The sequence below is a fragment of the Cryobacterium sp. Hz7 genome, assembly GCF_004402815.1.
In the GTDB taxonomy this organism is placed as follows: Bacteria; Actinomycetota; Actinomycetes; order Actinomycetales; family Microbacteriaceae; genus Cryobacterium; species Cryobacterium sandaracinum.
On record NZ_SOFB01000014.1, the window covers coordinates 55,809 to 113,479 of the forward strand.

Below are 57,671 nucleotides of genomic sequence, written 5' to 3' on the forward strand. Positions count from 1 at the left end.
CCTGATCGGCAGCCGCGAGATCGCCGGGGACAGCGACCTCGACGTCTTCAGCGAGCAGAGCCCGCTCGGCACCGCGATCATCGGCCTCGCCGTCGGAGCGACAACGTCGTACGTGACGCCCACCGGCAAGGAAATCGCCGTCGAGATCTTCCTCGTGGAGACCTGGACCGGCAACTAGCCGCACCGGTCCCCCGCTCGCGCCGCGCCCCGCCTGGCTCCCGTCGTCGAACCGATTCGACGGAGATTTTGCGGAAAATGCGAGTTCTCGGGGCTTCTGGAGCCGATCCGGGCAGAATCTCCGTCGAATTCGTTAGAGGCACGGCACCGTCACGAGCGTCAAACCCACGACGCACGATTCGTCGAAGCTCCCCCGCTAGTCGATCTGCGGGTCGTATCCGGCCGCACGCAACACATCCACGACGAGCTGGCGGTGGTCGGGCCCGCGAGTCTCGACGCTGACGTTGAGTTCGACCTCGCTGATCTGAAGCCCCACACCGTGCCGCGTGTGGAGAACCTCGATCACGTTGGCGTGCGCCTCGGCGAGCAGCTCCGAGATGCGGGCCAGCTGCCCGGGACGGTCGGGCAGCATGATGCGCAACGTGAGATAGCGGCCGGATGCCGAGAGACCATGGCTGATCACGCGCTGCATCAGCAGCGGGTCGATGTTTCCCCCGCTGAGGATCGCGACCGTCGGGCCGGTCGCGGTGACCTTGCCTGCGAGGATCGCCGCCACGGCGACCGCGCCGGCCGGCTCGACCACGAGCTTGGCGCGCTCGAGCAGCACCAGGAGGGCACGAGCCGTGTCATCCTCGGTGACGGTGACGACCTCATCGACGGCATCACGCACGATCTCAAAATTCAGCAGGCCCGGTTTGGCCACCGCGATGCCGTCGGCGATGGTCGGCATGATCTGGATCTCCAGCACCCGGCCGGCCTCGAGGGACGGAGGGTAAGCGGCCGCGTTGGCGGCCTGCACCCCGATCACCCGGATCTGGCGGCCGTCCCGGCGCGCGCGCTGCTTGAGCACGCTGGCGACACCGGAGATGAGGCCGCCGCCGCCGATCGGAACGATCACGGTGGCGAGGTCGGGAACCTGGTCGAGGATCTCCAGACCCACGGTGCCCTGGCCGGTGACGACATCCGCGTGGTCGAACGGCGGGATCAGGATGGCGCCGGTCTCGGCGGCCCACTCCGCGGCCGCGAGCAGCGGCTCGGCCACCGTATTGCCGCGCAGGATGACGTGCGCGCCGTAGTCGCGGGTTGCCTGCAGCTTGGGCAGGGCGACGCCCACGGGCATGAAGATCGTGGCCTGGATGCCGAGCTCCCGCGCCGCGAAGGCGACGCCCTGGGCGTGGTTGCCGGCCGAGGCGGCCACGACGCCGCGGGTCTTCTCTTCGTCGGTGAGCTTGGACATCCGGTTGTACGCGCCGCGGATCTTGTAGGACCCGGTGCGCTGCAGGTTCTCGCACTTGAGGAGGACCGGCGCGCCGAGGAGCTCCGAGAGGTAGCGGGACGTTTCCATCGGGGTGACGGCGGCGACCCGACCGACGACATCCCGGGCGGACTCGAAATCGGCCAGGGTCGGTCCGACGAGCGAGACATTAGTCATGGGAGGCACTTTTCTTGAGGCGGTATGCCGGTCGGCGGAAACCGGGGCGTTGCGGGACGGTCTGCCACAACGAGGAGGCGAAGACGGGTGCCGAGGCGGTCTGCTCGGATCGCCACGCCCCGCTGTTGATGTAGCTGATCATGACGTTGAGTACGGCAGCGATCGGCACGGCGAAGAGGGCGCCGGCGATGCCCGCGAGCAGGGCGCCGGCCGCCACCACGAGAACGACACCCAGTGGATGCACCTTGACCGCCGTACCCATGATCAGGGGCTGTAGCACGTGACCCTCGATCTGCTGCACCAGCAGCACAACGCCGAGCATCAGCAAAGCCACCACCCAGTCGTTGAAGATCAGGGCGATCACGACCGCCACCGCGCCCGTGGCCACGGCGCCGACGATGGGGATGAACGAGCCGAGGAAAACGAGCACGCCGATCGGGATGGCGAGCGGAACCCCCAGCAGTGCGGCCCCGACCCCGATGCCGATCGCGTCGATGGACGCCACCAGGATCTGCACCCTGGCGAAGTTCCCCAGCGTGGTCCAGCCGGCCACCCCCGCGCCATCGATGGCCGCGCGCGCGCCATGGGGGAACAGGCGCACGATCCAGGACCAGATGCCCTTGCCATCGATCAGGATGAACAGCAGGCTGAACAGCGCCAGAAGGAAACCTGTCACCAGGTGGCCGAGCGAGGACCCCACGGAGAGCGCCCCAGAGACGAAAACCTGGCTGTCCGCCTGAATGGCGTCCCAGGCCTGGCCGAGGAACGCGTTGAGCTCCGGTTCGGTCAGCTGCAGCGGCGACGCCAGGAGAACGGCCTTGAGGCTCTCGTAGGAGGCGGCGAGCCTCTCGTTCAGGCCGACCGTGCCGATGGCGATCTGCTTCACGGCCAGCGTGATCAGTCCGCCGAGGATCGCGAAGGTATTGATCAGAGCGACCACGACCGCGAGAGCCTTGGGAAATCGGTGTCGCACCAGGAATCCGACGAAGGGCACGAGCAGTGCCGACACCAGCACGGCCACGAGCAGCGGGATCACGATCAACCGGAGCTGGATGACGATGAAGATGAAAACAGCAAGTGCGCCGGCGAGCGCGAGCAGGCGCCAGGACCAGGCGGCGGCGAGTCGGATGCCGGCCGGCAGGTTCTCGTCGACTCCGTAGCCGTGCGAGGGCGGGAGCTCGACCAGGATCGGGGGTACGGTGCGGCGGCGTCCGAACACGCCGAAGAAGCCGCTGCGGGCGGGTTTTCCGTCGGTTTCCATCACGGCATCAGTCTAGGCAATCACACGTGCCGTCTCCGGTATGGGCCAAAGGTGCTCGCTGCCTCAGGCCCCGGACCGGTCACTACGCCGGAGAGGGGAGCGGGTCGACCGAGACGGGCGCGCCCGTGAACCGCACCAGGACCCGGTCCCCGGCCGACGGATGCAGCCGCGCGCCGTGCTGCACGACGAGCGACGCGCCGTCGTCCAGGCGCACCCTCGTGCGCCGGAGCGAGCCGTGGAAACTCGACGAGAGCACGACCCCTGGTGCCCCCGCAGCGCCGAATTCGAGGTCTTCCGGCCGCACGGAGACGGACACAGCGCCATCCGCCTGCGAGGGGTCGAGTAGCGGCAGAGAGGCACCGTGAACCCGCGCGAACCCGTGGCGCACCACGCCGACCAGTCGATTGCTGAGCCCCACAAAGTCCGCGATGAACGACGAGGCCGGCCGGGTGTAGAGCTCTTCCGGTGCTCCGACCTGCTCGATGGAACCCGCCCGCATCACGGCGACGCGGTCGGCCACGGCGAGCGCCTCGTCCTGGTCGTGCGTGACAAACAGGGTCGTGATGCCCAGTTCGGTCTGGATGCGCCGGATCTCCTCGCGCAGCACCACCCGAACCTGGGCGTCAAGGGCCGACAACGGCTCGTCGAGCAGGAGAACCCGGGGCTCGGTGACGAGGGCGCGCGCCAGCGCCACCCGTTGCTGCTGACCGCCGGAGAGCTGGTGCGCGAAGCGATCGTAGTGGGCGTCGAGCCCGACCAGGGCGAGGGCCGCGGCCGCTCGGGCGCGCCGTTCCTCGCCGCGGACCTTCCGCATGCGCAGGCCGAACTCGACGTTCTCGCCCGCGCTGAGGTGCGGGAACAGCGAGTAGGACTGGAACACCATGCCCAGGTCGCGCCGGCTCGTCGGCAGTGTCGACACGTCGGCTCCGTCGATCAGGATGCTTCCGGCATCCGTGGATTCGAGCCCGGCCAATACCCGCAGCGCGGTGGTCTTGCCACTACCGCTCGGGCCGAGCAGGGCGACGAACTCGCCCGCGTGCAGGGTGAGATCGAAGCCGGCCAGGGCACGGTGGCCGGTGAAGTCCTTCACCACGCCCGCGAAGCGCACCGAGGCTCCCGCCGGAGCGATCGCCACCGAACGGTCTCGGTTCTGATTCTGGGTCCGAAGCTGGTTCTGGTTCATAGCTGACCTCCGGTGGTGGGCCGTCGCCGGCTGCCGGCGCGAACCGTGCCGAGACGCCCGATGACGAGCAAGAGCAGAAATGCGAAAGTGAGTGCGAGCAGAGACAGGATGACGGCCGTATAGGGGTCGGCCTTGCTCACGACAACGAGCGCGGTCTGCAGGGTGATGCGGTTGAGCAGGGAGGCGATCGTGAATTCGCCGAGCACGACTGCGATCGAGATGAACGCGCCGGCGAGGATGCCGCGGCGCAGGTTCGGGATCAGTACCCGCACGAGCACGCTCACCCAGCCCGCGCCGAGCGTGCGGGCCGCCTCACTGAGCGTGCACACGTCGACGCCGTCGAGGTTCGTCTGGATGGCCCGGTAGGCGAACGGGAGCACCGTGATGCCGTAGGCGAACGCGAGGGTCCACACGCCGCTGCCAAGCAGGCGGGCGAGCACCGAGTACACCGGGGCCAGGCCGACCACGAGGACGATGGCCGGGATGCTGATGGGCAGGATGCAGACGAACTCCATCACGCGGCGCAGGCGGGGAAAACGCAGGTGCACCAGCAGCAAGGTCGGCACCAGCAGCAGGAGAACGATCGAGACGGTGCCCACGGCCAGCCCGACCGAGTTCCCGAGCGCGACGAGAACCGAACGGTACGGGCCGGCGAAGCCACCCTGGAACAGGGCCGTCCAGCGGGAAAGGTCGTGGCCGCCGGCGAGGCCGCGGCGCAAGGTGAACTCCACCATGGCGACGATGGGGATGGCGAAGAGGAGGCCGATGCTGCCGAGGATGAGGCCGCGCGCCAGCCGGGTGGGGGTGTGCGCCACCGCCTTCATCGCTGCCACCGGGCCGCCCGTGCCTGCAACGCCGAGTAGCCGGACATGACGACGAACATCACCAGGATCATGCCGAGCGCCAACGCCCCGGCGAGATTCTCCCGGCCGAGCAGGGTTTCACTGGTCAGGGCCGAGCGGATCTGCAGCGGAACGATCTGCGATCCCTGGCTGGTGAGCGCGGCGGCGGTCGCATAGGAGGAGAACGCGTTGGCGAAGAGCAGCAGCAGGCTGCCGAGAAACGAGGGCGCCAGCACCGGGAACGCGATCCGGAACCAGTAGGTGGCCCGGTTGCCGCCGAGGGTTGCGTTGGCCTCGGCCCAGTGCGGGTTGAGTGCCTGCAGCGCGGGCAGGAAGGTGATGATCATCAGGGGAACTTGAAAGTAGATGTAGGGCAGCACGAGGCCGGGGAGTTCGTAGAGCCATACCCCGTCGGCGAAGATGTCGACGCCGAAGGTGTCGCGCAGGATCACGGTGACCAGACCCTGGATGCCGATAGTCGCCACGAACGCGAAGGCCAGCATGACGCCGCCGAACTGGGCGAGCACGCCGCTGAGGGAGTCCACGACGGCGCAAAGGGGGCCGTCCTCGCGCGCGCCGAGCAAGCCGTAGCAGGCAAGGGCACCGACGATCGCACCCACAACGGCGGTGAGTGCCGACAGTACGAATGACGCGGCGAAGGCGTCTCTCACGACCGGGTTGCCCAGCGCGGCCACAGTGTCGAGCGTGAACACCCCGGACTCGTCGACGAAGCCGCTTCCGACTGCGATCAGGGTAGGCACGAGCAGGAAGAGCACCACATATGCCGCGAACGGCAACAGCCCGAAGGCTGCCGCCGTGCCGCGCCGGCTACCGGACAGCTGCGGCCCACTTCGCGCCGAGGAGCGCGGCTCCCGCGGCGCTCTCCGCCTCGGAGGGGACGACCGTCTCGGCCGGGGCCGCAGGGAGTGCGGCGAAGAGCGCCGCGTCGATGGTGCCGGCCGCCGCCATCGCCTCGGCGCGCACGGGGCGGGCGCCACCGGCGAGCCAGAGGTTCTGGCCCTCGTCGCTGTAGAGGAATTCCTGCCAGAGCCTGGCTGCGGCCGGGTTCGGGGCATCCTTGTTCACGGCCTGGTTGTAGTAGCCGGCGTACCCGGTTCCCGGAAAGACGACGACCTCCCAGTTGCGCTCGCCGGCCAGACTCGTGCCGTAGCCCACGTTGAGGTAGTCCCAGTCGAAGACCACCGGGGTCTCACCCGACGCGATGGTCGCCGAAGTCGGGTCGATCTTGACGAAGTTGCCGGCCTGGTTGAGCTCGTCGAAGAAGTCGATGCCGGCCTGGAAGTCACTCACATCGCTCCCGCTCTGCACGGTGGCCAGCCCGACGGCGGCGAACGCAGCCCCGGCCTGTGTCGGGTCGCCGTTGATCGCGACCTTGCCCGTGTACTCGGCGCCGAGCAGGTCACGCAGCTCGGTCGGCGCGGGAACGGCGTCGGGGTCGTAGCCGATCGCCAGGTAGCCGCCGTAGTCGCCCGTGTACAGCCCGGAGGTCTCCTTGAGCGCATCCGGGATTTCGGCCCATGCCGCCACCTGGTAGGGCGCGAAGCGATCGGTGCTGGACAGCGCCACCGCGAGGCCCAGGTCGAATACGTCGGGGGCGGTGTCCTGCCCGGCGAGGTTGTCCGCGGCCAGGATCTCCTCGGCGCTGGACGCGTCCGGCGAGGCCTCGGTGATGGTGATCTCCGGGTACTTCTCGGAAAATGCGTCGAGCACGGCGCCGTAGTTGGCCCAGTCCCGCGGCAGGGCGATCACGTTCAGGGCGCCTTCGGCCCGGGCCGCGTCCTCGAGGGCGGCCAGGTCGCCGAAGGCGGAGAGGCTGGTCGCGGAGGCGGCATCGACCCCCGTGGTGCCGGGACCGGCATCCGCGGCACCGGAGCAGGCGGACAGGCTCAGGGCGAGGGCGGTGGCCGTGGCCAGGGCGGCCAGGATGCGGGTGGTGAACAAGTTTCCTCCGTCGGACCGGTGTCGGCCGCCGCGCGAAAACGCGGACGTGTGGAGCCGGGTAGCCGGTAAAGGCGAGGCTAGGAGCAGCCGTCGACCGTGAGGGGGTGCGCCGCTGAACATCGGGTGAATGCCGTCTGAAGCGTGCCACTAGGGTCGGAGAGTGGTGCAGACGATCTCCCCAGCCCTTGCCCGCCGGATCGCGCTCGGCGCGCAGGGCTTCGGCCGCCCGCCGTCAGTGACGCCGGGCATCCGTCAACTGGATGCCCTGGTGAACCGGCTCGGGCTGCTGCAGATCGACTCCGTGAACGTGTTCGAGCGCAGCCACTATATGCCGGCGTTCAGCCGACTCGGCGCCTACGACAAGGCGCAGCTGGACCGGCTGACCTCGGGCCGCGAATCCCGGTTCACCGAGTACTGGGCGCACGAGGCATCGTTCCTGCCGCGCGACGCCTGGCCGCTCTTCGGCTGGCGGATGCGCGAATTCCGGACCCGGTCGGCAACCGAGGCGTGGGCTCAGGGCAACCGGCCGATGCTCGACTGGCTGCTCGCCGAGCTTGCCGCCAACGGTCCCCTGCGCGCGAGCGCCATCGAGCACGACGTGAACCGCCGCCGCGGCCCGTGGTGGGGCTGGTCGGACGTGAAGACCGGGTTGGAGACCCTGTTCCGCTGGGGCGACGTGGCGATCTCGGGCCGGGAACGGTTCGAGCGGGTCTACGGGCTGCCGGAGCAGGTGTTCCCGCGGGAGTTGCGGGAGCGCACGATCGGCCGGGACGACGCGCACCGCGAGCTGGTGAGTCGCTCGGCGCGGGCGCACGGAATCGGCACGGGGAAGGACTTCGCCGACTACTTCCGGTTGCGCGGCCCGGCGACCCTGGCGGCCATCCACGACCTCGAGGATGCCGGCGAGCTCATCCCGGTCGAGGTGCCGGGCTGGGGTGCGGGCGGCGCATCGGGGGGCGCCTGGTTGCACCGCGACGCGCGGCTCCCGCGCCGGGTGGATGCCGCGACCCTGCTGTCGCCGTTCGACCCGGTCGTCTGGGAACGGGCGCGCGCGTTGCGACTGTTCGGGTTCCACTACCGGATCGAGATCTACACGCCCGAACCGAAGCGGGTGTTCGGGTACTACTGCCTGCCCGTGCTGCTCGGAGACACGATCGTGGGCCGGGTCGACTTGAAGAACGACCGGCAGGCGCAGGTGCTGCGGGTGCGCGCTGCCTGGGTGGAGCCGGGCGCGCCGTCGGACACGGCCGGGCGTCTCTCATCTGTTCTCAAGGAGGCCGCCGCCTGGCAGGGCCTGCCACAGATCGAGGTGGAACGGCGCGGCAATCTCGCCGAGGCGTTGGCCGCCGAGCTGCGTTAGCGGCCGTCGAAGCAGGTCAGAACTTGCGGCCCATCGTGTGCAGGCGCTCGACGCGCTCGGCGATCGGCGGGTGCGTGGCGAAGAGCTTGTCCATCACGCCGGGCTTGAGCGGGTCGGCGATCCAGAGGTGGGCCATCGAGGTATTCTGCTTCTTCATCGGGCGCCCGAAGGCCTCGAGCTTGCCGAGTGCGCTGGCCAGGGCGTCCGGATGCCGCGTGGTCAGGGCGGCCGTCGCATCCGCCAGGTATTCGCGCTGCCTCGACACCGCAAGCTGCACGATCGTGGCGATCAGGGGCGCCACGAGCATGGCGACGAGACCGACCACCATGATGACGGGGCTGCCATTGTTTTTGCTGTTCCGGCCGAAGAACGCCATTCGAAGGAAGATGTCCGAGATGAACCCGACGGCGACGACGAGGCCGAACACGACCATCGACAGGCGGATGTCGTAGTTGCGCACGTGGCCGAGCTCGTGCGCCATGACGCCCTCGAGCTCGGAGTCGGTCATGATCTCCAGCAGGCCGGTGGTGGCCGCGACGATCGCGTGTTCCGGGTCGCGCCCGGTGGCGAAGGCGTTCGGCGCCGGGTCGTTGATGACATAGATCGCGGGCATCGGCGTGCCGGTGGTGATCGAGAGGTTCTCGACGATGTTCCAGAGCCTCGGATTCTCCGATTGACTGGTGATGCGGATGCCGCCGCTCATCGCGATCGCCTGGCGACCGGCCACGAAGTACTGCACCACGGCATACCCCGTGGCGAAGACGACCGTGAAGATCAGGATGCTGTAGTCACCGGGCGTGCTATAGACCGCGTTGGCGAGCCAGCCGAGACCCGCGATGATGGCGATGAACAGGATGATGATGAAGACGGTGTTGCGCTTGTTGCGCGCAATTGCGCTGTACATGGAAGCCGTCCGCTAGAACTGAACGCGAGGCGGCTCCGCGATGGCGGCGGAGTCGGACACCTCGAAAAAGTCTCGCTGGGTGAACCCGAGGTTGCGGGCGATGAGGTTGTTGGGGAAGACCTGGATCTTCGTGTTCAGTTCCCGAACGCCGCCGTTATAGAACCGGCGTGAGGCCTGGATTTTGTCCTCCGTGTCGACAAGCTCGCCCTGCAACTGCAGGTAGTTCTGGCTGGCTTGCAGCTGCGGGTACGCCTCCGCTACGGCGAAGATGCTGCGCAGCGCGGTCTGCATGTGGTTCTCGGCGGCGGCGGCCTCGGCCGGACCCTGCGCGTTGAGCGACTCGGCCCGTGCCTTCGTGACGTTCTCGAAAACGGCCCGCTCGTGTGCCGCGTAGCCCTTGACCGTCTCGATCAGGTTCGGGATCAGGTCGGCCCGGCGCTTCAACTGAACGGTGATATCACTCCATGCCTCGTCCACGCGCACTTTGAGGGTGACGAGAGAGTTGTACGTGGCCCAGAGGTAAATCCCAATGATGACGACGAGTGCAACAACGATGAGGACCGGGATGAGCCATTCCATGGCAGCTTCTCCTTGAGGTGAGGCGGGGCGGGCAAGCAGGCCGCGGCGGCGTTTTTTACGACGCACAAATTATCATAACCGCGCGCCCTGAGGCTCACATGCGCTTCCCGACACACTCCAAGTAACGCGGCGACGACCGGCCCCACGCGACCGTCAGCGGGCGGAGAGCACCGTCTGCAGCCAGCGGTAGGAAGACTTGGGGGTGCGGGTGCAGGTGCCGCTCTGGAAGTCGACGTGCACGAGGCCGAACCGTTGGGTGTAGCCGGCCGTCCATTCGAAGCTGTCCAGCAGGGACCAGACCAGGTAGCCCTGCAGGGTGACCCCGTCGGCGATCCCGCCGGGGGCCACCGCGGCGAGCGCCGCCGTGATGTGCTCGGCCAGGTAGTCGATCCGCGCCGGATCCTGCACGGCACGCCACGTGTCGGCGACGTCGGGGAAGCTCGCTCCCCCGGCCGTGATGCAGACGGGCGGCAGGTTCTCCGCGTAGCGGTCGCGCAGTTCGCCGAGGGCCACACCGAGGTATTCGGGCGCGATGGCCGTGCCGGCGTTGGTCACCGGGAACTCGCGAAACGGGGTGACGTGGAAGGGAAAGGCCACGACCTTTTCCGGCGGCCCGCTGGGCGGCGGCCCGTTCGGGGTCTTCGGGGCAGCGGCGCCGGCCTTGATCCGGCTCGGCTGGGAGTAGCCCAGCCCGTAGAAGTCGAGCGGCTGGTGGATGGTGCGGAGGTCGTCCGGGTCGGTTTCCAGCAGCATCCGCATCGGCACCTGGTAGGGCTCCGGCGGTTCCGGGTAGCGGCCGAGCAGCACCGCGTCGGCGTAGACGCGATTGTGCAGCACGTCGAAGAGCGCGGCGGCAACCTCGTCGGCTTCGCGGCCGCTGGCGGATTGCACGGGCGAGTGCACGTTGGAAATCCCGATCCGGCCGCGCACATCGGCGGCGCGCAGCCCCTGCACAGCGAGTCCGTGAGCAAGCAGCTGATGGTGCGCCGCCGGCAGGGCACCGAAAAGCCGGGCCTCCCCCGGGGCATCCGTGCCGAGGGCGTAGCCGTTGAGGGTCACCGTCGCGGGGTCGTTCAGGGTCAGCCAGGAGTCGATCCGGTCCCCGAACACCTCGCCGACCTGGTGGGCGTAGTCGCCGAACCGCATCGCGGTGTCTCGGTTCAGCCAGCCGCCGCGCAACCGCAACGGGGTGTCCCAGTGGAACAGGGTCGCCATCGGGCTGATCCCCGCGACCAGGAGCCCGTCGAGCAGCCGGTCGTAGAAGGCCAGGCCGGCCCGGCTGAGCGAGCCGCGGCCATCGGGCTGCAGCCGGGACCAGGCCAGGGAGAACCGATAGACGTCGACGCCCAGTTCGCGGAGCAGCGTGACGTCCTCCTCGAGCCGATTGAAGTGATCGGTCGAAACGGATGCGTTGGAGCCGTCACGGATGCGCCCGGCGGTGGCCGTGAACGTGTCCCAACTCGATTCGCCGCGACCGCCCTGCCTGGCGCCACCCTCGATCTGGAAAGCGGACGTTGCCACGCCCACGGTGAAGCCGTCGGGCAGCCGGTCTCCCAGCTCCCCCGCACGGTGTTCCCAAGCACGGGCGGCGGGGGTGTTGCTGTTGCTCATCGACCCAGGACTCTTTCCAGATAGCTGTTGCTGAAGCGGCGCTCCGGGTCAAGCCTGTCACGCACCGAGAGGAAGTCGTCGAAGTGCGGATAATCGGTGCGGAGGGACGCCGCATCCCGGTCGTGCGTCTTGCCCCAGTGCGGACGCCCGCCGTGCGCGCGCATAATGGCCTCGACCGCCTGGAAATACGCAGCCGGATCCTCCCGGTAGTAACGGTGCACGGCGATGTAGCCGGTCTCCCGGCCCGCTGCGGTGGACAGCCAGACGTCGTCGGCGGCGGCCGAGCGCACCTCGATCGGGAACGAGATGCGCCAACCCCGCGCCTCGATCAGCGCCCGCACTTCCCGCACCGCGGCCGGTACCAGGGCGCGCGGCAGGGCATATTCCATTTCTTGAAAACGCACCGTGCGGTTCGTCAGGAACACGCGGTGGGAGACATCCGTGAATTCGCGTCTGCCGGTCAGGCGGGCGGCGAGTCGGTTGAATCCGGGGACTGTCGCCGGCGCCACGGCGCCCAGGGCGCAAATGCCGCGGTAGACCCCGTTCGCGAGCAATTCGTCGTCGACGAAGCGGGCGACCTTGCCGAGCGGCGACCGGCCGGACTCCAGGGGCAGCCGGGTGTTGGTCTTGGTCAGGGCGGTCTCGGTGTGCGGGAACCAGAAGAACTCGTAGTGATCGCTGTGGTCGGACCGGTCGAGGTAGTGCTCCAGGACCTCCTCGAGCGGCTCGGCCGCCTCCACCGCGTGCAGCAGGAACGCGGGCACGCACTGCAGGGTCACGTCCACCACGATTCCGAGCGCACCGAGACCGAGCCGGGTCGCGGGCAGCAGCTCCGGGTTCTCCGTGGCGCTCACGCGCAGCAGGGTGCCGTCACCGACCACCAGGGTCAGCGCCACGATCTGGGTGGCCAGGCCGCCGTACCGGCCGCCCGTGCCGTGGGTCCCGGTGGACGTGGCGCCGGAGATCGTCTGCCGGTCCACGTCGCCCAGGTTCGGCAGGGCCAGACCGTAGGGCCGCAGCAGCCGGGGCAGTTCGAACAGTCGGGTGCCCGCGGCCAGAGTGACCTGCCCGGCCACGGTGTCCACACCGATCAGCCCGGCGAGGTCAAACAGGTCAAGCTGGACCCCGGGCGCGAGCGCGATGCCCGAGAAGCTGTGCCCGGAGCCCACGGCCTTGACCCGAAGGCCCACCGCCCCGGCCGCCACCACGGCGCGCTGCACGGCGGCGACGCTCGACGGCCGCTCCACGCGCACCGGGGTCACCGCCTGGTTCCGGGCCCAGTTGCGCCACACCGCTCCGCTCGCACTCACAGAAAGGCCTTCCCCTCACCCCGGTAGGTCGGCAGGATATCGACCACCTTTCCATTCTCGACCAGCGCGAACTCGTTCACGTGCTCGCTCAGCTCCCCCGACTTGGTGTGCCGCGCCCAGACGCGGTCACCGACGCGGAGCCGGGCCGCACCGACACCGGTGAGCGGCGTCTGCACCTCACCGGCCATCTCCCGCGGCACCAGGCTGAGGCCCTCCGGCCAGACCACGCGGGGCAGCCGGTCGTCCCCGGGCACGCCGGACGCGATCCAGCCGCCGCCGAGCAGTACGGCCGTGTCGGGGCTGGGCTTCCGCACCACCGTGAGGGCGACCGCGACCGCGGCCGCAGGCGCGGGCCGAAAGCTCGCGAAATTGTCGAAGAGGTGGCCGCCGAAGAAGCCGCTGCCGACGGCAATGTCGGTGACGGATGCGTCGGCGCGCGTACTCTCGACCGAGCCGGTTCCGCCCCCGTTCACGAACTCGAGGCGCGCGACCTCGCGCACCGCGGCGACGGCCGCGCTGCGCCGCTCCCTGAGCTCGCTAACGGACCGGCGCCGCACCCAGCGGGTGACCAGGCCCCGGAGAGGTTTCCCGGCCGGCCTGTCGCCGATCCCAGCCACCTGCGCCTCATAGGACATCACGCCGACGAGGACGAAGCCGGGGTGGGCGACGATGTCCGCGGCGACCCGGCGGGCCTCGCCGGGTGTGTGCACGGGTGAACGCCAGACGCGCAGATGGCCGAGCACGGGGGCGTCCCAGGCCGCGTCGAGTTCGAGGCAGACCCGGATCGGGGTCCGGCTGCCGGGCGGAAGCACGGCGTCGATGACGTCGAGGTGCGCGATCGAGTCGACCATCAGGGTGACCGCCATGGCCAGCTCGGGCGAGCGGCCCGACTTCCGGATCGCGGACCGGTCGGCCGTGGGGTAGCCGACGACGACATCCGTCACCGTCTCAGCCAGCCAGAGCGCCTCCGCCAGGGTGTAGGCCAGCACACCCCGATAGCCGGGCACGGCCAGGATGGCCTCAAGCACGCCACTCACCCGAATCGACTTCGACGCGACCCGGAGGGAGGTGCCGGCCGCGCGGTCCAGCAGGTCGTGCGCGTTGTGGCACAGGGCACCCAGGTGGAGGGCGGCGACGGGGGCGTCCAGGTGCGCCGTCGCGGCCGTGAGCTCGGGCCAGAACAGCCCCGGGGTCTGCCACGGCCGGCCCGTAGGGCGGTGGGAGAGGTCGAGCATCGGCGCACCGCCTTCAGTAGCCGGGATTGAGGATACCCGGCGCGGTGACCCAGCCACAGCCGCCCCGTGCTCTTGCGCGGGGAAGCAGTAGCGTGGATGTTCCGACGCCAGTATGCCCTATGGCCCCCGCCGATCACGAATGGGTGCCGTCGCCGTCAAATTGCGTGTCGCACGTTGACTTTCCCGGCGCTGGCCCGTGAAATGGTCACAGGGGGAATCATGTACGGGACACGTATGGCCGGTTCGGGCGGAACGCCCGGGCGCCGTCGCCGACGGTGGACGCCCGGCACCCTGCCTCTGTTCGTCGCCCTGGTCGGCCTGTCTCTCCTCGGCGTGCCGGGCGCGGCGTTCGCCGAACCGACTGCCGCAGCCACGCCGGCTCCCACACCGGCTCCCACAAGCGAGCGGGACGCCAAGGCGGCGCCGACGAACGCGCCGGCCATCGTCAGCCCACCGCCGGGCAGTTTCGTGGGTAGCGGAACCACCACCGTCTCCGGCACGGGCGAAGCCGGCCGGAAGATCCGGTTGCTCTCCCCCGTCGACGGTCAGGACCCGCTCTGCTTCGCCGTGGTCGACGGCGCCGGCCAGTGGAGTTGCGCCGCGGTTTCCCTGCCGAGCGGGCCATCCGTGCCGCTTCGCGTCGTCGTCACCGGAGCGGTCGACCTGACCGACGAGCACACGATCGCCGTGTTGTCCGCCCCCCGGGTGACGGGCGGTCCCACCGGTGGGAGCCTGACCAACGGCACGGTGCGCGGCACCGGCTATCCGGGGGCCTCCGTCGTCATCACGGTGAGCGGCGGCCCGCGCTGCACGGCCACCGCCGACTCCTCCGGCAACTGGTCGTGCACGTTCGCCGACGGCCTCGCCGGCGGGCAGGCCGAGGTCTCGGCCAGCCAGCAGACGAGCTACAGCAATCCCTCATGGTCCAATTCGAGCGCACCGGTCGACCTCGTCTTCGACCTCGACCGTCCGGCGCCGCCCACGCTGACCACGCCGGCGAGCGGCGCCCAGCTGCCGCTCACCGACGCCGGGTACACGGGCACCGGAGAAGAGGGTGCGACCGTGACCGTCTTCGCCGGGTCATATTCGGTCTGCAGCGCCGTCGTCGCATCCGGGTCGTGGAGTTGCTCGGCGGGCGGAGTCGCTGCCGGTACCTTCCGGGTGATCGCGGTGCAACTCGACCTGGCCGGCAACCTCGGCCCGGGCAGCCCCGGGGTGGACGTGCTCTACGGCGTCCCCACCCCTTCCCCCTCCGGCTCGACCGGCCCCGAGGCGACCGCCCCGTCCGCCGACGCCCCCGCCGCCCCGCCGCCGGCCGAGGAGTCGGCACCGGCGGAAGCCCCGCCCGGTTCTGCAGCCCCGGCCTCGCCGGCACCGCAGGCAGACCGTCCGGCCGTGGCCCTGGCCACACCGCTGCCGGGCGGCTGGAACGACCCCACCCGGTTCGCCACGGCAGTGCTGCCGCCGTGGTCGACCCCCGACCTCTCCTGGTTCCAGGCGGCGTTGCTGGCGCTCGGTGCCCTCCTGCTGCTCTGCATCCCCGCGCGCCTCCTCGCCGGGACCGTGTTCCGGGCCACGGACGGCCACCCGCTCTGGCAGAGCATGCCGATCGCGGGCCGCAACCGGTCCCGCGAGGAATTCGAGACCGTTCCCGAACTACCTCTGAACCGGTGGCTGGTGGCCGGCGCCGCCGTGCTGGCCGCGGCCACCCTCGTCATGCTGTCCGGGCCGGTCACCAGCCAGCCTGCCTACCTGCGGCTGCTCCTCGCCGTGGCGCTGGCCCTCCTCATCGTCAACGCGGTCGGAGCACTCGTTCCGCTCTGGTGGAGCTCCCGCGTGTGGCGGACGAAAGCATCCGTGACTTTCCTGCCCCGCTACCTGCTGCTGGTCGCCCTGACCGCGTTGGCCTCCCGGGCTTTCGACGTTCACCCGGCGCTGGTCTTCGGGCTGCTCGGCAGCGTCACCGTGGCCCCCGAGGTACTGACGCCGAGGCGCGGCCCACTCGCCGCCGTTCGGGCCGGCAGCCTGATCGGGCTGGCCGTGGTCGGCTGGCTGACGCTGGGCCTGCTGCCGGCCGCGGACGGCTTCCTCAGCGCGCTGGCGGCCGAGATCATCAACAGTGTGGTGCTGGCCGCGATCGGTTCGGCAGCGCTGGTGCTGATCCCGATCGGACGCACCAGCGGACGGAGCATCCTCGCCTGGTCACCGCCGATCTGGGCGTGCCTGACCGTGCTCGCCTTCACGATCATGTTCGGAGTGCTGTCCCCGGCGGTGGAACTCTGGCACGAAGGTGGCAGCCTCAGCCTGTGGTGGGTGGCAGGCACCCTGTTCGCCGCCCTCAGTATCGGGGCCTGGGCCTGGCAGCGGTTCGTCACGCCCGCCCGAGTCTGAGCTTCGCCCCCCCCCCCCCCCCCCCCCCCCCCCCCCCCCCCCCCCCCCCCCCCCCCCCCCCCCCCCCCCCCCCCCCCCCCCCCCCCCCCCCCCCCCCCCCCCCCCCCCCCCCCCCCCCCCCCCCCCCCCCCCCNGAGGACACCCCGAGCTTCGGGTAGATGTGTGGCGGCCTGCTGCTCGTGGTGGCGATGCTGTTCGGCATCTCGGCGGTGGTCTTCGGCGCATTCTTCACGGCCTGGAGCATCCAGCGGCACGTCCAGCCTGCTCGCCGTGGCGTCCACCCTGATCACGCCCGACAGCGGGTCCGTGCACATGGGCGAAATCGATGCGACCCTGCTGTCCCTGGCCGAAAAGGCGCAGCTGCGCTGGGATCGGCTCGGCATCGTCTTCCAGTAGTCGAACCTTATGCCGGATGCCGTGGGTCTTCTGGACCAGGCCGGCAAACGGCCCGCGCGGCTCACCGTCGAGCACGACACCGCCACGGTGCTGGTCACCCACGACCAGCGGCTGCTGCCGCTGATGGACTCCCTGCACACCATGGTCGACGGCACCCGAACGACGAGCCGCCACAGCATCAGCGCGTAACGGCGCGTCCGCGGCGCACGCTATCGTCGAGAGCGTGCGCCTCGGAGTCCTTGATGTCGGTTCGAACACCGTCCACCTGCTGGTCGTCGACGCGCACGCAGGCGCCCAGCCGGTGCCGATGGCCTCCGACAAGGCCGTGCTGCGCCTGATGCGCTACCTCACCCCTGAGGGCGCCATCACCGAGGAGGGGTGCACCGCCGTGCTCGAGTCGGTGCGGAACGCAGCCGAGGTGGCCCGCCGCCACCACGTCGACGACCTCCTGCCGTTCGCTACCTCCGCACTCCGTGAGGCCGTGAACGGGCCCGAACTGCTCGCCCGGGTCGAACGGGAAACCGGGGTCGCCCTGCAGGTCCTGTCCGGCGAGGACGAGGCCCGACTGACGTTCCTGGCCGTGCGGCGCTGGTACGGCTGGTCCGCCAGGGACATCCTGCTCTTCGACATCGGGGGCGGCTCCCTGGAGATCGCCGCCGGCGCGAACGAGGTGCCTGCGGTCGCGCTGTCGCTGCCGCTGGGCGCCGGCCGTTCCACCATCGGCTTCCTGCACGACGACCCGCCGCTGCCCGCGCAGGTCTCCGCCCTCCGCGAGCACGCCGCCGCCGTGCTCGCGGAAGCCCTGGTGGCGTTCGAGGGGCTCCCGGCGCCGCACCACGTCGTCGGTTCGTCCAAGACCATCCGCTCCCTGGCCAAACTGGCCGGCTCCACCGCGGAGGGTTTCGGTTCAGGCGAGCGGATGCAGCTGAGCCGCTCGCAGCTGAGCGACTGGGTCCCCCGGCTGGCCCGGATCCCGGCTGAGGCGCGCCCGGCGCTGCCCGGCATCACCGCCGACCGCACCTTCCAGATCGTGGCCGGCGGCATCGTGCTCCACGCGGCGATGGCCGCGTTCGGGGTGACCGAGCTGGAAGTGTCGCCGTGGGCGCTCCGCGAGGGCATCATCCTGAGGTATCTGGACCACCTGGAGTAGCTGCCCCTAACCAATTCGACGGAGATTCTGCCGAGAATGGCGCCAAACAGACGGGAACCGGGCTCTGAGGCCAAAATCTCCGTCGAATTGGTTCCGCCCTCGGCCGTCTGGACTCCAACAGAGTGACGCCGTGAGCGGAAAGCGCGCGGGGCATCGGTGGTGCAAAGCGCCGGTGACGCCGAGGGGGCGGCCGGGTCGGCGCAGCACCTTGGCCGTGAGCGGCGCCCTCGCCGGTCGTGATGGTTCCGCGCCCGGGCAGCACCTTCGCCGTGGTGATCACTTCCAGAAGAAGAACCGGGTGATGTCCCACGTTGTTTGCAGAAAGCCCCTGACACCGTTCCTACATCGGGGAATGGCACGTGGCAGGAGGCATCGACCGTTTCACTCGCGGATCGTAGCGCGACGAAACCGGGCCGGACAGGCTGCCTCACCCGGCACAGACCGGGGGCAGGGATTTACCGCGGCATCCGTTCAGGGTCTGCCGGCAGGTTGAACGACGATGCATGGATGCTGTCGCCCGGGCGGCGGGAGTCGGGGCCGTGACGCTGTGACGCTGTGACGCGGTGACGCGGTGACGCTGTGACGCGGTGACGCTGTGACGTACCGTGTGGTGCCCCCGCTGGGGGTCGAACCCAGACTGTGACGATTTTAAGTCGTCTGCCTCTGCCATTGGGCTACGGGGGCACGCCCGGCGAAACCGAACGCCTCAAGCGTAGGGGCTGCGGGCGTCATCGGTTTCTCTCGGTGACGCCCGCAGACGCTGTTACTTGACGGCTGCGGTCGCCGCGGCCTTCTCGGTCGTCCCTGCCGGAGCGACTTCCGCAGCCTTGTCGGCCGCGGTCTTTCGCGGGGCTCGGGGTGCACGCGCCGTTGCCTTGGCGGCGGGACCCGTGCCGGGGCCGGCTACGGTGGCCGCTGCCTTGGCCGATGCGGCGACGGTCACCGGAGCCTTGGCCGGAGCGGCAGAATCCACGACCGGCTTGGGCCGCGAGGCGAACTCCGCGAACGTGGCCCGCGGGTTCTGCACCGCGGCCAACGAGACGATGTCGCGACCGAGGAAGAAGTTGTTCATCCAACCCCAGATGATGCGCAGCTTGCGCTCCCAGCTGGGCATGGCCAGGCCGTGGTAGCCGCGGTGGGCGAACCAGGCCGGCAGACCCGTGATGGCGATCTTGCCGGACTGGAAGACACCGGAACCGATGCCGAGGCCGGCGACGGCACCCAAGTTCTTGTGCAGGTATTCCTCGGGATTCTCGCCGCGCAGCACCGCGACGATGTTCTTCGCGAGGAGCTTGCCCTGGCGAACCGCGTGCTGAGCGTTGGGCACGCAGAAGCCGCCCACTCCCCCGCCACTCAGGTCGGGAACGGCGGTGATGTCGCCGGCGCCCCAGGCGTCCGCGATGATCTCGTCATCGGTTCCGACGCGCAGGTCGGGGCGCACCTGCAGGCGACCACGATCTTCGATCGGTAGGTCGGTGTGGCGCACGATGGCCGGGTTAGCCATGACTCCGGCTGTCCAGACGATCAGATCGGTCTCGAAGCTCTCACCGGTGGACAGTTCGACCTTGCCGTCGACCGAGCTGGTCAGCTGCGTGTTCAGGTGGATTTGCGCGCCGCGTTCGTCGAGGTGCTTGATGACCCAGAGGCTGGTCGGCAGCGAAACTTCGGGCATGATGCGCCCCATCGCCTCGATCAGGTGGAAGTGGGTGTCGTCGAACCCGATCTGCGGGTAGGACTTCAGCAGCGATGACGCGAAGGAACGCAGCTCTGCGAAGACCTCGATGCCGGCGAAGCCCCCGCCGATGACGACGAAGGTGAGCAGGCGGTCGCGCTCGGGGCCGGCCGGAAGTTGGGCAGCCTTGTCGAAGTTGGTGAGCACGCGGTCACGGATGGCGACGGCTTCCTCGATGGTCTTCAGACCGATGGCCTGGTCCGCGACGCCCGGGATCGGGAACGTGCGCGACACGGCGCCGGCCGTCACCGCGACGACGTCATAGACGAATTCGTAGGGCTCGCCAATGGGCGGGGTGATGGTCGCGGTTTTCGTGGCGTGGTCGATGTGGGTGACCTTGGCCGTCACGACGTTGGTCTTCTTGAGGTGACGACGGTGCGCGACTGCGGCGTGGCGACCCTCGATGGAGCCGGCTGCGACCTCCGGCAGGAACGGCTGGTAGGTCATATACGGCAGAGGGTCGACCATGGTGACCTCGGCCTCGCCGGCGCGAAGCCATTTCTCCAGCTTCCACGCGGTGTAGAACCCGGCGTAGCCGCCACCGACAATAAGAATTTTGGGCACTATGAAAGTCCTCCTACATGATTTGGCTGCACGAAAACATACCGTTTTGACCGGATTCGCTTGATGTGCCGAGTGGCCCCGGTGCCGAGCAGCGTTACCAGAGTACCAAACCCGACCAGGACGAGGAGCGGCACTGTGACATACGTCAGCGTGAGCGGGCTGGGCAACCATGCCGCGACGACGCTGGGGGCAGGCAACGCCGGGTCTTCCTGCGGCGCGACCGGCACCTGCGTGGCGGTCTGCGGCGTGGGCTCGACCTCGGTGTCCGCCCGCCGGTGTACCCGGATCCACTCCTCCAGCAGGGCGGCCGGTTCCGGGCTCGTGGATGCCGGCACGGCCGCAGTGACCGCCGCCGCGGCATCGATCAGACCGTTGCCGTAGATCGGGCTGGGCACGACCCGCCCGTTCGGGTCGGCAGTTTCGATGACCCGGTTCATCACCTCCGCAGCATCGAGGCGGGGATAGGCGGCGCGCACCAGGGCGACCAGGCCCGACACGATGGGCGCGGCCGCGCTGGTGCCGTTCCACTGCACGTAGCCGCCGCCCGGAACGACGCCCACAAGTTGCTCGCTGGGCGCGGCCACCGAGATCGTGATGCCCTGCGAGGACGCGTCGAAGCTGGCGCCCTTGTTGCGGTCGACACCGGCGACCGTGAGCACCCCAGGGATGGTGGCCGGGGCTCCGACCTCGGTGGTGCCGCTGCCTCGGTTCCCGGCGGCGGCGACGACCACGACGTCGTTCTCGAACGCGTAGAGGAAGGCGTCGTCCCAACTCGGCGGCCAGTCCAAGGTGTTGCGGGTGAGGGACATGTTGATGACGTCGGCGCCGTTGTCGACGGCCCAGCGGATGCCCTCGGCGATCTGGTCGTCGTTGCTGAGGGTGGCGTCGCTGGTGCCGAAGGCCACCGAGACGGCCAGGAGCGACGCCTCGGGAGCCACTCCCAGCACGCCGGACCCCTCACCCGTGCCGCGTCCGGCCAGCAGGGATGCCACCAGAGTCCCGTGCTCGCTGCCTTCTCCGACGGGCGTCTGCCCATTGGTGGAGCCGAGCCCGGAGACATCCGTTCCGCCGACGACCGCACCGGCGAGGTCGGCGACGTCGGCGACACCCGTATCGATGACGGCCACCGTCACGCCCGCGCCACGGGTCGTATTCCAGGCCTGGGTGAATCCGTAGTCATTGAGCCAGTACTCAAGGTCACGCACCTGCGTGTTCTCCGCGAAGGCCGGCGCGGTCGGTGCAACGAAAGCCCCGCCCAGCGCCACGGTCAGGCCCAGGGCGACGCCCGCGCCGATCCGACGCCAGGCGGAGCGGGTCACTCGTCGGCCGTGGTGTAGTCGAGGCACTCGCAGACGGCGGGCGTCCAGGCCGCCCGGCCGAGGGCCAGATCTCCGATCGGGTTCACTCCGGGGCCTGCGGCCAGAGAGTGGGCGGCCAGCGCGTGCAGGCATTTCACGCGTTCGGGCATACCACCGGAGGAGATGCCGACGATTTCCGGAACCGTGCCCAGGATCTCGCGGTCGGCAAGGAAGCCCTCATGCGCACGCCGGTAGCGGGCACGCACCTGCTCGTCATCGGCCAGCAACTGGTTGTACTCGTTCATCACCTGGGTGGCCTCGAGGAACGACAGCGCGGCGGTCGCCGCGGGGTGCGTCAGGTAGTACAGCGTGGGGAAGGGGGTGCCGTCGGCAAGGCGCGGCGCCGTCGCCACCACGGTCGGGGCGCCGCAAACGCAGCGCGCGGCGATGCCCACGACGTTGCGGGCCGGGCGTCCCAGCTGAGCCGAGACGATGGTGATGTCGTCCTCGGTGACCGAATCGAAGGGAGGCCTGGTCATTTCGCGGCCTCGGGAGCCAGACCGGCCGTCATTACGGAGGCGAACATGGAGGAGAGCCAATCGACGTTGGTGGTTTGGATGGTGGGGGTGGCGACCGGTGCGGCCGCGTCGCCCGCGACGGGCAGGGCCAGATCGTTGATCACGAGGAAGCTCACGTCGCCGGGAAGCACATAGGACAGTCGGTCCCTGGCCTGCGTGGTGACGTAGGTGCGGTCGTTCCAGCGTTCCCGCTCACTCTTCAACTCTTCCACGGCGCCCTGCTGGGCCTCGACCGCCGCCGTGAGCGATTCGATCTGCTGGCGCTGGTCGGCGTAGGTGCGGATGCCGGGCGCCAGGACGATCACGGCCATGATCAGGAGGCCCATCATCACCAGCGAAAACCCGGACAGGCGCAGGCCGCGCAGCCAGCGAGCGGCCGCGGTCTCGGTCGGGGGCAGCGCGACGGGCTGTTCTTCGGCGCGTTTCCTGGCCACGGCAACTCCCTTCGTGAATCGCTGGTCGCGGTTGTCCCGCACTGGAACCCTAACCGCAATCAGACAAAAAAATGGAGCTCCCGAAGCCGCTGGGTGAACCCGCGCTCCGAGAGCTCCAGTCGAACTACGCCTTGAAGCGCGGGAAGGCAGAGCGGCCCGCGTACACGGCGGCCTCGCCCAGCTCTTCCTCGATGCGGAGCAGCTGGTTGTACTTCGCGACGCGCTCGCTGCGGGCGGGTGCTCCGGTCTTGATCTGGCCGGCATCCGTCGCAACCGCGAGGTCGGCGATGAAGGTGTCCTCGGTCTCACCGGAGCGGTGCGAGATGACGGCGGTGTAACCGGCGCGCTGCGCGAGGGACACCGCGTCAAGCGTCTCGGTCAGGGTGCCGATCTGGTTGACCTTGACCAGGATGGAGTTCGCGGTGCCGAGGGCCAGGCCCTTGGCAAGGCGCACCGGGTTGGTCACGAAGAGGTCGTCGCCGACGATCTGGACCTTGTCTCCGAGCTCGGCGGTGAGGTGAACGTAGCCGTCCCAGTCGTCTTCCTCGAGCGGGTCTTCGATCGAGACGAGCGGGTAGGCCGCAACGAGCTCGACGTAGTACGCGGACAGCTCCAGGGCGGTGAGTTCCTTGCCCTCGAAGTGGTAGACGCCGTCCTTGTAGAACTCGGAGGCGGCGCAGTCGAGCGCCAGACCGATGTCCTTGCCGGGCGTGTAGCCGGCGTTCTGGATGGCTTCGACGATGAGGTCGAGAGCGGCACGGTTGCTCGGCAGGTTGGGGGCGAAGCCACCCTCGTCGCCGAGGCCGGTAGAGAGGCCCTTGGACTTGAGCAGCGCCTTGAGGGCGTGGTAGGTCTCGGTGCCCCAGCGGAGGCCCTCGGCGAAGGACTCGGCTCCGAGTGGGACGACCATGAATTCCTGAATGTCCACGTCGTTGTCGGCGTGGGAGCCTCCGTTGATGATGTTCATCATCGGGACCGGAAGGGTGTGTGCGTTCGGGCCACCGAGGTAGCGGAACAGCGGCAGGCCGGCCGAGGTCGCGGCGGCCTTGGCGACGGCCAGGCTGACGCCGAGGATAGCGTTGGCGCCGACGCGGTGCTTGTTGTCGGTTCCGTCGGTCTCGTTCAGGACGGCGTCGATGATGCGCTGGTCAGCGGCGTCGAGGTCCTCGACTGCCGGGCCGAGCTCGTCGATGACAGCGTCAACGGCCTTGCGGACGCCCTTGCCCAGATAACGTGACTTGTCGCCGTCGTGCAGCTCGTAAGCCTCGAACGCACCGGTGGATGCGCCGGACGGAACGGCGGCACGGCTGACCGAACCGTCATCAAGCAATACCTCGACCTCAACGGTCGGGTTGCCTCTGGAGTCAAGAATCTCGCGCGCTACTACTGCCTCAATGAGAGCCACAGCTATCTCCTGTTTCCTATATTTTTTTAATTGTTGGGGTGTTGGTCTGAAGGAATCGAGGAAGACAGCGCCGTGTTCCAATCCCATAACAGTCTAGCGACTGGCCTCAGCCGCCGAGGGGACGGAAATCGAGTTCGCCCGCGCCGGAGGCATCCGCCCCGACGAACGCGTAGCGCCCGTAACCGGCTCCGGCCGCGCGTTCAAGCAGCGCCTTGACGTTCTTGGTGCGCTGTTCGAGCCGCACCCGGAGGCCCTGTTCGACCAGTGTTCGCTTGAGCGCCACGAGCCGGGCCGGGTCTGTTCCCTTGTCGTACACCAGTACAACGGCGTTCTCAGCGGATGCCGCATCCACGCCCAACAGGTCGACGATGCGCTCGAACCCGATCGAGAACCCGCAGGCCGGCACCTCGGTGCCGAGGAAGCGGCCGATCATGCCGTCGTACCGGCCGCCGCCGCCGAGGGAGTAGCCGAGATCGGGGTGTGAGATCTCGAAGATGGTGCCGGTGTAGTAGCCCATCCCGCGCACGAGGGTCGGGTCGAACACGAGCCGAACCTCGGGCATCGCGGCGCGCAGCGCGAGCAGGTCGGCGAAGGCGTCCGTGTTGAGCCAGGCCGGCGGCGTCGGCTCGGCGGCCGTCCAGCCGGCATCGGCGATCTGGGTCAGGGTATCGGCCACGCCGTCGGTGGCGATGCCCAGGCCGGCGAGCTCCGTGACAACCCCGTCGACGCCGATCTTGTCGAGTTTGTCGATCACGATCAGCGCGCGTTCGTTCAGCTCGGGAGCCACGCTCCAATGGGCGAGCAGGGCGGTCAGGATGCGGCGGTCGTTGACGCGGATAGAGCACCCGGTCAGGCCGAGGGCGTCGAGCGCGGCGGCGGTCGCGGTGATCAGCTCAATCTCGGCAAGCAGGCCGGACTCGCCGATGATGTCGATGTCGCACTGCACGAACTGCCGGTAGCGGCCCTTCTGCGGACGCTCCGCCCGCCAGACCGGCGCGATCTGGATGGACCGGAACACCGTCGGAAGTTCCGCCCGGTGAGTCGCGTAGAACCGGGCGAGCGGAACGGTGAGGTCGAACCGCAGGCCCAGGTCGGCCAGCCCGAGCAAGTCGCCGGATGCGGCGGCGGCCGCGGCATCCGTCGGCTTCAACCCACGCTTCAGCACGGCGAAGGCGAGTTTCTCGTTGTCGCCGCCGAGCCCGGAGTGCAGCCGGGCCGCGTCTTCCATCACCGGGGTCTCGATCTCGTCGAAGCCGTGCGCCGCGAAGCTTCGCCGGATCACGGCCAGTGCGTGTTCCCGGGACGCCTTGTCGGCGGGGAGGAAGTCGCGCATGCCGCGGGGAGGGGTCACTGGTGTTGCCATAGCCCCAATTGTGTCAGTTCGGGTCGGCCCGTCGATTTCCGCCGGGACGCCCGACACGGTCTCTCATGCGATGTAGTGCAAGATGTCGAAGTGGTTGTCACCGGCGCCCTGGCGATGGTCAGGAGGGTGGACATCCAGGCCACTTCCTCGGCCTGCGCTGTGACCTGCTTCTCCTGGGCCAGCGCCAGGGCGATGCGAAGCAGACGGCGATGGCGCTGAACTGCTGCGAGGCATCGAATTCGTCACCGATCTGAGCGGACAGAAGACCATTGACGGATGTCTGGCTCATGGTTGGACTGTTCCGCCACCGCCCTGTCGGCACCGCCGCGTGGCCTCAGCGCAGGCCTTCGCGCAAGCCTCAGCCGGGCAGGCCTCAGCCGGGCAGGCCTCAGCCGGGCAGGCCGATGATGCCGGCGTCGGAAACGTCGCCGGCATCCGTCGTCTCGGCCTCGCGGATCTCTTCCTGCAGACCGCGGAGGGCCGTGCGCAGGGCACGTTCGGAGTCGAGCCCCTGACTCTTGGCCGCAGACACGATGGCCAGCAGCAGCGGGCCGAGCTGGCCCTCGGTCTCGATCGGAAGCGGGAACGCGGCCTCGGTGCCGAGCAGCCCGATCTTCTGGGCTCGGCCGAGCACCTTGTCGGCGAGCGCGAGGGCCGGCATGCCCTGCGGGATCCCGTCGAGCACGCTCGTGCGGGAGGGCTTCTCCGCAGCCTTGAAGTCGTCCCAAGCGAGGGCCACGTCGTCGGCCGTTTCCAGGTTCAGGTCGCCAAAGACATGCGGATGCCGCCCCACCATTTTCGCGGTCATATGCGCGGCGACATCGTGGATGTCGAAGTCTTCGCCCGCGGTGTGCGCCGCGAGGTCGGCGTGGAAGACCACCTGGTAGAGCACGTCGCCGAGCTCCTCGAGCATCTCGTCGCGGCTGCCCGACTCGATCGCCTCGATCAGCTCGTGCGTCTCTTCGGTCAGGTACTGCACCAGAGACTCGTGGGTCTGTTCTGCGTCCCACGGGCATCCGCCCGGTGCACGCAGGAGAGCCACCACGCGCACGAGTTCGTCGAGATTGGAGGCGGATGCCGAGGCGGATGCCGGGGCGGATGCCGGGGCGGTGGGATTCTCTGTAGGGGACACGTGACAACACTAATCGCCCGGAATTGACGGAGTCTGCGGGGCCTGATCCGTCCCGTGAGGAGCCCCAGTCCCGGTCTATGCCGGCGCCATGATTTTCACGGAGGTGCCGCTGCCAGGCATCGGGATGCGGCGGGAGCTCACGGTGGCCGGCGAGCGCCGGGTAGGCGACCCAGTGTTCATCGTGGGTACCCGGAGCCGTTTGCGGGCCGCCGCCGCGATCCTGCGCCCGATGCCTGGCAGCGGCGCACCGGAGACCTGAGTGGAGTATCCGGCGTCGTACCAATTCGACGGAGATTTTCTCGAAAGAGCGCACTCTAGGTGTGTTTACGTCCGATTTGGACAGAATCTCCGTCGAATTCGTTCGGGACGGAACCGCTGAAAGACGGGTCGGACCCACGGCCACTCGTCAAGCGATCGCGACGGGCCACCCGGCCGCGGCGGGCTACGCGACCGCGACGACGGGACGCGGGAAGAGAGCGTCGAGTAGGTTGCCGGCCCAGGCGATCAGCGCCGCATCCCCAAGCGGTTCCCCGTTGATGCGCGGCATGGGCACGGTCAGCGCACCGTTCTGGGTGAAGTAGCGCGACCCGGGGTACATGCGCTGCAGGCGCACCTGCATCGAGTCGGCGAGGTTCGCCGGCGACACGCGCAGGTTCGAACCCATCGCGACGACCTCGCCGAGACTGGCCTGCTGGGCCAGCCACCGCAGCCGGGAGACCAGGATGAGGTTCTGCACCGGCTGGGGCGGCTCGCCGTAGCGATCGGTGAGTTCGTCGAGGACCAGGTCGATCTGGTCCTTCGCGGCCGTCGGCGAGCTTGCGGCGGACAGCTTCTGGTAGGCCTCGAGGCGCAACCGCTCGCTGTCGACGTAGTCTTCGGGGATGTGGGCGTCGACGGGCAGTTCGAGCCGCAGCTCCGTCTGGCCCTCCGCGACGTCGCCGCGGAAGGCGCTCACGGCCTCGCCGATCATGCGCAGGTAAAGGTCGAAGCCGACCCCGGCGATGTGCCCGGCCTGCTCGCCGCCGAGCAGGTTGCCCGCGCCGCGGATTTCGAGGTCCTTCAACGCCACCTGCATGCCGGCGCCCAGTTCGTTGTTCGCGGCGATGGTCGACAGCCGGTCGTGGGCGATCTCAGTCAACGGTTTGTTCTCGTCGTAGAGGAAATAGGCGTAGGCGCGCTCCCGGCCGCGGCCGACCCTCCCCCGCAGCTGATGCAACTGGCTGAGCCCGAACTTGTCGGCGCGGTCGATAATGATCGTGTTCGCGTTGGCGATGTCCAGGCCGGTTTCGATGATCGTCGTCGAGACCAGCACATCGAATTTGCGCTCCCAGAAGTCCACGACGACCTGTTCCAGCTGTGCCTCCGGCAACTGGCCGTGCGCCACGGCGATCCGTGCCTCCGGCACGAGCTCGGCCAGCTTCGCGGCCACCCGGTTGATGCTGGACACCCGGTTGTGCACGACGAAGATCTGGCCCTCCCGCAGCAGCTCCCGCCGGATGGCCGCGGCCACCTGACGGTCGGAGTACGGTCCGACGAAGGTGAGGATCGGGTGCCGGTCCTCCGGCGGGGTGGCCAGGGTGGACATCTCCCGGATGCCGGTGACCGCCATCTCCAGCGTGCGCGGGATGGGCGTGGCGCTCATCGCGAGGATATCCACGTTGGTCTTGAGCTTCTTCAGCGCATCCTTGTGCTCCACGCCGAAGCGCTGCTCTTCGTCGATGATCACGAGGCCCAGGTCCTTGAACACGATGGAGTCCGACAGCAGCCGGTGGGTGCCGATCACGAGGTCGACGGTGCCGTCGAGCATGCCCGCCATGGTTTCGCGGGATTCCTTCTCGGTCTGGAATCGACTGAGCGCGCGCAGGTGCACCGGGAATCCGGCGAAGCGCTCCTGGAACGTCTCCATGTGCTGGCGCACGAGCAGGGTCGTCGGCACCAGCATGACGACCTGCTTGCCGTCCTGGATCGCCTTGAAGGCGGCGCGCACGGCCACCTCGGTCTTGCCGAACCCGACGTCGCCGGAGAGCAGCCGGTCCATCGGGATGGGCCGTTCCATGTCGGCCTTGACCTCGTCGATGGTGGTGAGCTGGTCGGGCGTCTCGGCGAACGGGAACGCCTCCTCCAACTCGCGCTGCCAGGGGGTGTCCGGCCCGAACGCGTGGCCCTTGCTGGCCATCCGTGCGGAGTAGAGCTTGACGAGTTCGACGGCGATGTCCCGCACGGCACGACGCGCCTTGGTCTTCGCGGCCGACCAGTCGCTGCCGCCCATTTTGCTGAGCGTCGGCGCCTCCCCGCCGACGTAGCGGCTGACCAGGTCGAGCTGGTCGGTGGGCACGTAGAGCTTGTCACCCGGGTGCCCGCGCTTCGACGGCGCGTATTCGAGCACGAGGTATTCACGCTTGGTCTTGACCGGGTTGCGCCCGCCACTGGAGACCTCACGCTGGGTGAGCTCGATGAACCGGCCGATGCCGTGGGTCTGGTGCACGACGTGGTCGCCGGCCTTCAGCTGCAGCGGGTCGACGACGTTCTTGCGCCGGCTGGCCAGCTTCTTCACCTGGCGCGCGTCGTAGCCCACGGTGCGGCCGTAGAATTCGGACTCGCTGACCAGGGAGAATTTCGTCTCCGGCAGTTCGAAACCGTGGTCGACGGATGCTTTCAGCAGGTAGGCGATACCGGCCTCGGGTCGGCTCGGCCATTCCGTGACGATCCGGGCGGGCAGCTCCCGCTCGGCCAGAACGTCGGCGGCGCGTTCGACCAGCCCGGCACCCTGGGCGACGATGCCGACGGTCCAGCCGGCCTTCAGCCGCTCGGCCAGGTGACCGACGGCGCCCTCGACGCTGCCCTGGAAGCTCGGCACGGCGTCGCCCTCGACCCGCACCGTGAGCAGGTCGTCGAGTTCCCGGTGCTCGGGCAGCACCGGGGCATCCGTCGGCGCCGCCTGGAAGGAGCTCAGGGTCCACCACACGTGCGCGGACGCCGGGGCGCCGGGTGCACTGAACTGCACGGCCTCCCGCAGCCGCCCGAGGGTGAGGAAGTCGCCCGACTCCAGGTCGATCGGCGCCTCGGCGCCCGCGGTCGCGGCGCTCCACGCCGCGCCCAGGAACTCCCGGTTGGTCTCGGCCAGGCTGATCGCCCGGGATGCGACGCGCTCGGGCGAGATGACGGCGACGGCCGCCTCCGCGGGCAGATAGTGGGTGATCGGCACGAGCCGGTCGACGAGAGCAGGTGCGAGGCTCTCCATGCCCTCGACCGGGATGCCCTCGGCGATCTTCGCGAGCAGGCCGGACAGGCTCGGGAACTCGTGCTGCATCTCACGGGCCCGCTGCCGAACGGCGGGACTGAGCAGCAGCTCGCGGCTCGGCGGCAGGCTCACCGAGTCGACCGGGGCAGGAAAGGAGCGCTGGTCCGCGACCGAGAACGCGCGGATCTGCTCGACCTCGTCCCCGAAGAACTCCACCCGGAAAGGGTGCGGGGCGATCGACGGGAAGACGTCGAGGATGCCGCCGCGCACCGCGAACTCACCGCGCCGCGTGACCATGTCCACCCGGGCATAGGCAACGTTGACGAGCTCACGTGCGATGGCGGAGAGGTCGTGACCACGTTGGCCGGCGACCAGGTCGATCGGCTCGTAGTCGGTGAGGTTGTCGGCCACAGGCTGCAGCGCGGCGCGCACGGAGGCGATGACGATCAGGGGGCGTCGGGCGGCCGGGGCGCTCTCCTCCCACTCGCGCATCCGTCGCAGGGCGAAGAGGCGCTTGCCGACGATTTCGGCGCTGGGGCTGAGCCGCTCATGCGGCAGCGTCTCCCAGGCCGGGAAGTCGATGATCTCGGCGTCGGCGGCGAAGCAAGCAAGGTTCTCGTGCAGCGATTCCGACTCCCGCCCGGTGGCGGTGATCAGCAGCAGGGCCGGGGCCTTGCCCAGCCGGGTGCGCTGCTCGAGCAGGGCGGCGAGCAGCGGGGCGCGAAGCCCCTCGGTGAGAGAGAAATCGACGTTCCGGTTCGCGAAGGCGAGGGCATTGTCGAATGTGGAGGCGCGCGAAAGTGTGGCAATTAAGCCCTGGAGAGTCACCGGAGCATTCTACGCAACCCAGCTGACAGCCAACCCGGGCGATCAAGGGGAATCAGGGGGCGTGGAACTGCTGCTGCGCGGCAGTGACGCCCTCGGCTGCGATGAGTTCGATCGCGTCGGCGGCATCCGTCAACAGGTTGGGCAAAGCCGAACGTTCCGGGGACGTGAAGTCGTGCAGCACGAAGTCCGCGGCCGGCTGCCGGCCAGGCGGGCGCCCGATGCCGACGCGGATGCGGATGAACTCGTTCGTACCCGCTGCGGCGATGATGTCGCGCAGGCCGTTGTGGCCGCCGTGGCCGCCGCCGACCTTGATTTTCATCGTGTCGAACGGGAGGTCAAGGTCGTCGTGGATGACGATCAGGTGCGCGGGCTCCAGCGAGTAGAAGCGAAGCAGCGCGGCCACCGGCCCGCCGGACACGTTCATGAACGTGTTCGGCTTGGCCAGCACCAGTTTCGGCCCCCCGGGGAAACTGCGCCCCTCGGCGACCGACGAATTCGTTTTGTGGTTCCTGAAAGCCGCCGACAGGCGGTCGGCGAGCACGGCAGCCACCATGTGGCCGACATTGTGTCGGTGACCGGCGTAGTCGGGCCCGGGGTTGCCGAGCCCGACTACGAGCCAAAGATTGTCGTCCAGGGGAATCCTCCGCTTACGACGAAACCAGAAGGGGATGACTACTCGGCGGGAGCGGCCTCGGCGTCGCCCTCGGCGGCCTCGGCCTCTTCTTCCTCTTCCTCTTCTTCCTCGGCCGGCAGGTGCACGAACGCGACGACGGCGTCTTCGTCGGAGATGAGCGTGGCGCCCGTGGGGAGCACGACGTCCTTCGCGCGGATCTGGTCGCCGTCTTCGAGGCCCTCGATGGAGACCGGAAGGTTCTGCGGGATGCTGGTGGCCTCGACCTCGAGCAGGAGGGTCTTGGTGTCCAGGTCGGCGATGGTGCCGGGGGCCGACTCGCCGTTCAGGTGCACGGAAACCTCGACCTGAACCTTCTCACCCTTTCGGATGACGATCAGGTCGAGGTGCTCGATGATCTGGAGGAACGGGTCCTTCTGGACGTCCTTGACCAGGGTCAGGTGGCTCTTGCCGTCGATGTCCAGCTCGAGGACTGCGTTCGCGCGGCGCAGCAGCAGGCCGATCTGGTGCGCGGGGAGCGCGACGTGAACCGGGGTGGTGCCGTGGCCGTACATGACGGCGGGGATCTTGCCCAGCACGCGCAGCTTGCGGGCAGCACCCTTGCCGAACTTCACGCGCAGGTCGGCGACAATCTTGTTGGTGGCGTCAGCCATGGTGTTTCTCCTTGCGGACCGCTACGGCCCAGATCTGGTTTGCGGACGATGCCCGCAAAGGTGGGTACTGGTTCATTTTTCAACTCGAACGCGTGTCAGCGTGAGGAAAGGCCGTGAAGCATTCCGCCGCGTCGATAACGGATGCCGCACCCTCGGTTTCCCGGCGGGCGGCAGCCCTCGCCGAAGTTCAACTCGTAAGTCTAGCGGAGGCGACGGCGCGCGGCGAACGCGCGCAGCGGCATCCGTCACCGGCGCCGCCCGCGTCACTCCACGTCACGGCCATGGGCCGAGCGACTAGCCTTGAAGGAGTTCTGAGAACAGATAGCTGAAGGAGCAAACGTGGCCGAAACCGGCGCAGCACAGGCAAACATTGGCGTAGTGGGACTGGCGGTGATGGGCTCGAACCTCGCCCGCAACCTGGCCAGCCGTGCGGGCAACACCGTGGCGGTGTTCAACCGCTCCCCCGAGCGCACCCGCCTGCTCACGACCGAGCACCCCGAGGCCGGCTTCGTCGCCTCAGAGACCATCGAGGAGTTCGTGGCGTCGCTGCAGAAGCCGCGTACCGCGATCATCATGGTGCAGGCCGGTGCGGGCACGGATGCCGTGATCAGCCGACTGACCACCCTGTTCGAGCCCGGCGACATCATCGTGGACGGTGGCAACGCCGACTTCCAGGACACCATCCGCCGCGAGAAAGAGGTGCGCGCCACGGGCGTGAACTTCGTCGGGGCCGGCATCTCCGGCGGCGAAGAGGGTGCCCTCAAGGGCCCCAGCATTATGCCCGGCGGCTCGGTGGAGGCCTACAAGACCCTCGGCCCGATCCTCGAATCGATCGCAGCCGTCGTCGACGGCGTCCCCTGCGTCACTCACATCGGCACGGATGGCGCCGGTCACTTCGTCAAGATGATCCACAACGGCATCGAATACGCCGACATGCAGCTCATCGCGGAGGCCTACGACCTGCTCCGCAAGGTGACCGGGCACTCCCCCGCCGCCATCGCCGATGTGTTCACCGAGTGGAACGAGGGTGACCTCGAGAGCTACCTGATCGAGATCACCGCCGAGGTGCTGCGCCAGGTCGACGCCAAGACCGGCCTGCCATTCATCGATGTCGTGCTCGACGAGGCCGGCTCGAAGGGCACCGGCGTGTGGACCGTGCAGAACGCGCTCGACCTGGGCGTGCCCGTCGGCGGCATCGCCGAGGCCGTCTTCGCCCGCGCCGTGTCCAGCCATCCGGAGCAGCGCGTCCCCGTGCGCGCCGCCATCACCGCGCGCCCGGAAATCGCCGTCGTCGGCCACACCTTCCAAGACGACGTGCGCCAGGCGCTCTACGCGTCGAAAGTCGTTGCCTATGCCCAGGGCTTTGACGCGATCATCGCCGGTGCGAAGAAGTACGGCTGGACCGTGGACAAGGGCGCCATCGCCACGATCTGGCGCGGCGGCTGCATCATCCGGGCCCAGTTCCTGAACCGCATCGTCGACGCCTACGCCAACGACCCGTCGATCGCCTCCCTGCTCGCCGACCCGTACTTCGCCCAGGCCGTCGCCGACGGCGAGTCGGCGTGGCGCCGCGTGGTCTCGACGGCGGCACTGTCGGGCATCCCGGTTCCCGGCTTCGCGTCGGCGCTCAGCTACTTCGACTCGCTCGCGAGTGAACGGCTCCCCGCCGCACTCGTGCAGGGCCAGCGCGACTTCTTCGGCGCGCACACCTATAAGCGCGTCGACATGCCCGGAACCTTCCATACCCTGTGGTCGGGGGACCGCAGCGAGATCAAGACCGAGGGCTCCTCGCACTAGAGCCGCTCCTCCGGTGGCGCAACTGTTGCCGGATCGGACGAGTGTTGCCCGCACACCGGCAACAGTTGTCCGCTCCGGCAACAGTTTTATGCGCTGGCAACACCTGTGTGTCAGCCGGCAGATTATCGGAGGACCGGGAGGCCTGCGGTTGTGAGGATGCGCAAGAGCGACCCGCGCTGGCGCACATCGGAGGGACCCCAGCGGGCCATGCGATTGCCTTCCGAGCGGAGGTCATCCTCGCGCACCTTCTCCCGGGTGACCGCCTCCCCGGGCGTGAGTCCCCGGAGATACTCCGCCTTCAGGTATTTGCCCTGCCCGTCGAACTCCCCGATCAGACGATAGGCCGGCCACTCGAAGTCGGTGAAATAGAAGCCGCCGCGAGGGTTGCGATGGCACGTCTGCAGCAGGGGATCGGGGAAGCCCAGCTCGAAGATCGCCACACGACTGAGCGATTCACCCGGGTTGTCCGCATTGGGCCGTCCGAAGCGGATGGCCCGTTCCGCCTTCACCCACCCCCGGGGCGACACCGACTCCTGGAGTTTCTCGCGCAGCACCTCGTCCGTCAGGAAGACCTCCGGGGATGCACTTCGCGGATTGAGGGCATGATCGATCGCGACGACGGCTGTGGCGAAACTCCTGGTGCGCGCCAGGTCGAGCAGGGTGCGCGCGGGACTGGTCACGAGCATCCCGTCGATGTCGACGATGTCACCGTCGGGAACGTCGATGCGGTGGACCGTCACGCCATTCTTGCTCCGCGCCCGGGACTGCGGTGGTGCGAGCACGTGCACCGTGCTCGGCCAGGCCTCGGCCAGGGGAATCCCCCACACGGCCGCCGCCGATTGATGGCTGATCAGAGGGTCGCGCATTCGCGTGGCGACGACCGCGCGGATCTCGGCGAGGTGCCTCTGTCGCGGTGGGAGCGGCCCCCAGTGTTCCGTCGTGGTGAAGACACCGCGGCGTAGCCGTAGTGCACTCCTCCCGAACTGCGCCTCGCGCCGAAAGTGCCGGTCGTCTGACTCTGTGGCGGCGGCCCCGCCCGAGAGGTACAGTCCGGTGTGCTCGTCGATTCGCGCGTCAGCCATCTGCCGAGGTTCGCGGTGTGAAGCGGGTACGGTGCCGCTCCCCCGTGTTCCGTGGGGCCCGCGCGGCCCGGGGAGCCTGGGGAGGGGTGGCCGCGTCGCTCCCGGCGGAACAAACGTTGCCGCAGCGGACGACTGTTGCCCGCACACCGGCAACAGTCGTCCGCTGGGGCAACTGTTGGGGAGGTTCAGCACGAAGCAGCCTTGTTTGCGATACTGGGAGCCTGATGACGAGCGACGACCACCCCGAACTCTCCGGTTACGAGCCGCTGGATGCCGGCCGGCCCCTGCGCAGTCCGCGCACCCTCCTGATCATGCGCATCGTCGTCGTGCTCGGGCTCGTGGCGCTGATCGTGCCCGGCATCCTGACGAGCGTGCAGGTGGCAACGACCACGGCCGCCAATGCGTGCAGCGTGGCCACGGCTCGGTACTATCCGGGCGCCGTCGACTTCGACGCCCGCTTCGAGCTGAACGGTCCGGGCGGCTTCGGCTGGCAGTGCTACGCGATCGATCTGAACGAGCGCGAGACGTATGTCGTGCCGCTCGGCATCATTCCCTCGGCGCCCCGGGCGCCCAGCACCGAGATGCCGGTGTAGACCCGGTCCCGATCAGGACTGAGCCCCGACAGACTGATGGCCGGTCACCGACATCCGTCGACGACCGGCCGGGGTTCGCTGTGCGAAGGGCCCGCGGCTATGCGGCGCCCTCGAACATCGAGGTGACGGAACCCTCGTCGAAGACCTCGTGGATGGCCCGTGCCAGAAGCGGCGCGATCGGCAGTACGGTGAGCGTGGGGAAGCGCTTCTCCTCGGGGATCGGCAGGGTGTCGGTGACGACGACCTCGGAGATCGCGGGATTCTGCAGCAGCTCCAGCGCCGGGTGGCTGAACACGGCGTGGGTGGCGGCGACGACGACGCCGATCGCGCCGGCGGCGCGCAGGGCCTCGGCGGCGAGAACGATTGTGCGGCCGGTGTCGATCATGTCGTCGACGATCAGGCAGACGCGACCCTCGACCTGGCCGACGATCTCGTGCACGGAGACCCGGTTGGCGACCTTCGGGTCGCGACGCTTATGGATGATGGCCAGCGGGGCGCCGAGCTTGTCGCTCCAGATGTCGGCGACGCGCACGCGGCCCATGTCGGGCGAGACGACAGTCAGGGTGGCCGGGTCGAGCTTCTCCTTGAAGTGCTCGAGCAGCACGGGCATGGCGAAGAGGTGGTCGACGGGGCCGTCGAAGAAGCCCTGTATCTGGGCGGCGTGCAGGTCGACGGCCATGATCCGGTCGGCTCCGGCGACCTTGAACAGGTCGGCGATCAGCCGGGCCGAGATCGGCTCGCGGCCGCGGCCCTTCTTGTCCTGGCGGGCGTAAGGGTAGAACGGCGCCACGACCGTGATGCGCTTGGCGGAGGCCCGCTTGAGCGCGTCGACCATGATCAGCTGTTCCATCAGCCACTCGTTGATCGGGTCGGTGTGCGACTGGATCACGAAGGTGTCCGAGCCGCGCACGCTCTCATCGAATCGCGCGTAGATCTCGCCGTTCGCGAAGGTGCGTGCGTCGGTGTGAACGAGTTCGGTACCAAGTTCCGTGGCGATGTCCAGTGCCAGTTGCGGGTGTGCTCGCCCCGAAACCAATACAAGTCGCTTTTCGCCGCTGGTCTTGATTCCAGACACCTAGTCTCCACTCTTTGCCGCAGCCGCCGCCGCATCGGTTCCTGGGCGGTTGGTCTGTACCCAGCCGTCCATATTGCGTTGTGGGGCCACGGTGAGGCCCAAGGCCCCGGCCGGCACGTCCTTACGGACGATTGTTCCGGCACCCGTGTACGCCCCGTCCCCAATCCTAATCGGCGCGACGAACACGTTGTGCGACCCGGTGCGCACGTGGGACCCGATCTCACTGTGGTTCTTGGTCACACCGTCGTAGTTAGCGAAGATCGTGCCGGCCCCGATGTTCGATCCCACTCCCACGGTCGCGTCGCCGACGTAGCTGAGGTGCGGCACTTTGCTACCCACGCCGATGGTCGCGTTCTTGGTCTCGACAAAGGTACCGATCTTGCCGTCAGCGCCCAGATTCGTGCCCGGGCGCAGATAGGCGAACGGACCGACGGATGCGCCGGCGCCGATGACCGCGAGCGTCGCATCCGTGCGCTTCACCACCGCGTTCTCGCCGATTTCACAATCGAGGAGGGTGGTGTCCGGGCCGATCACGGCACCGGTCTCGATCACGGTCGAACCGAGGATCTGCGTGCCCGGCCGGATGATGACATCCGGAGCCAGCTTCGCCTTGAGGTCGATCCAGGTGGTGGCAGGATCCTGCACGGTCACGCCGGCCAGCTGCCAGCCGTAGACGATGAGGCCGTTCAGCTGGCGCGCGGTCTCGCTGAGCTGGGACCGGTCGTTGATGCCGGCCACCAGCCAGGCGTCGGCGACCGGCACGGCCCGCACTTCGGCCCCGGCCTGGCGCAGCAGCCCGACCACGTCGGTGAGGTACTTCTCTCCCTGCGCGTTCTCGGTGGTGACGTTGGCCAGCTGCTCGCGCAACTCGGCTACGCGGAAGACGTAGACCCCGGCGTTCGTCTCGGAGATGGCACGTTCCTCGGCCGTCGCATCCTTCTGCTCGACAATGCGGTCGAAGGCGCCCTCTTCGGAGCGCACGATGCGGCCATAGCCGGTGGCATCTTCCGGAAAGGAAGAGAGCACGGTGGCCGAGACGTCCCGGTCGCGGTGCGCGGCGACGAAACTGGCCAGCGTGGCCGCGTTGAGCAGCGGCACGTCGCCGCTGACCACGAGCACGTCGCCCTCGAAGTCATCGGGGAGAGCGGTGATGGCCTGCTCCACGGCCCGTCCGGTGCCGGGCAGCTCGTCCTGGTCGACGATCAGGCTCTCGGGCAGGTCCTTGCCGACGAGGGCGGCCAGCTGGTCGCGCTCGTGGCGCACCACGGTGACGACATGTGCCGCTTCGAGGGCGCGGGAGGTCGCCAGCACATGGCTGAGAATGGGCAGACCGGCCAACTCGTGCAGCAGTTTCGGAGTGCTTGATTTCATGCGGGTGCCCTGGCCGGCGGCCAGCACGACGATTGCGAGTCGGGAATCAGTCACGGGGTTTCCTCTAGCTTCGGTGGAGCCGCCCGGGGAAGACCGGATGGTGACGCCATGCAGTGCTCCGCCGCCAGGACTCGAACCTAGACCTAACAGCTCCAAAGGCTGTCGTGCTGCCATTACACCACGGCGGAATTCGTCGACCGCGGGCCGACCAACGGTGACAAGTCTGCCAGATATCGCGCCGATAGCGCGCCCCGGCGCTCCTGGGACGCGCTCCTGCGCCGGTTGGCGTGCCCGAGCGGGATAATAGACGGATGCCCGCACATGACGAAGTCGACCGGATCGTTGACGCCTGGCTGCGCGAACGGCCCGACCTTGACTTCGCACCGCTTCAGGTGCTGTCGCGCGTGGCCCGTCTGTCCAAGCACCTGGACCGCGCCCGCCGCACCGCGTTCTCCCGCTCAGAGTTGGACTCCTGGGAGTTCGACGTGCTCTCGGCGCTGCGCCGCGCGGGGGCACCCTACGAGCTGAGCCCGAAGGCCCTGCTGCAGCAGACGCTGGTCTCCAGCGGCACGATGACCAACCGGATCGACCGGCTCGTCGAGCGCGGGCTGGTCACCCGGCGCACGGACCCCAATGACGGACGCGGCATTTTCGTGGGGATGAACCCGGCCGGGCTCACCCGGGTGGATGCCGCCATCACCCGGCTGGTCGACGCCGAGGCCGAATTGCTCGCCATGCTGTCGCCGAGCGAGCAGGCCGGTCTCGCGACCCTGCTGCGCAAGCTCAGCCTCGGCTTCGACTAAGTTATTTCGCGATCGAGGCCTTGGGAAAGTCCCGCCAGGTGCGGAAGAAACGCGCCTCCACGGCGGCGGCCCCGTTCTGTTCCACTGCGTGCAGCCGACCGTAGCTGAAGGCGTTCTCACCCTGCAGGTACGCGGCCATGCCGAGCCGGAGCAGCTTCTCCCGGGCGACGACGCTGTCCTGATGGTCGCCGAGGGTGTCCTGCACCTGCCGGGCCGCGGCTACGAGCCGCACCGCTCGGCTGCGCCGCAGCGGCGTGGCCGTCTCGGCCGCATAGCGCAGCTGCTTGGCCCGTTTGCGCGCCTCGTGCAGCGCCTCGTCGCGCACAGCGCCCGACGGGGTGCCTTGCGCCAGGAAAACGGATGCGCGCAGCCGCTTCCAGTCCGCGCGGATCAGTTCGGGGATGACGATGCTCGCGGGCTTGTCCGCCGGAGGGAGCAGCGGCGGGGCGGCCAGCACGGCGTCGAGTGTGTCGAGCAGCCGGAAGTACCGCTCGGAGTCGAGGGCGGCGAGGGTCTGGCTGCAGGCACCCCGGATGACCGCCGCGAAATGTTCGTCGATGCGCTCCGTCAGCGGACCCACGACGAGTTCGGCCGGTTCCTGCCCGAGCCGGTGGGCGAGGCGCTGCCGGATCACCTCCGCGTCCCGGGCGGCGCCGAGCGAGCCGGCCAGCCAGCGCAGCTCGTTGCGGAGAGGCCCGGTGACCGCGGTGTCCAGACAGTCCCGGTAAGTGGACAGGACCGAGCGCAGGCGGCGGGTGGCCACGCGCATCCGGTGCACGCCGTCCACGTCGTTCTCTCGGACCCGGGCATCCTGAGTGCCGATCGCCCGCACCTGTTCGTGCACGTACTTCAGCAGCACGGCACCGGCGGAGCTCTTGCGGGTCGGCCGAGGTACTGGGACCGTGACGAAGGGCGGCAGAGCGTCGCCGAGGGCGCGGGCAAGTTTGGACGGGGTTCCGGATGGCTCCACGCCGACCGACGCGAGCCGCACCTGGGCGGCGTCGAGCAGGTCGCGGGAGCCGTGCACGAGCTCGACCTCCCATTCCCGCCAGGTCTGGCTGAGCGGCTCCGGCGCGAGCCGGTCGGCCTGCACCTCGTCGTCGCACACCTCGGCGAGCACCTGGTCGTCCTCGCCGACGAGTTCGTGCACCGTGCGTCGGGTGCGCAGCCGCACCACGGGCACCAGTGTGCGGCCGCGGAGCACCGCGCGCACGAGGTTGAGGATGGCCTCCGGGATGTGCTCCGGGTGCTCGCCCAGCGGCTCCCGAATCTCGCGACGCTCGTCAACGGCGACCGGGAGCTTGAGGTGCCAGCCGGCGTCGACTCCCCCGGTGCGGCGGCGCAGGGTCAGCCGCCGGCTGGCGAGGACCAAGTCGATGCTGTCGTAGTAGAGGGCATCGAGGTGGTGCTCGACGGGCGGCTCCACGTGGGTGACGCCCGGCAGGTCGTGCAGGGGCGGCAGCGTCGTCGCCGGGTTGACGTCGAAAGTGCGTTCGATCTCGGCATAGCCAGCGGAAGTCATGCTTCAGTGTAATTCGGCCAGGCGACCCGGAGGGGAAAAGCTGACCCCCAGTTTCCGGCCGGTTCTCAGATCCCAGGCCGCCGATCGTTACCCGAACCGGCCGTTGACGTAGTCCGCGGTGCGCGGGTCGATCGGGTTGCCGAACATGGCGTCGGTGGGTCCGTGTTCCACGATCCCGCCGGGCGTGCCCTGAGCGGCGAGGAAGAAGGCGCAGTTCTGCGAGACGCGCTGCGCCTGCTGCATGTTGTGGGTCACGATCACGATGGTCACCTCCCGGGCGAGTTCGAGCATGGTCTCCTCGATCACCCGCGTCGACGTGGGGTCGAGGGCCGAGCACGGTTCGTCCATGAGCAGGATGCGCGGAGTCACCGCCAGGGATCGGGCGATGCACAGGCGTTGCTGCTGGCCGCCGGACAGCCCGCCGCCCGGCTCCCGAAGACGGTCCCGCACTTCCTTCCACAGGCCGGCCTTGGTCAGGCAGCTCTCCACGAGGTAGTCCTTCTCGTCGTTCGAGGCACGCTGGCCGGTGAGGGTGAGGCCTGCGATGACGTTGTCGTAGATCGACATCGCCGGGAAGGGGTTGGGCTTCTGGAAGACCATCCCGATGTGTTTGCGGGCGTCGACGAGCTTGCGTTCCGGGTCATAGATGTCTACGCCGTCGAGGAGCACCTCTCCGGCCAGGCTTGCGGAGGGAACGAGCTCATGCATCCGGTTCAGGATGCGCAGGAACGTCGACTTGCCGCAGCCCGACGGCCCGATCAGCGAGGTGATGAAACCCGCGGGCATCACGAGGTTGACCCGGTCGAGAACCTGACGCTCGCCGAACCAGGCGGAAACGTTGCGGCCTTCGAGGGTGGCCAGTGGGGCGAGGTCCCCCACAGCCGCGTGGCCCGGGGCTTCCGGGGACAGGTCCTGGCCGGCCGGGCGTTTGCGCCACGGCACGGACAGGCGACTCGTCAGGGTCGGCACGGCGGATCGAGCCGGCGGGCGCAGCCTGCTCTCTCGCTGCCGTGGCGCCTTCTGTAGCGGCAGCACCTGCGTCGCGTCAGCGTTGATCATTTCGTCGTTCATGGACTCCATCGTTTCTACAGCAGGTTCGGAAGCAGGCGCACCACCTGGTCGGCCACGAACAGGCCGCCCACGGTGACGACGGGGAGGAAAACCGTCCAGGTTTTGCGGAGGCCGACGCGTCGATAGGCCCACACGGCGGCAAGCTCGACCAGCAGCAGGAACTGCAAGGCGAACACAAGCGCCCACACCGTTCTGGTGTCAGTGGCGAGCTCCCGGTCGACGGCAGGCAGGGTCACGAATGTGGTCGCTCGGACGCCCGCCGGTTTCGTTTCCGAAACGAGCTCAGCATCCACCCGGGCGATCCCGCTCGGCACAAACGCGGGGCCGCGAGCCGTCACGAGGATCAGGCGGCTCTTCCCCGCGCCGAGGGGAGCCGGCATGGGGTCACCCGCGTACCGAACGCCGAGAACGGAGAATTCCTGACGGCCCTGCCCGGTGATGACGGTGAACTGCTGCCCCGGTCGTAACTCCTGCAGTCGGGCGAAAGGGCCGCCGTAGGCAGCGGCGCGGCCCATGATGACGCTGTAGCCGGCCTGGCCCGGCAACACGGTATCGCGGCGGTGGCCCGGTCCGGCACGCAGGGTACCGGAGTCGGTTCCTTCGACGACCACCTCGTGCACCCCGATCGAGGGAATGTCGATCAGCGCCACTGGGGCTCCGGCCTCGAGCAGAACCTGGTCCACGGTGCCCTCGCTGACCGGGGCCGTGCCCTGAGCGAGCTCTGCTCGCAGCGAGTTCGTCAGCTGCTGCTGCGAGACGAAGTGCTGCACTTGGCCGAAAATCGTGAGGTTGGCGAGAAAGCCGAAGATGAGCACGGCAACGATCGTGAGCGTGGTGCGGATGGCCTGCTCGCGTGCGCTCAGCACCACGAATGCGCGCGGGGGCACGGGCATGCGCCGCGGCGGCGTTGGCAGCTTCGGTCGCCGGAGCGTTGTGGCAACCGTCACGATGTGACCGGCCCGTAGCCGAGTGCGAGGTCGGGCAGTGGGCGTCGCGACCGGCGGAGCCGAAGCAACTGGCGCACCGCCAGGACGAGCGCTGCCAGGAGCACGAGCATCGCCGTGAGGAACCACGGCAGGATGAGCGTGAACGAGTCGCGGGTCAGCGACCAGAGAGCCGTGCCGGCGATGTCCACGGGCGGAGTCATCGTCACGTGGCCTCGGAAGAAGGTCCACTGGCCGACATCTTCAAAGGTTGCCCTCATGGTGCGTGTCTCCCCCGGTGCGAGGTTGGCAACCTCGACCGTGTCGAGCGTCTGGACGGGCAGGTTGATCGCATTGTCGAGCCAGAACCGGAGGCTCGAGGTGATCGGGGCGGTGCTGACGTTCTTCATCGTGAACTCCAGGGTCAGGTCCCCGCCCTCCGGCCCGATCTGCGGAGCGGGTAGCACGGTGAGCCCGCTGACATAGAAGAAATCGTGGATGTTCGTCGGCTCCCCGCTCATACCGCTAGGCCCATTCGTGGCAGCCTCGGCGCTCGCGGGGGTCGCGGTGAGCCCGGCAAGCCCGCAAATCAAGGACATTGCGATGAGGGTCACGGCCGTCAGGCGGGGCGCGGCAGTGGATGTGAGCACAATCAAGTTAGTCCATTCCAGGTTTCGGCATGCTGGACGCAGAGCAAACGACGGGGAAACGCGATCTCGCGCGCGAGCACCAATGCATCAACTCAACAGACGCATAGACGCCGACGAACGCCCGAAGGCCACGGGACAACTCGTCCCGTGGCCTTCGGACGTACGGTGTGCTGCCTACTTGTCAGCGCGGCGGAAGCGACGCGCGATAATCACGCCGGCCCCGGCCGCGAGGGCGAGCATGCCCGAAGCCAGCAGCGGAAGGGTGTTGGCGGTTCCGGTCGACGCGAGCTCCTTGTCGGCCTTCGTCGCTGCGGCAACGCGCTCTGACGAGCCAGACGCCGGGTTGCCCGACGAGCCGGAGTTGAGGCCCGGCGTCACAGCAGGAACCGCAGCCGGCGTCGCGGTCGGCGTTGGCGTCACAGTCGGCGTCGGCGTCGCGGTCGGCGTCGAAGTCGCGGTCGGCGTCGAAGTCGCGGTCGGCGTCGAAGTCGCGGTCGGCGTCGAAGTCGCGGTCGGCGTCGAAGTCGCGGTCGGCGTCGAAGTCGCGGTCGGCGTCGGAGTCGGCGTCGGAGTCGGAGTCGGCGTCGGCGTCACCGGCACATCGGCCTGCGGCAGGAACGTGAAGGCGCCGGTGACCGGAACGACGCTGATCGTACGGTAGAAGGCGGCGGTCACTGTGACACCAGAGTTCATCGTGCACGCGAGGCCCAGGCTGTAGTTGCCGCCGGCGTTCCTGGCCGCAGTCTGGGAGTTATTGATGAGCGAGATCGGCGCGAGGGTCGGGTTGAGCACGTTGCGTGTCGCTCCGTTGAACGCGAGGGGCGCGTACGCCTTCCAGGTGAGGACGGTGTTTTCGGTTCCGGGGGTGGCCAGGAAGGCGAAGATATTCGTTGAGTTCGCCGGGCAGGTGAACTCGCCGTTGATGTCGCCCTGAGTGGAGGAGCCGAAGAGGTCCTCCTTCCAGCCCCAGACGTAGCCGTCCGACTTCTGGACGGCATCCGTGTCGTACATGTAAACGGGAGCGGCAGAACCATTCGTCTGCGTTGCGGCTGTCGCGGCAGTCGCCGCGGCCGTGGCTCCGGCGACCAGAGCGAGCGAAACGACGCCGGCGGCGACGAGACGCGACTTCTTGTTGATCTTCATTTATTTACAGTCCTGTTCTTGGGCGAAGGTCACTTGGAGATTCGAACGGCGGTGGTGGTCGAGGGTGCGAGAATGCCGAATTTTTTCTTCAACGAACCGGCTTTGGCGGCAAAAGTCGTCTGGGAGTTCGTCAGGCTGGCGCTTTTTGTCGGATCGAGCAGGTCGGCCAGAGTCGAGTCATATGCGGCATTCGTCGGGTCAACTCGTGCGTACTGCACAACGAGGTACGTGTCGCTTCCCCAACGAGAGTCGGCGTAGTAGGCGGCCACCGGGGCCATCGAGGTGCCGGTGCCTGTCACGGGGGTGGTGCCTGCGACCAGGGAGCCCAGGACCGTGGTGTCCTTCTTCTTGGGGAAGCTCGCACCAGTGTTCATGGCGACCCAGCGGGACACCGACATAGGCGCGACAGTGTTGATATTCAGGTCAGAGGCGTCGTGCTCCTGACCCACGGTGACACACGAACCCAGGGTCGAATCCGTGACGCCGATCTTGGACATGAAGTCCTTGCGCGTTCCGGAACCGGCCTGCGGGATGACCGGTGTGACCTTCACTCCGCCGAGGGTGGTGACGCTGCAGGTGTAAAGACTCGTCATGGTCGCGGTGTCGATGGTACCGATCCCGGCTGCCGTCGAAGCGCTGTCATACGCGTAGGCGATCGCGTCGCGACCGAAAGGCACCTGGATCAGGCTACCTGCCGGGTCGACCGTGCCTGATCCGGACGAACGGGCGATGTCGATCTGCCCCGTGATGATGACGCCCGCGGGCGCGCCGACGGTTCCGGACGTGTACGGGGCGCCGTCAATGGAACGGAGAAGGGCCGTGCGCCCGTCGCTTGAGCCATTCGGGCGACCGAAACGCACACCGGAGGACTTCGTCGTGATGAACGGGGTGCCGGTCGCGTCGAACGAGCCGATGCTGTTTCCGTTGGCTGTCGAACGAACCGACGCGCCCGAAAGGCCCGAGCCGTTGGCCAGGGCGCTGACGACGTCCTCGAGGGTGTCGGAGCCGACGATGGAGTAGCTGTTCGAGACGGGCTCGGCGTTAGCCGGGCTGACGATGACAAGGCCGGAGATGGCCACGCCGACAGTTGCGCAGAGCGCAAGAGCCTTCTTGGTGTTCACTGGGGTGCCTTTCGTGGGTGATGCAGGAGACGGATCCGGATGGGTCCCTCTTGTCTCAGCGCTACGGTCCGAAGCGGGGTTTCCGCGCGAAGCGTCACGTTGGGCGCGCATCAGGATCGTCTCCGAACGCGCGAAATAAAGGGGACGCCGCAGGCGGCGAGCAGGCCGGAGAGCAGCCCGGCCGGCACCGCCGCGCGTACCGGTCCCATGACCGGGTCCGCGGGCGTCGGTCTCGCCACCAAGGGGTCGACGACGGCGCCCGTCGCGGCCGGGTCGACCGCGGCGTCGGCCACCACCGGCGCGGCTTGAGCCTGGAACTCTGCCGGACCGTAGGTTGACGGGGTCGGCACATAGGCCGGCCTGTCGACCGCAGGGGCAGTCTCGGGCATGGCCATTGCGACGACCGGGCTGCCGCCCTGTTCGATTGCGGTCGCGGCGGCGAGCGCCTGGTCCACCCAGCTCTTCGGGAGCGGGGTGTAGCCGCGCGGCAGCTGCCCGATCTCCGTCCCAGGTACCTGGCCTGCCACCACCGCGTACCGGATCAGGTTGGCGTAGATGGCCCTCTGGGCGGCATCCGTTTGCAGCGGATTCAACGCGGCATAGACCGGCATCGTCATTGGGTACGCTGTGGCGGCAGCCTTGGCGCTTGGGTTCGCCGGGTCGTATTCGAGCACCTTGGGGTTTGTGCTGGTCGGCACCATGGCGGCGGAGGCCGCGAGCATGGACTCCGGCGATGGCGCCACGAACGAGCCCGCTGAGTTCTGCAATGACGCCGTCACCGTTTGGTAGCGAGCGGCCGCGGCTGCGGTGGTGACGCCAAGCACGCGCTGGTTGCCCACCAGGCTGCGCACGCTCTTGCCGAACTTCGGCGGGACGCTGGTGGGGTTCCAGTCGCCGAGCTCCTGCCCGTCGCCGCGCAGGGTGAGATACGCGCCGCTCTCGAAGTCGCTGGTGTAGGGGCGCCAGGTGACCAGGTTCACCGCCGTTGTTCCGGTGCCGGCAGCGGCCGCGGGCCGCTCCAGTGGATCAGCCTTCGGAAAATTCGTGCGGGGAATCGTCATGGCCGTCCCGGACGGGTTGACAGCGGCATTGGTGGACGACCAGGGGTTGACTTTCATTCCCCACGTGTCGGGCGTTCCGTTCAGGAATTCGACGGCGGCGGGGTCGGAAAGGACGTAACGCCACAGTTGCTGGGCCTCGTCGGATCTCCCGGAGGGAAGGAGCATGTCTCCCAGGGACGGCCCGGTCAGGTCCTGGTACTTCCACTCATCGTCGTTGACCGCCAGGAAATCGGGGTCGACCGTGAGGTTGCGCGCGTTCGCGCCAGGGTTCGCGGAGTCGGTGTAGCCGAAGAACTTGAGGGAATCCGACGTGGCCGGCGCCCCGGAAGGCAGTGAGTCGAGATAAGAATTAGTGAGGAGCTTGGCGACCAGGCGAGGCGTGAGGTTCAGTGACGTGAACGCCTCGGTATTCCTGGCCTTGTATTCCTGGGGAACTGCGCCCGCCGGTTTCACCCGGCGGTCGATGGAGAACGAAACTGCGACGCCGCTGAGGGCGATCGGTGCGTATGCGACGGGATCGACCCTGTCGGTTTGCAGGGGACGTGAGGTGAGAGCCAGCGGGCTGGGTGTCGTGAGGCTCGCCGCGGCAAGCGCGTCCTCCTCGTTGCCGATGCTGAGCGCGAAAGAGGAACCCGTCGCACCGGTGCACACTTTGGGTTGCCATGACCCGATCGCCGCGGCGACCAGTTCGCTTCCGGAGAGCTGCTTCTCGGCCGAGCCGATGGCGCAGCGCTGGCCGATGGGCTTGAAGTCCAGCTTGACGGCCACGCTGTGCTTCCAGGAGTCCCACAGCAGGCCGGACTTGGTGATGTAGGACTCCCCCGCGTCGCTTTTTCCGCGCGGGATGACCACGAGCCAGCAGGATTTTCCGGAGACAGAGCCGTCCGCGGCGGTCACGGGTGTGCCACAGCCCAGGCCCGGGGACTGCATCGCGGTCTGCACCTCGAATTTGACGGAGCCGTCGCCACTGTCGCTCGATCCGGCCCAGGGCACCTCATTCGTCGTGTACTGGGTGTAAAACTCGTTGGTGGCCAGGTCAACGCCGGAGATGCCGTCGGGCAATGTGACCCCGGTGTCGGACGGCGAACCGGTGGCCTTCTGCACGAGGCCCGTCAGGGGATCCACGACATGATGCGTGAGAACGTTGGCCGAGTCGGCGAACACCGACGAGATCGAACCGCCCGTGGATGCGCGGTAGGGAATCGCGGTGAACGCCGGAATGGTGAACCCGTTGGCGGGAGATGTGTACTGCGCGTCCTGCCGGGCCACCTGGTCCTGGCTGACCCCTGTGTCGCGGGTGGACGCGGCCTTGCCAGGGAAGCCGCCGTACTGGCAGGTCGTGCGATCCGGGCGGCTGGAATCCGTCGGGTCGTCTCCCCAGCACTGCGCGATCTGGAGGAAGTCCTGACCTCCCGAGCTGCCATCGGGCCGCTCGGACTTCTTGCCTCCGCTCCAGTTGACGACGATCCCCTGGGAAACGAGGTCCTCGGTTTGGGACACGGTGACCTTGAGGTCGGGGAAGGGGGCGGTGGCGACGTCCGGGTCGTAGCCCCTCGACGCGACCGTGACCGCGGTCGACGTGTCAGCGGATGCTGCAGAGGGAACCAGGGAGCCGAGCGCGGCGACACCCACGCCGACCAGCAGACCGACGACGATTCCGCTGGCGCCGGCGCGGGCCCAGAGCGCGTTCTTCGGGGCGAACGTGACGCGCTTCACTTGGTTCCTGCCTTCGCGACACGCGGTTTGAACCGGCCGGCGAGCACCGGCGGCAGCACGGCTGCGGCCAGCAGGAGAAGCCCGGCGACGAGCATGATCGATTGCTGGGCGCCCCACCCGCCTTCCGCCAACGTGAACGGTGCGGCGATGGCCGTGCCGACCACGCCGGTTGCCGTGGCGCCGACCGTGGACACGAGGGCGCCGTTCTCGTCGTACACGGGCGAGGCCACCGCGCCTGATGCCGCATCCGTTCCGACTTGCGCCACCGCACCTGTTCCCCCGGACCCTGCCGGCGAAGCCGTTCCCCCGGCAGTTGTCGCGGCGGCTGAGCCGGCCGCGCCACCACCCGATCCGCTACCGGACACGGCCGTGTCTGCCAGCGCCCCGGCCGTGCCGGTGGTGCACTGGTTGGCCCCCATCTTGTCGCAGGCGGCCGGCTGGAGAGCCGTGGTGGCCAGCAGGTTGCTTGACGGGGAGTCACCTGGTTTGAATGTCGGGTTGTTGCATTTGTTGATGTCGACGCCGCTGGCATCGGCGCCTGGCACTCGCTTGATCTGGTCGAAGCCGGCCAGCACAAGGTTCATCGGCAGAGGCGAGTAGCCCAGGGCTTCGGCCTGCTGCTGCCCCTCGCAGAGCATGTAATGTGCGAATGTACCGGGGGCAGGCCCTTTTTGGCGGTGAAGACGCCGCCGACTTCGGTCGGCACGATCATGTAGGAGTAGCTCGCGAGTGGGTAGGTGCGGGGGTCCGCGTTGTTGTACACGCCGTCCAGGATCTGGGTGAGGTAGGTAGGCCCGGGTGTGGTGTTGATGGATGCCTTCAGCAGTGCGACGGCCACGGAACTGGCCGTGGGTTCCGTGTAGTAACCCGCGGCGTTGAGCACCTTGGCGACGGGGAAACCGGAGTTCTTGGCGTAGGAGTACTCCACGTAGGTGATCGCACCCTCGCCGTAGTCCTGGCTCACGTAGCCGGCGACGCCTGAGGATCCGCTTTGCGCCTTGGCGTTGCCTTAGGTGGGGAACTGCGAGGTGAGGCCGCAGGGGGCAGACCGGCCGACCTTCGTGCAGAAGGAATTCCAGAGGGCCGGGTGCTGCTTGGACATCCAGAGTGTGAATTGCGCCGTGGAGCCGGAGCCGTCCGAGCGAACGACGGGCACGATACCCTTGTCGGGCATGGCCAGCCCGGGGTTGTCGGTCGCGATGGCAGGGTCGTTCCACTTCGTGATGGCGCCGGTGAAGATCTTGGTGATGACCTCTCCGCTGAGCCGAAGGTTTGTGACTCGCTTGCCGCCGATTTTCAGGTTGTACATGAAGGACGTGCCACCAGCCACGATGGGCATGTAGGCGTAACCGCGGGCAGGCACCTCGGGGGCCGAACCGTCCTCCGGGGCGGTCTGGAACGGGATCTCGCTGACGGCGAAGTCCACGTTGCCCGCGACGAAGTCACGGCGCCCGGCCGATGAGCCGACTCCGGAGTAGTTCACCGTCATCGCGTAGTTATTGGCAACATTCTTGCGCCACTGGTCCAGGGCGTTCTGCGACCAGGTCGAGCCGGTACCGGTGATTTGGTCGTAACTCGCTGCCTGGGCAGCTGGCGCCGTGAAAACGCTCAGCAGCACAACGACGAGCGCGAATAAGGCTCGGACTGTGCGAATCTGTCGGGTTTGCGGCGTCACGAGGACGTCTCCTTCGTGGTGAGGTCGGTAGGTGAACTGGTCGGCCGGAGCATTGAATTGGTTCCGGTGATCCCCGGACCGAGGTCACCCCGTACGCTCATCCGTTGCAGGTCCCGCTCCGATGCGGCGTCGACGCGCAGTCGCCGCCGACGGGACAACTGGCCGGGACCGGTGCCGCCAATGAGTCGAGCAAGGGCGAAGAGGGTGAGCACCAGGAGGATCAGGATGGCGGCCGTGCCGAAACCTCGGGCGATCATGGTGGGCTCAGGAGACTTGACGAAGTCGAAGACCTGCAGCGGGAGGGAGATCATCGGGCCGGCGAAGGGGTTCAGGTTGGTCACCGCGGTGACACCCGAGGTGAGCAACACTGGGCTGGTCTCGCCGATGCCGCGGGCTGTGCCCAGGATCACGGCCGTTGCCAGTCCGGGCCGGGCGGTCGGCAGCACGACATACCAGATGGTGGCCCAGCGGGTGGAACCGAGGGCATAGGCGGCCTCCCGCAGGTTGCCGGCGACCAGGCGAATCACGATATCCGAGGCCCGGATGACGATCGGGAGCATCATGACGGTGATCGCCATGGCCGCGGCGAAGCCTGACCGCTGGTGCGTGATCAGCACGATGATCGCCGAGTAGACGAACAGGCCGGCCACGATGGACGGCAGCGCGGTCATCGCATCCGAAATGGTGCGCACGAACCTCGCGAATCGGCCACCGACCTCGTTCAGGAACAGGGCGGTGGTGATGCCGAGCGGAATCGTGACCGCCAGCGCCATCGAAATCTGCATGAGCGTGCCCAGGATCGCGTGCACGATACCGCCCAGGTCGAGGCCGTCGAGGGGTCCGGCCAATTCCATGCTCTGGGTGAAGAAGTTCAGATGAGGCAGGGCTTCCCGCCCGCGTATCAGAGTGAACGCCACGACGAAGACCAGGGCGCCGAAGAGCACCACACCGGCGCTTGATAGCAGCACCGCCATCACGCGGTCCTTGACCTCCTGCGCGTCGCTCGTGAAGCTTACGAGCAGGGCGTAGAAGCCAAGGAACGCCAGATACGCCACGAGCGCCCAGCCCACGCCGCCGGAAAGCGGAGTGATCCAGCCGAAGAGGAGCACCGCGACGGCGATTCCGGCTGCGGCGGCACCGAGAACGTTGAACCGGTCGTCGAGCCGGGCGCCGCGCACCCGGCGTCGCGGTCCGATCGGGGTGCCGTCGTAGGCCGGGATCGTCGTGGTGTGGGTGTCGTTCGTCGTGCAGGTGCTGGTCGCGGCGTGCGTTATGTTGGGTGCGTGCGTGATCGTCATCAGTCGCTCTCCGCCCCGGATCGAGACCGTGCCACGATCGACGAGGCCGTGAAGTTGATCACGAGGGTGATCAGGAACAGTACGAGTCCGGCTGCCATCAGCGCGGAGAGGCCGAATGAGCTGGATTCGCCGTAGCGGAGGGCGATGAGCGCGGAGACGGAGTTGGTGCCGGTCTTCAGCACCTCCCAGTTGATCGTGAAGATCGGCGAAATGATCATGTAGACGGCGATGGTCTCACCGAGAGCACGGCCGAGGCCGAGCATGGTGCCGCCGATGATGCCGCCACGACCGAAGGGCAGCACGACCGCACGGATCATGCCCCAGCGCGTCGACCCGAGCGCGAAGGCGGCCTCGCGCTCGCCGATCGGCGCCTGGGAGAAGGCCTCGCGCATGACCGACGTCTGGGTCGGGACCACCATGAGGCCGACGACAATGCCGGCGATGAACGCCGAGGAGGTGAACGCGCTGGCCTCGGTGAGCGCTTGCCCACTGGCATCCGCCACCCGGAACAGCGGGATCCAGCCGAAGTAGCTGGAGATCCAGGTGGCGACCGGGATCACGTTGGCCTGCAGGAAGAAGACGCCCCAGAGGCCGAAGACCACGCTCGGCACGGCGGCCATCAGGTCGACGAGCGTGACGAGCGTGGAGCTCATCCGGCCCTGGGCGACCTCGGAGATGAGCAGGGCCGTGCCGAGGGCGAGCGGCACGGCGACGCACATCGCGATCACCGCGATCGTGATGGTGCCGAACAAGACGGATGCGATGCCGAATTTCTGCGACTCCGGCGACCAGTCCTGCTCGACCAGAAAGCTGAACCCGGCGACGCCGAGGGCCTGCGAGGCACGCAACGACAGGAACACGCCCACGGCGAGCATGATCGCCACGGTGATGCAGCCGGCGAAGAAGGCCACCGAACGGAACACCGAGTCCGAGACCGAGGGACGTGCTGTCAGTAAGCGGCGCGGGGACGAGTCCGGGTTCGCCGGGTCGACCGTTGGCGGCTCGATCGCAGGCGCGTCGAAGAGGGTCGAAAACGACATGGGTGTCCTTGCACATTCGGGTGTGGGGAGCGGAACGAACGCGGCGGTAGCACGTCCGAGACACATGTTTGGGGCGCTTGGTTAACACTGAGCGTCGATTTGTCCAGCTAGAGGTGGACGCGTAGTGGAGAGTTGAGCGCGCGGGATTGCACCCGGCGCAGGACCGGGGGCCCCGAAGAGGGCGCCCGCACGTGGGCGCGCATCACGGCGGCAGCCGAGTCACGGGAGAACGGCGGCCGCGCGGTGAGCGCGAAGTGGCGTGCGCCACCGAGCGGTTTAGCTCGCTACGTTTATATACGGCGTCACCGCGCGCCCGCCACCGCGGCGTAGGTATTCGCGGTCGCGGCAACGGTGTTCACATAAGAATCGACGTGGTTGTACGCGAACACGGCGGCGCGCCAGCGATCGGGCCGGGACAGCTCGCCGTAGTGGCAGAGGTAGCGGCCGGCGGCGAGGGCGGCATCGTCGATTTGTTGCGGGTCGTCGACGCCGTCCCCGTTGCCGTCGGCGCCCCATCGCTGCCACGTTGCCGGAATGAATTGCAGGGGCCCGACCGCGCGGTCCCATTCGGTGCTGCCATCCCAGACTCCGCGATCGGTGTCGCTCATCGCGGCGAAAGCGCTGCCATCGAGTGCGGGGCCGAAGATGCCCGGGCGGGCGGCGCCATCCGCTCCGAGTGCCGAACCGTCGTGGCTGCCGTGACCGGATTCGACGTTGCCGAGGGCGGCCAGGGTACTCCAACCGAGGTGGCAGCCCGGTTGTTCGGCCGCCAGGGCCAGGGACGCCCCTGCATAGCCGAGCAGGGCGCGCACTGGGATGCCGGCCGCTTGGGCGACGCGGACGGCCCAGGCAGGGTCGGCGAGCGCCGCATTGCCATCAATCGGAGGCGTAACCGTCGGCAGGGCAAGCGTGGCGGGCGCTGGTTCGGCCGCGGGCAGCGATCGGGCAACCTCTGGCGGCACGGTGGTGATGACCGCCGACGCGGCCGGTGCGAGACTCGCCCGCACGCCCTCGGGTGCCTGGAAACCGGGTACCAGCCAGCCGAAGACCAGCCAGCCGACCACGGAGAGGCCGGCAACCGTGGCGATCATGGGGGTTCCGCGGTGCTTGCGCACGGTCACCAGGACAGGGCCCGTTCCTCGTCGGAGAGTACCCGGTTGCCGCGCTGCCCGGCCTCCGTGGCATGACGGGCGTCCGCACCGACGAGCGCGCTGTGGAAAGCCTCAATGGTTCCAGCCGAGGCCTCGCGGCTGGTCGACGCCGCGCCATACCAGCGCCCTGCAGTCATCACGACTACATCACCGACGCTGATCACCCACCCGTGTGTGCCGGCCTTGGGACCCGTGACAACCGTGGCGACCATCGAATCGCACTGGCCCTTGAGTTCGAGGACGTGGGCTCGCGCGCTGGAGAACGTTGCGTAGACGGAGGAGCTACGGCCGAGCTCGCGCCGGTTCGAGGCGAGCAGTCGCCAGATACCGGAGTGCCGCGGCGCTCCCGTGAGCAAGGGACCGGCGCGGTGCCCGTCACGCACGGCGACCGCCCTAACGGGAGTGCCGACATTCTGCACGCTCTCACGGAAAGCCACCCATCCATGCAATCGGGGGTCGGCGGCGGATTCAAACGCCGAGAAGACGATGCTCGGGCTCGGCGACAAGATGACTCCCTGGGCAAGGATGATGCAGCGAAGGGGCCACTGTGACGTGTAAGCGGCTCGAATAGGCCGACCCCGCGTGTACTGTCCAGCCCACGAATGTCCGTTCCGGGAGCATCACCTGAACCGGAGGTGAACGAGGGATGTCCGGCGCTGAAAGAACGCGCGAAAGATGTCCCGCACTCGGGGGTCGTCTTACCGGCGGAATGCCTTCCGGGCCAGCCAGTTTCCGAGGAACTGCACCAGCTGCACAAGCACAATGATCAGCAGCACGGCCGCCCAGGTCACCACGGGATTGAACTGGCGGTAACCGTAGAGCAGCGCGAAGTTTCCGAGGCCGCCGCCGCCGACGTAGCCGGCTACCGCCGACATGTCCACGAGCGCCACGAAGATGAAGGTGTAGCCGAGGATGAGCGGGCCGAGCGCCTCGGGTAGCAGCACCGTGAAGATGATCCGGATCGGCCCGGCCCCCACGCTGCGGGCCGCCTCGATCACACCGGGCGTCACCGTGAGGAGGTTCTGCTCCACGATGCGCCCCATGGCGAAGGATGCCGCGAGCGAGATCGTGAAAATGATCGCCGCGTTGCCGATGCCGGTTCCCACCACGGTCCGGGCCAGCGGCTGGGCGGCGGCCAGGAAGATGATGAACGGGATCGGCCGCACGATGTTCACCAACAGGTTCAACACCACGAAGACCCCGCGGTTCTCGAGGATGCTGCCGGCGCGGGTCAGATACAGGCCGAGGCCCACGAGCAGGCCGCCGATCCCGCCGAAGAAGAGCGTGAGGCCGACGATGTAGAGGGTCTCCCCCGCGGCGATCCAGAGTTCGGGCAACAGGTCGATCAGGCTGTCCATCTCAGCGCACCTCGGTCACGGTCGTGAGGGTTCGCACCCGGTCGAGCGCGGCGTCGATGGCGGCGTCGGCCGCGGCATCCGTCGCCCCCGGCGTGGCCAGTGCCAGCGTCAGGTGTCCGAACGACCGGCCCTGGATCTCGTTGATGCCGCCGTAGACGACCTCGAAGGTGACGCCGGCGGAGACGAACTCGCCGAACACGCGGGCCTGATCGACGCTGCTGTCGCGGAACGCCAGCGTGACGAGGCGGCCCGGGTGACGCCGCCGCAGCACGGCGAGTTCCGACGAAGAAGGGAGACCCTTGACAACAGTCGAGACGAACCGGGCGGAGGCCGCCTGCTGCGGGTTCGAGAACACGTCGAACACGTCGCCGCGCTCGATCACCCGGCCCTGGTCCATCACGGCGACCTTCGTCGCCAGGGTCTGGATGACATCCATCTCGTGCGTGATCACGATAATGGTGACCCCGAATTCCTTATTCACCCGCCCGAGCAGGTCCAGAACCTCGGAGGTGGTCTCCGGGTCGAGGGCGCTGGTGGCCTCGTCGGCGAGCAGGATGCCCGGCTGGCTGGCTAAGGCCCGTGCGATGCCCACGCGCTGCTTCTGACCGCCGGAGAGCTGGTCGGGATAGGCGCCCGCCTTGTCGCCGAGCCCGACGAAGTCGAGCATCTCGGCGACCCGGGCCCGGCGCGTCTCCTTCGATTGTCCGGCCACCTCGAGCGGGTATGCGACGTTCGCCGCGACGGAGCGTGACCCCAGAAGGTTGAACTGCTGGAAGATCATCCCGATGCCCAGCCGCACCGGGCGCAGCTCCCGCTCGGGCAGGCGGGCGATGTCGGTGCCGTTGATCAGGATCTCGCCCGACGTCGACCGTTCGAGGGCGTTCACAAGCCGCGCCAGGGTGCTCTTGCCTGCCCCCGAATAACCGATGATGCCGTAGACATCCCCGGCGTCGATCGTGAGGCTGACCTTGTCGATGGCGACGACCTCGGCCCCGCCCCGGGTCGTGGGCAGGTACACCTTGCTCACGTCACGCAGTTCGACAACGGAGGTGGGGGCAGGCATGGGACGTCCTTACTGACTGGCGTGGCGCCGGACTGTGCGGCTGTGCTGGGCTGAGGTCGGGCGGCGCTACCTCTGGGCTATGGTGTCCTTCTCGACCGTGGCGAGGGAGGCCTCGAGGTCGGCGACCGGGGTCTTGACCATCACCGCGGAACCGGCGGACACGTCGATCACGCCATCCTGAACGGCCTTCGTGGTCTGGTAGATCTCGACCAGCTTCTGGTAGGTGGCGTTGTCCTTGTCCTTTGCGCGGGCCGCGAAAACGTTCACGTACGGGAGCGCGTTGGGGTCGGCGGGATCGTCCTGGGCGAGGGCATCCTCAACCTTCAAACCGGCCTTCTCGACGAAGTCGTTGTTGATGATCGCGGCGGCGACGTCGGGAAGCGACGTGGCGGTGAGCGAGGCCTCGAGCGCGGTCACGGTGACCTTGGACTTTTTCTTATCGATATCGTCGAGGGTCGAGTAGATGCTGCCACCGTCGGAGAGCGTAATCAGCTTCGCCGACTGCAGTACGAGCAACGCGCGAGCCAGGTTGCTGGCATCGTTCGGCACAGCGACGGTGTCGCCCTTCTTGATTTTGCTGACGTCGTCATACTGGGTCGAGTACAGGGCGAGCGGGTAGATCGCGGTGGCGCCGACCGGCGCGAGGTCTTCTTTGCTGGCCACGTTGTACTCGGCGAGGTAGACGATGTGCTGGAACTGGTTCAGGTCGAGCTCGCCGGCAGACAGGGCCGGGTTCGGCTGCCCGAACTCGGTGAAGTCGACGATGTCGACGGTGATGCCGGCATCCGCCGCGGCTTTCTCGTAGACGGCCCAGTATGGGTCGCTGGCGCCGACGACGCCGATCTTCACGGTCTCGTCGGCGGCCGCACCGGAGCAACCGGCGAGCAGGGCGACGAGCGGTACGACCGCGAGAGCGGCGAGCAGTTTCTTGTTCACGATGGGGTTCCCCTTGTTGGCTTCGGTGCCGTCTGGACGGCGGTGGGTGCCGGCGCGATTTCGGGCACAGAGGGACCACGGGACAAAGAGGGGTGGGAGTCTGTGCCGCTGCGTCGCGAGGCACGTTCCAAGGCTAACGGGAGATGCTGCGCCGCGTGCGCGCCAACGTCACACGCGGTCACAGCATCTGCGACTTCAGCCCTCGATCAACTCAGAGAGTTCGATCCAGCGGGTTTCGAAGCCAGCGATGGCGGACTCGAGCGTCTGCAGTTCGGTGCTGAGCACGCCGAGGCCGTCGAAGTCGGACTGGTCGTGCACGGCGAGGCTCTCGTGCAGGGCCGCGATCCGCGCGTTCTGCTTGGCGACCTTGCGATCGATGGAGGCGAGTTCCTTCTGCGCGTTGCGGAGGTCGGCGCCACCGATGGCGAGCTTGCGCGACGCCTTCCCGCCGGAGGTGTTCGCCGCGTTCGCCTCGGCGGGCTTGTCAATGCCGCTCGTCTGCTTCTTGCGCATCTCGAGGTACTGGTCCACACCGCCGGGAAGGTGGCGGAAGCCGCCCTCGGTGACCGCGTACTGGTTGTCGGTGACGCGCTCGATCAGGTACCGGTCGTGCGAGACCACGAGGAGGGTGCCGGGGAAGGAGTCGAGCAGGTCTTCCATGGCCGCGAGCATGTCGGTGTCCAGGTCGTTGGTGGGCTCGTCGAGGATCAGCACATTGGGCTCGTCGAGCACGATCAGCAGCAGCTGCAGGCGGCGCTTCTGGCCACCGGACAGATCCTTGACCTGGGTGGTCAGCTGGGCGCTCATGAAACCCATGCGCTCGAGCATCTGGCCGGGCGTGATTTCCTTGCCGCCGGCCATGTACGACGTCTTCTGACGGCCGATGACCTCGCTGACGCGGTCGTTCTGGATGTCGTCGAGTTCGAACAGCTGCTGGGTGAGCACGGCGACCTTGATGGTCTTGCCGCGCTTGACGGTGCCCGTGGTGGGCAGAAGTGTGCCGGCCACCAGGTTCAGGAGCGTGCTTTTGCCGGCGCCGTTGACGCCCATGATGCCGGTGCGCTCGCCTGGTGCGATGCGCCAGGTGATGTCGTTCAGCACGGTCTTCTCGCCGAACTTCACGCCGATGTCGACCAGGTCGACGACATCCTTGCCCAGGCGCTGCATGGCCATCGACTGCATCGACACGGTGTCGCGGGGCGGCGGCTCGTTCTCGATCAGCTCGTTCGCGGCGTCGATGCGGAACTTGGGCTTCGCGGTGCGGGCGGGGGCTCCGCGCCGCAGCCAGGCCAGTTCCTTCTTCATCAGGTTCTGGCGCTTGGATTCGGAGGCCGCGCTCATCCGGTCGCGTTCGACGCGCTGCAGGATGTAGGCGGCGTAGCCACCCTCGAACGGTTCGATCAGGCGGTCGTGCACCTCCCAGGTCATGTTGCAGACCTCGTCGAGGAACCACCGGTCGTGGGTGACGACCACCAGGCCGCCGGAGTTCGTGGCCCAGCGGGTCTTCAGGTGACCGGCGAGCCAGGAGATGCCCTCCACGTCGAGGTGGTTGGTGGGCTCGTCGAGGAAG

50 protein-coding genes, 2 tRNA genes and 1 pseudogene (2 of these 53 cut by a window edge) are annotated in these 57,671 nt (G+C 68.3%); 10 read left to right on the forward strand and 43 right to left on the reverse strand.

What is annotated here, in order from left to right:
- Window positions 1-178 carry the end of a transcription elongation factor GreA gene (gene greA / locus E3N86_RS03545; RefSeq protein WP_104170843.1) on the forward strand. Its footprint begins 314 nt before the window's first position, so 178 of the gene's 492 nt are visible here — the last part of the coding sequence; its start codon lies beyond the left edge, outside the window; its stop codon occupies window positions 176-178.
- Window positions 179-373: 195 nt separating this feature from the next.
- On the opposite strand, the gene ilvA is transcribed toward greA, so the two are convergent.
- From ilvA to E3N86_RS03575, 6 genes are all read right to left on the reverse strand, one after another.
- Window positions 374-1,609: a threonine ammonia-lyase gene (gene ilvA, locus E3N86_RS03550; RefSeq protein WP_104170842.1), complete on the reverse strand. Its 1,236-nt coding sequence runs from the start codon at window positions 1,607-1,609 to the stop codon at window positions 374-376.
- Complete coding sequence (locus E3N86_RS03555) at window positions 1,602-2,870, reverse strand: AI-2E family transporter (RefSeq protein ID WP_134374580.1); 1,269 nt, start codon at window positions 2,868-2,870, stop codon at window positions 1,602-1,604. The genes ilvA and E3N86_RS03555 overlap by 8 nt, the downstream gene beginning before the upstream one ends.
- An 82-nt stretch (window positions 2,871-2,952) precedes the next feature.
- The gene (locus E3N86_RS03560; RefSeq protein WP_134374512.1) at window positions 2,953-4,053 is read right to left on the reverse strand and encodes an ABC transporter ATP-binding protein; all 1,101 of its coding nucleotides are present in this window, start codon (window positions 4,051-4,053) and stop codon (window positions 2,953-2,955) included.
- Window positions 4,050-4,877, reverse strand: a complete 828-nt coding sequence (locus tag E3N86_RS03565) for an ABC transporter permease (protein ID WP_134511357.1) — start codon at window positions 4,875-4,877, stop codon at window positions 4,050-4,052. Before E3N86_RS03565 ends, E3N86_RS03560 begins: the two co-directional genes overlap by 4 nt.
- Window positions 4,874-5,695, reverse strand: coding sequence for an ABC transporter permease (locus E3N86_RS03570; RefSeq protein WP_370295310.1), 822 nt, complete (start codon window positions 5,693-5,695; stop codon window positions 4,874-4,876). Before E3N86_RS03570 ends, E3N86_RS03565 begins: the two co-directional genes overlap by 4 nt.
- 28 nt (window positions 5,696-5,723) lie before the next feature.
- The gene (locus tag E3N86_RS03575) at window positions 5,724-6,857 is read right to left on the reverse strand and encodes an ABC transporter substrate-binding protein (protein WP_241973038.1); all 1,134 of its coding nucleotides are present in this window, start codon (window positions 6,855-6,857) and stop codon (window positions 5,724-5,726) included.
- A 160-nt stretch (window positions 6,858-7,017) separates the two neighbouring features.
- Between E3N86_RS03575 and E3N86_RS03580 the strand changes: the two genes are divergently transcribed.
- Window positions 7,018-8,217, forward strand: coding sequence for a winged helix-turn-helix domain-containing protein (locus E3N86_RS03580; RefSeq protein ID WP_134374516.1), 1,200 nt, complete (start codon window positions 7,018-7,020; stop codon window positions 8,215-8,217).
- Between the two features lie 16 nt (window positions 8,218-8,233).
- Here the strand turns inward: E3N86_RS03580 and E3N86_RS03585 are convergent, their stop codons facing one another.
- The 5 genes from E3N86_RS03585 to E3N86_RS03605 form a co-directional block, all read right to left on the reverse strand.
- The gene (locus tag E3N86_RS03585) at window positions 8,234-9,121 is read right to left on the reverse strand and encodes a M48 family metallopeptidase (RefSeq protein WP_104170837.1); all 888 of its coding nucleotides are present in this window, start codon (window positions 9,119-9,121) and stop codon (window positions 8,234-8,236) included.
- 12 nt (window positions 9,122-9,133) lie between these two features.
- Window positions 9,134-9,700, reverse strand: coding sequence for a LemA family protein (locus E3N86_RS03590; RefSeq protein ID WP_104100842.1), 567 nt, complete (start codon window positions 9,698-9,700; stop codon window positions 9,134-9,136).
- A gap of 153 nt (window positions 9,701-9,853) precedes the next feature.
- Complete coding sequence (locus E3N86_RS03595) at window positions 9,854-11,311, reverse strand: glycoside hydrolase family 1 protein (protein ID WP_134511341.1); 1,458 nt, start codon at window positions 11,309-11,311, stop codon at window positions 9,854-9,856.
- Window positions 11,308-12,621, reverse strand: coding sequence for a D-arabinono-1,4-lactone oxidase (locus E3N86_RS03600; protein WP_134511342.1), 1,314 nt, complete (start codon window positions 12,619-12,621; stop codon window positions 11,308-11,310). Before E3N86_RS03600 ends, E3N86_RS03595 begins: the two co-directional genes overlap by 4 nt.
- The gene (locus E3N86_RS03605) at window positions 12,618-13,856 is read right to left on the reverse strand and encodes an alanine racemase (protein WP_134511343.1); all 1,239 of its coding nucleotides are present in this window, start codon (window positions 13,854-13,856) and stop codon (window positions 12,618-12,620) included. Before E3N86_RS03605 ends, E3N86_RS03600 begins: the two co-directional genes overlap by 4 nt.
- 219 nt (window positions 13,857-14,075) lie before the next feature.
- Between E3N86_RS03605 and E3N86_RS16700 the strand changes: the two genes are divergently transcribed.
- The 4 genes from E3N86_RS16700 to E3N86_RS03625 all read left to right on the forward strand — a co-directional run bounded on the left by E3N86_RS16700 (window position 14,076) and on the right by E3N86_RS03625 (window position 17,793).
- On the forward strand, window positions 14,076-16,247 hold the full coding sequence (locus E3N86_RS16700) for a hypothetical protein (RefSeq protein ID WP_166784993.1): 2,172 nt from the start codon (window positions 14,076-14,078) through the stop codon (window positions 16,245-16,247).
- Between the two features lie 270 nt (window positions 16,248-16,517).
- Entirely contained in the window at window positions 16,518-16,643 is a 126-nt protein-coding gene (locus E3N86_RS17580) for a hypothetical protein (RefSeq protein WP_255453035.1), read from the forward strand.
- 9 nt (window positions 16,644-16,652) lie between these two features.
- Entirely contained in the window at window positions 16,653-16,832 is a 180-nt protein-coding gene (locus E3N86_RS16705) for a hypothetical protein (RefSeq protein WP_166784994.1), read from the forward strand.
- Window positions 16,833-16,866: 34 nt separating this feature from the next.
- Window positions 16,867-17,793, forward strand: a complete 927-nt coding sequence (locus E3N86_RS03625) for a Ppx/GppA phosphatase family protein (RefSeq protein ID WP_104100837.1) — start codon at window positions 16,867-16,869, stop codon at window positions 17,791-17,793.
- Window positions 17,794-18,401: 608 nt separating this feature from the next.
- Here the strand turns inward: E3N86_RS03625 and E3N86_RS03630 are convergent.
- The 8 genes from E3N86_RS03630 to E3N86_RS03665 form a co-directional block, all read right to left on the reverse strand.
- A tRNA-Leu gene (locus E3N86_RS03630) sits at window positions 18,402-18,477 on the reverse strand.
- 79 nt (window positions 18,478-18,556) lie between these two features.
- On the reverse strand, window positions 18,557-20,089 hold the full coding sequence (locus tag E3N86_RS03635) for an NAD(P)/FAD-dependent oxidoreductase (RefSeq protein ID WP_104100836.1): 1,533 nt from the start codon (window positions 20,087-20,089) through the stop codon (window positions 18,557-18,559).
- Window positions 20,089-21,408: a S8 family serine peptidase gene (locus E3N86_RS03640; protein WP_198412869.1), complete on the reverse strand. Its 1,320-nt coding sequence runs from the start codon at window positions 21,406-21,408 to the stop codon at window positions 20,089-20,091. Before E3N86_RS03640 ends, E3N86_RS03635 begins: the two co-directional genes overlap by 1 nt.
- Complete coding sequence (locus E3N86_RS03645) at window positions 21,405-21,926, reverse strand: DUF501 domain-containing protein (RefSeq protein WP_104100835.1); 522 nt, start codon at window positions 21,924-21,926, stop codon at window positions 21,405-21,407. Before E3N86_RS03645 ends, E3N86_RS03640 begins: the two co-directional genes overlap by 4 nt.
- Complete coding sequence (locus tag E3N86_RS03650; RefSeq protein ID WP_134343481.1) at window positions 21,923-22,399, reverse strand: septum formation initiator family protein; 477 nt, start codon at window positions 22,397-22,399, stop codon at window positions 21,923-21,925. Before E3N86_RS03650 ends, E3N86_RS03645 begins: the two co-directional genes overlap by 4 nt.
- Before the next feature lie 124 nt (window positions 22,400-22,523).
- Entirely contained in the window at window positions 22,524-23,804 is a 1,281-nt protein-coding gene (gene eno, locus E3N86_RS03655; protein ID WP_104170826.1) for a phosphopyruvate hydratase, read from the reverse strand.
- A 106-nt stretch (window positions 23,805-23,910) separates the two neighbouring features.
- Window positions 23,911-25,167 (reverse strand): histidine--tRNA ligase, encoded by a 1,257-nt coding sequence (hisS, locus tag E3N86_RS03660; RefSeq protein WP_134374530.1) that lies wholly within the window; start codon window positions 25,165-25,167, stop codon window positions 23,911-23,913.
- A 388-nt stretch (window positions 25,168-25,555) separates the two neighbouring features.
- Window positions 25,556-26,299 carry a MazG family protein gene (locus E3N86_RS03665; RefSeq protein WP_134511345.1) on the reverse strand — a complete coding sequence of 248 codons (744 nt, stop codon included), beginning with the start codon at window positions 26,297-26,299 and terminating at the stop codon, window positions 25,556-25,558.
- 88 nt (window positions 26,300-26,387) lie between these two features.
- On the opposite strand from E3N86_RS03665, the gene E3N86_RS16710 reads away from it, so the two are divergent.
- Window positions 26,388-26,558 (forward strand): hypothetical protein, encoded by a 171-nt coding sequence (locus tag E3N86_RS16710; protein WP_158250261.1) that lies wholly within the window; start codon window positions 26,388-26,390, stop codon window positions 26,556-26,558.
- A gap of 183 nt (window positions 26,559-26,741) precedes the next feature.
- Here the strand turns inward: E3N86_RS16710 and mfd are convergent, their stop codons facing one another.
- Genes mfd through E3N86_RS03680 form a run of 3 tightly spaced genes read right to left on the reverse strand, consistent with a single transcriptional unit; the run spans window position 26,742 to window position 31,652 of the window.
- Window positions 26,742-30,368: a transcription-repair coupling factor gene (gene mfd, locus E3N86_RS03670; RefSeq protein WP_134343485.1), complete on the reverse strand. Its 3,627-nt coding sequence runs from the start codon at window positions 30,366-30,368 to the stop codon at window positions 26,742-26,744.
- 52 nt (window positions 30,369-30,420) lie between these two features.
- On the reverse strand, window positions 30,421-31,002 hold the full coding sequence (pth, locus tag E3N86_RS03675; RefSeq protein WP_134511346.1) for an aminoacyl-tRNA hydrolase: 582 nt from the start codon (window positions 31,000-31,002) through the stop codon (window positions 30,421-30,423).
- A 38-nt stretch (window positions 31,003-31,040) separates the two neighbouring features.
- Window positions 31,041-31,652 carry a 50S ribosomal protein L25/general stress protein Ctc gene (locus tag E3N86_RS03680; protein WP_134343487.1) on the reverse strand — a complete coding sequence of 204 codons (612 nt, stop codon included), beginning with the start codon at window positions 31,650-31,652 and terminating at the stop codon, window positions 31,041-31,043.
- A gap of 393 nt (window positions 31,653-32,045) precedes the next feature.
- Between E3N86_RS03680 and gndA the strand changes: the two genes are divergently transcribed.
- Window positions 32,046-33,449, forward strand: coding sequence for an NADP-dependent phosphogluconate dehydrogenase (gene gndA, locus E3N86_RS03685; RefSeq protein ID WP_241977432.1), 1,404 nt, complete (start codon window positions 32,046-32,048; stop codon window positions 33,447-33,449).
- Window positions 33,450-33,571: 122 nt separating this feature from the next.
- On the opposite strand, the gene E3N86_RS03690 is transcribed toward gndA, so the two are convergent.
- Window positions 33,572-34,531, reverse strand: a complete 960-nt coding sequence (locus E3N86_RS03690) for a hypothetical protein (protein ID WP_134343489.1) — start codon at window positions 34,529-34,531, stop codon at window positions 33,572-33,574.
- Window positions 34,532-34,755: 224 nt separating this feature from the next.
- Here E3N86_RS03690 and E3N86_RS03695 point away from each other — a divergent pair, with 224 nt between their 5' ends.
- Window positions 34,756-35,124: a hypothetical protein gene (locus E3N86_RS03695; RefSeq protein ID WP_104195394.1), complete on the forward strand. Its 369-nt coding sequence runs from the start codon at window positions 34,756-34,758 to the stop codon at window positions 35,122-35,124.
- A 97-nt stretch (window positions 35,125-35,221) separates the two neighbouring features.
- Here the strand turns inward: E3N86_RS03695 and E3N86_RS03700 are convergent, their stop codons facing one another.
- The 3 genes from E3N86_RS03700 to E3N86_RS03710 form a co-directional block, all read right to left on the reverse strand.
- On the reverse strand, window positions 35,222-36,199 hold the full coding sequence (locus E3N86_RS03700; protein ID WP_104100824.1) for a ribose-phosphate diphosphokinase: 978 nt from the start codon (window positions 36,197-36,199) through the stop codon (window positions 35,222-35,224).
- Window positions 36,200-37,624 (reverse strand): bifunctional UDP-N-acetylglucosamine diphosphorylase/glucosamine-1-phosphate N-acetyltransferase GlmU, encoded by a 1,425-nt coding sequence (gene glmU, locus E3N86_RS03705; protein ID WP_104100823.1) that lies wholly within the window; start codon window positions 37,622-37,624, stop codon window positions 36,200-36,202.
- Window positions 37,625-37,686: 62 nt separating this feature from the next.
- Window positions 37,687-37,758 (reverse strand) — tRNA-Gln (locus tag E3N86_RS03710).
- A gap of 123 nt (window positions 37,759-37,881) precedes the next feature.
- On the opposite strand from E3N86_RS03710, the gene E3N86_RS03715 reads away from it, so the two are divergent.
- Window positions 37,882-38,373, forward strand: coding sequence for a MarR family winged helix-turn-helix transcriptional regulator (locus E3N86_RS03715; RefSeq protein WP_104100822.1), 492 nt, complete (start codon window positions 37,882-37,884; stop codon window positions 38,371-38,373).
- A 1-nt stretch (window position 38,374) separates the two neighbouring features.
- Here E3N86_RS03715 and E3N86_RS03720 read toward each other — a convergent pair whose 3' ends face one another.
- The 17 genes and pseudogenes from E3N86_RS03720 to E3N86_RS03800 form a co-directional block, all read right to left on the reverse strand.
- Window positions 38,375-39,895 (reverse strand): CYTH and CHAD domain-containing protein, encoded by a 1,521-nt coding sequence (locus E3N86_RS03720; protein ID WP_134343490.1) that lies wholly within the window; start codon window positions 39,893-39,895, stop codon window positions 38,375-38,377.
- Between the two features lie 87 nt (window positions 39,896-39,982).
- Window positions 39,983-40,756 carry a phosphate ABC transporter ATP-binding protein gene (locus E3N86_RS03725; RefSeq protein ID WP_198412870.1) on the reverse strand — a complete coding sequence of 258 codons (774 nt, stop codon included), beginning with the start codon at window positions 40,754-40,756 and terminating at the stop codon, window positions 39,983-39,985.
- Window positions 40,757-40,980: 224 nt separating this feature from the next.
- Window positions 40,981-41,853, reverse strand: a complete 873-nt coding sequence (locus E3N86_RS03730) for a sortase (protein ID WP_241973039.1) — start codon at window positions 41,851-41,853, stop codon at window positions 40,981-40,983.
- A 56-nt stretch (window positions 41,854-41,909) separates the two neighbouring features.
- The gene (locus E3N86_RS03735) at window positions 41,910-42,539 is read right to left on the reverse strand and encodes a hypothetical protein (RefSeq protein WP_134374542.1); all 630 of its coding nucleotides are present in this window, start codon (window positions 42,537-42,539) and stop codon (window positions 41,910-41,912) included.
- A gap of 174 nt (window positions 42,540-42,713) precedes the next feature.
- Window positions 42,714-43,682: an LPXTG cell wall anchor domain-containing protein gene (locus E3N86_RS16715; RefSeq protein WP_166784995.1), complete on the reverse strand. Its 969-nt coding sequence runs from the start codon at window positions 43,680-43,682 to the stop codon at window positions 42,714-42,716.
- A 29-nt stretch (window positions 43,683-43,711) separates the two neighbouring features.
- A complete protein-coding gene (locus E3N86_RS03750) occupies window positions 43,712-44,803 on the reverse strand; it encodes a hypothetical protein (RefSeq protein WP_134511347.1) in 1,092 nt (363 codons plus the stop codon).
- Between the two features lie 110 nt (window positions 44,804-44,913).
- Window positions 44,914-47,580, reverse strand: a complete 2,667-nt coding sequence (locus tag E3N86_RS03755) for a hypothetical protein (RefSeq protein WP_134511348.1) — start codon at window positions 47,578-47,580, stop codon at window positions 44,914-44,916.
- Window positions 47,577-48,218: a hypothetical protein gene (locus E3N86_RS17260; RefSeq protein WP_241985930.1), complete on the reverse strand. Its 642-nt coding sequence runs from the start codon at window positions 48,216-48,218 to the stop codon at window positions 47,577-47,579. Before E3N86_RS17260 ends, E3N86_RS03755 begins: the two co-directional genes overlap by 4 nt.
- Window positions 48,161-49,255 (reverse strand): annotated as a pseudogene (locus E3N86_RS17265) (phosphate ABC transporter substrate-binding protein PstS). Before E3N86_RS17265 ends, E3N86_RS17260 begins: the two are co-directional and overlap by 58 nt.
- Window positions 49,252-50,553: a phosphate ABC transporter permease PstA gene (gene pstA / locus E3N86_RS03765; RefSeq protein WP_134511349.1), complete on the reverse strand. Its 1,302-nt coding sequence runs from the start codon at window positions 50,551-50,553 to the stop codon at window positions 49,252-49,254. Before pstA ends, E3N86_RS17265 begins: the two are co-directional and overlap by 4 nt.
- Entirely contained in the window at window positions 50,553-51,593 is a 1,041-nt protein-coding gene (gene pstC / locus E3N86_RS03770) for a phosphate ABC transporter permease subunit PstC (RefSeq protein WP_134511350.1), read from the reverse strand. Before pstC ends, pstA begins: the two co-directional genes overlap by 1 nt.
- Before the next feature lie 302 nt (window positions 51,594-51,895).
- Complete coding sequence (locus E3N86_RS03775) at window positions 51,896-52,714, reverse strand: lytic transglycosylase domain-containing protein (RefSeq protein WP_241980850.1); 819 nt, start codon at window positions 52,712-52,714, stop codon at window positions 51,896-51,898.
- Window positions 52,711-53,181, reverse strand: coding sequence for a hypothetical protein (locus E3N86_RS03780; protein ID WP_134343497.1), 471 nt, complete (start codon window positions 53,179-53,181; stop codon window positions 52,711-52,713). Before E3N86_RS03780 ends, E3N86_RS03775 begins: the two co-directional genes overlap by 4 nt.
- A gap of 261 nt (window positions 53,182-53,442) precedes the next feature.
- Window positions 53,443-54,102: a methionine ABC transporter permease gene (locus E3N86_RS03785; protein ID WP_104100811.1), complete on the reverse strand. Its 660-nt coding sequence runs from the start codon at window positions 54,100-54,102 to the stop codon at window positions 53,443-53,445.
- A gap of 1 nt (window position 54,103) precedes the next feature.
- Window positions 54,104-55,165 carry a methionine ABC transporter ATP-binding protein gene (locus tag E3N86_RS03790; RefSeq protein ID WP_134511351.1) on the reverse strand — a complete coding sequence of 354 codons (1,062 nt, stop codon included), beginning with the start codon at window positions 55,163-55,165 and terminating at the stop codon, window positions 54,104-54,106.
- 66 nt (window positions 55,166-55,231) lie between these two features.
- Window positions 55,232-56,101 carry a MetQ/NlpA family ABC transporter substrate-binding protein gene (locus tag E3N86_RS03795; RefSeq protein ID WP_134374556.1) on the reverse strand — a complete coding sequence of 290 codons (870 nt, stop codon included), beginning with the start codon at window positions 56,099-56,101 and terminating at the stop codon, window positions 55,232-55,234.
- Between the two features lie 195 nt (window positions 56,102-56,296).
- Window positions 56,297-57,671, reverse strand: the 3' portion of a protein-coding gene (locus tag E3N86_RS03800) for an ABC-F family ATP-binding cassette domain-containing protein (RefSeq protein WP_134511352.1). It continues 431 nt past the right edge of the window; the window shows 1,375 of its 1,806 coding nt (coding positions 432-1,806); its start codon lies beyond the right edge, outside the window; it ends in the stop codon at window positions 56,297-56,299.

Excerpts from the sequence above, each read along its gene's own strand:
- ilvA (WP_104170842.1), bottom strand. The coding sequence starts at position 1,609 with ATGACTAATGTCTCGCTCGTCGGACCGACCCTGGCCGATTTCGAGTCC.
- E3N86_RS03555 (WP_134374580.1), bottom strand. The coding sequence starts at position 2,870 with ATGGAAACCGACGGAAAACCCGCCCGCAGCGGCTTCTTCGGCGTGTTC.
- E3N86_RS03560 (WP_134374512.1), bottom strand. The coding sequence starts at position 4,053 with ATGAACCAGAACCAGCTTCGGACCCAGAATCAGAACCGAGACCGTTCG.
- E3N86_RS03565 (WP_134511357.1), bottom strand. The coding sequence starts at position 4,877 with ATGAAGGCGGTGGCGCACACCCCCACCCGGCTGGCGCGCGGCCTCATC.
- E3N86_RS03585 (WP_104170837.1), bottom strand. The coding sequence starts at position 9,121 with ATGTACAGCGCAATTGCGCGCAACAAGCGCAACACCGTCTTCATCATC.
- E3N86_RS03590 (WP_104100842.1), bottom strand. The coding sequence starts at position 9,700 with ATGGAATGGCTCATCCCGGTCCTCATCGTTGTTGCACTCGTCGTCATC.
- E3N86_RS03595 (WP_134511341.1), bottom strand. The coding sequence starts at position 11,311 with ATGAGCAACAGCAACACCCCCGCCGCCCGTGCTTGGGAACACCGTGCG.
- E3N86_RS03605 (WP_134511343.1), bottom strand. The coding sequence starts at position 13,856 with ATGCTCGACCTCTCCCACCGCCCTACGGGCCGGCCGTGGCAGACCCCG.
- E3N86_RS16700 (WP_166784993.1), top strand. The coding sequence starts at position 14,076 with ATGTACGGGACACGTATGGCCGGTTCGGGCGGAACGCCCGGGCGCCGT.
- E3N86_RS16705 (WP_166784994.1), top strand. The coding sequence starts at position 16,653 with ATGCCGGATGCCGTGGGTCTTCTGGACCAGGCCGGCAAACGGCCCGCG.
- E3N86_RS03645 (WP_104100835.1), bottom strand. The coding sequence starts at position 21,926 with ATGACCAGGCCTCCCTTCGATTCGGTCACCGAGGACGACATCACCATC.
- hisS (WP_134374530.1), bottom strand. The coding sequence starts at position 25,167 with ATGGCAACACCAGTGACCCCTCCCCGCGGCATGCGCGACTTCCTCCCC.
- E3N86_RS16710 (WP_158250261.1), top strand. The coding sequence starts at position 26,388 with ATGATTTTCACGGAGGTGCCGCTGCCAGGCATCGGGATGCGGCGGGAG.
- E3N86_RS03680 (WP_134343487.1), bottom strand. The coding sequence starts at position 31,652 with ATGGCTGACGCCACCAACAAGATTGTCGCCGACCTGCGCGTGAAGTTC.
- gndA (WP_241977432.1), top strand. The coding sequence starts at position 32,046 with ATGGGCTCGAACCTCGCCCGCAACCTGGCCAGCCGTGCGGGCAACACC.
- E3N86_RS03690 (WP_134343489.1), bottom strand. The coding sequence starts at position 34,531 with ATGGCTGACGCGCGAATCGACGAGCACACCGGACTGTACCTCTCGGGC.
- E3N86_RS03695 (WP_104195394.1), top strand. The coding sequence starts at position 34,756 with ATGACGAGCGACGACCACCCCGAACTCTCCGGTTACGAGCCGCTGGAT.
- E3N86_RS03715 (WP_104100822.1), top strand. The coding sequence starts at position 37,882 with ATGCCCGCACATGACGAAGTCGACCGGATCGTTGACGCCTGGCTGCGC.
- E3N86_RS03720 (WP_134343490.1), bottom strand. The coding sequence starts at position 39,895 with ATGACTTCCGCTGGCTATGCCGAGATCGAACGCACTTTCGACGTCAAC.
- E3N86_RS16715 (WP_166784995.1), bottom strand. The coding sequence starts at position 43,682 with ATGAAGATCAACAAGAAGTCGCGTCTCGTCGCCGCCGGCGTCGTTTCG.
- E3N86_RS17260 (WP_241985930.1), bottom strand. The coding sequence starts at position 48,218 with ATGCTCTGCGAGGGGCAGCAGCAGGCCGAAGCCCTGGGCTACTCGCCT.
- pstA (WP_134511349.1), bottom strand. The coding sequence starts at position 50,553 with ATGACGATCACGCACGCACCCAACATAACGCACGCCGCGACCAGCACC.
- pstC (WP_134511350.1), bottom strand. The coding sequence starts at position 51,593 with ATGTCGTTTTCGACCCTCTTCGACGCGCCTGCGATCGAGCCGCCAACG.
- E3N86_RS03785 (WP_104100811.1), bottom strand. The coding sequence starts at position 54,102 with ATGGACAGCCTGATCGACCTGTTGCCCGAACTCTGGATCGCCGCGGGG.
- E3N86_RS03790 (WP_134511351.1), bottom strand. The coding sequence starts at position 55,165 with ATGCCTGCCCCCACCTCCGTTGTCGAACTGCGTGACGTGAGCAAGGTG.